Raw genomic sequence first — 56213 nt, 5'->3', positions numbered from 1 at the left:
GGCGAGATGAGCGAGGAGAAGCCGGTGGTCGCGACCAGCGGGTCGTAGCCGGGGGCGGTGGAACCGCCACACCTGCCCACCCGTTCCACTCCCGTGGACGGATCCGACGTGCTCGCCCGGCTCGCCGCCGAGCGGGAGGCCACCCGGGAGCGGATCGCGGCGCTCGAGCGGCAGCTCGCCGGCCTGGCCGAAGAGCAGGCCCTCACCTCGCACGACGACGAGCACGACCCCGAGGGCATCACGATCGCATCGCAGCGCGCGCAGCTGCAGGGGTTGCGCGACGGTGCCCGCCGCGACCTGGCGGCGTTGGACCGGGCCGAGGAGCGGCTCGCCGACGGCGGCTACGGGCGCTGCGCGCGGTGCGGCGACGACATCGCCGAGGCCCGGCTGGAGGCATTGCCCGCGGCCGAGACGTGCATCTCCTGCGCGAGTAGCCGTCGGCGATGACCGCTTCGGGCAATTGCGGTCAGGAACCGACCGCAGTGCCCGGCACAGTGGTGACCACACCACAACGGAGCCCGGAGGACACACGATGTACGCCCCCGCCCAGCACGACGAGCTCACCGGCCTGATCAACTACATCGAGCAGCAGCTCACCGCGATCCGCGCCGCCGCGTTCGGCCTCACCGAGGAGCAGGCGCGCGAGACACCCTGCCGCAGCGCGCTGTCGGTCGGCGGCATCATCAAGCACGCGGCGTACGTCATGCGGGGTGCCCTGGAGCGCCTGGCCACCGAGGTCACCGAGCAGCCGGTCGACGCGGCTGCGTACGCCGTGTTCACCGACAGCTTCGCCGTGCGCGCGGACGAGACGGTGGCCGGCACGATCGACGAGTTCGACCGGGTGCGGGAGAAGCTGCGCGCCGCGCTCGCCGCCACCGACCCGGCCGCGCCCACCACGGCGCCGCCCGCGCCGTGGCACGGGATCTTCGACGCCCGGCCGATCCACGCCCGCTACTACCTGGTGCACCTGGTCGAGGAGCTGGCCCGGCACGCGGGGCACGCCGACATCATCCGCGAGCAGATCGACGGCATGGCGGTGCCCGCGCTGGTGCTCACCCTCGAAGGGGCGAGCGCCAACGACTTCTTCCAGCCCTACCAGCCGGCTCCGGGCACCCTCCTGGCCTGAGGCCTCACGCGGTGGCGATCCCGCCACCGGCGATGGCGGGCGAGGCGTCCGCGCGCATCCGGCGCAGCAGCCGCGCCGTCACCGGCCGCACCAGCGGGTGCTCGCCGCCGTTCGCGGCCGCCGCCTCCCGCCACGCGGTCGCCCGCGCCTCGAACGTGGCGGCGTCGCCCAGCTCGACGCAGTCGAGGGTGTCCTCGTCCAGGTCGATGACGATCGTGTCGCCGTCCTCGATCAGGGCGATCGGGCCGCCCAGCGCCGCCTCCGGGCCGACGTGGCCGATCACCAGGCCGACCGAGCCCCCGGAGAACCGGGCGTCGGTCATCAGGGCGATCGAGATGCCCTTCTGCCGGCACAGCGCCGTGATCCGCGACGTCGGGTCGAGCATCTCCGGCATGCCCGGGGCGCCGCGCGGGCCCTCGTAGCGGATCACCACCATGTCCAGGTCGGCGAAGACGTCCGGGGTGTCGATGAGGGCGCGCAGCAGGTCCTGCTCGCTGTTGAACACCCGGGCCCGGCCCACGAACCGGTTGTCGACGATGCCGGTCTCGACACCCGCCAGCTTGAGCACCGCGCCGCCCTCGGGGGCGACGTTGCCCGACAGCAGCCGCAGCCCGCCGGTCGGCTTGAACGGCGCCGACACCGGGTGGACGACCTCCCCGTCGGGCGCGGGCGGGTCGATCCGGGCCACCTGCTCCGCGAGCGTCTCGCCCGTGCACGTCATCGGCGAGCCGTCGAGGAACCCGGCGTCCAGCAGCTCCTTGACCACCACCGGCAGACCGCCGACGGCGTCGATGTCGACCATGCTGTACTTCCCGAACGGGCGGGCGTTGATCAGCACCGGCACCCGGCGGGACAGCTGGTTGAACTCCTTCTGGGACATCACCTGGTTCCAGAAGTCGATGCCCGCGGCGCGCGCGATCTCCGGCGCGTGCAGCACCACGTTGGTGGAGCCACCCATCGCGATCGCGGCGATCGTCGCGTTGCGGAACGCGGTGGGGGTGGCGATGTCGCGGGGCGTGATCCCGCGCTGCGTCATGATCTCCAGGCAGTCGACGACCTGCTCGGGGAACTCCTCGGTGCGCCGCGGGTCCTCCGACGCCGGCGACACCATGTGCAGCGGCTCGAGCCCCAGCAGCGCGATGAACGACTGCATCGTGTTGTAGGTGAACATGCCGCCGCAGCTGCCGTGGCCGGGGCAGGCGTTGCGGGCCCAGCGCTCGCGCTTCTCCAGGTCGGGGTCGCCCGCCACCTGGAAGCAGCTGACCAGGTCGATAGTCTCGCCGGTGAGCGGGTCCTTGCCGGGGCGGATCGAGCCGTCCGACAGCACCACCGCGGGCACGTTGCGCTCCATGATCGCCGCGGTGGCGCCCACCGGCGGCTTGTCGCACGCGACGACCGCGACCAGCCCGCGGATGTCACTGCCCTCGAAGTGCAGCGACAGGCCGTCGTTGGTGGTCTCGCGGCCGATCAGCGAGTACCGCATCTGCGGCGTGCCGTTGCGCTGGCCGTCGGAGATGCCGCCCGAGTAGTTGGGGGCCAGCAGGCGCACCGGCAGGTCGCGCTCGGTGATCCGGCGCGCCATCGCCGCGTGCACGGCGTCGACCTTGTCGTTGACGCCCACGTAGCAGATGCTGTCGCCCAGCGTGCCGACCACGCCCCACGGCGCTCCGTGGATGCGGTCCACGTCCTGGCCCAGCGCCTTCGCGGTGGCCACGGCCTGGCAGTCCTGACCAGGCTTCCAGACGTCCTGGCCGTTCGACTCACTCATCGGTCCAACTCCTCGTGCTCGACCCCGCCATCATCGTCCCCGTCTCGGCGCGTGCGTGTCGGGGGGCGCCTGTGGGGCCGGCGCGCGGGCCAAATAATCGATTATTCGTGCTATCATCGATCAGGAACGTTGCCGTAGGGCCAGAGAGGAACCACGCGATGAGCGTCAACAACCCGTTCGCCCGCCTCCCCGAGGTGGCCGCCTTCACCGTCACCAGCACCACCGTCGCGGACGGGGCCGCCCTGCCCGCCGCCCAGTACTCCGGCATGTTCGGGGTGCCGGAAGGGAAGGACGTCTCCCCGCAGCTGTCCTGGCACGGGGCTCCCGAGGGCACCCGCAGCTACGCCGTCACCGTCTACGACCCCGACGCCCCCACCGGGTCCGGGTTCTGGCACTGGGCGGTGGCCGACATCCCTGCCGGCGTCACCGCGCTGTCCGAGGGTGCGGGCGACGACACCGGCTCGGGGCTGCCCGCGGGCGCCTTCCAGCTGCGCAACGACGCCGGCGCGGCGCGGTTCGTCGGCGCCGCCCCGCCCGCCGGGCACGGCCCGCACCGCTACTTCGTCGTCGTCCACGCACTGGACGTCGCGAACATCGGGGTCGCGGCCGACGCCACCCCGGCTGTCCTCGGGTTCACCATGTTCGGCCACACCCTCGGGCGCGCGGTGCTCGTCGCGACCGGCGAGACCCCGGCCTGACGGACCAGGCGGCCGTCGGGAGTTGATCGCCGCGAGCAGTACGCCACTGCTCGCGGGCGGGAGGACGGCCACCCCGGCGAGGGTGATCACCAGGACCTGGGTGTCCCCGTGGGAGCAGCCTTGTGAGTCTCGCGACGGTTGATCGTTCCGAGCAGCACCTCACTGCTCGCGCGCAGCAGTGAGGTGCTGCTCGGCCCGATCATGGAGCCGGGAGGGACCGGTCGCGGTGATCAGCAGGACCTGGGTGTTGTCTCTGCGGCGGCTGTGTGCGCCTCGGTCCGTTCATGTGTGTGGCCCCCGCGAGTAGTACCTCCGCGGTCGACGGCGGTGTGGTGCTGGTCGCGGCGGGTCGGCCGGTCCGTGGTGATCAGCAGAACCTCGGTGCTCCAGCGGGAGCAGTCGTGTGCGCCTCGAACTGCGTGATCATTGCGAGCAGTACGCCACTGCTCGCACACAGCAGTGGGGTGCTGCTCGGCTTGATCGTGTGGGCGACCGACCCGGGCCTGGGTGATCAGCAGGACCTGGGTGTTGTCGCTGCAGCGGCTGTGTGCGCCTCGGCCAGATCATGGGTGGGCCGGCGAGCAGTACCTCCGCGATGACAGTGTGAAGGTGTTGGTCGCGGCGGGTCGGCCGGTCCGTGGTGATCAGCAGAACCTCGGCGCCCCGGCGGGAGCGGCTGTGTGCGCCTCGAGCTGCTTGATCGCTGCGAGCAGTACGCCACTGCTCGCGCCGCAGCGGTGAGGTGCTGTTCGGTCCGATCATTGAGCCTGGAGGGCCGCCCGCGGTGATCAGCAGAACCCGGATGTCCTCGTTGCAGCATCTGTGTGCGCCTCGGTCCGATCTTGGGTGGCGCCGCAGCCGGTCTGTGGTGATCATCAGGATAGGTGCAGCTATGTGCGCCTCGACACGTGATCATCGACGAGCAGTACACCTCTGCTGGCGCGGCAGCGGTCAGGTGCTGTTCATCTCCGTCAGCGGGGTGCCGCCCGGCGGGAGATCTCCTCGACGGCGTCGACCAGCCACTCCGGGGCCTCCTCGGCGACGAAGTGGCCGGTGGGTGCGGCGCGGCCGGTGACGTCGGTGGCGTGGGGTCGCAGCACCGCGGCCGGGTCGGCGTGGGGTGCGTGGAGGCCGGCGGCGACCGTCAGCACCGGCATCTCCAGTGTGCGGTCCGCGAGCAGTTCGCGGGTGCGGCGGCCGTCGTCGAAGAGGGTGCGGTAGTGGGCGAAGCCGCCGCGGAGGCGGTCGCGGCCGCGGTAGGCGTCGGCGTAGGCGGCGAGGTCGTCGTCGGAGAAGGTGCCCGGGGTGCTCATCGCCCGGAAGGTGGCGGTGAAGAACTCCAGCTCGTGCCCGTCGAAGAGCATCTCGGGCACGTCGGGGGCCATGAAGAACCCGAAGTGCCACATGCCGCCCTCGGCGACGTTCATGGCCTCCTCGAGGCCGAGGCCGGGAAGGAGCGCGTCGAGGAGGACGAGGGCGGCCACGTCGTCGGGGAACTCGGCCGCCCACGCGAACGCGATCATGGCGCCGATGTCGTGGCCCACCACGACGGCGGGGCGGGGGAGGCCGAGGGCGCCGAGGGCGCCGCGCGCGTCCCGGGCCTGGTTGCTCTTCTCGTAGCCGGCGGCGGGCCGGTCGCTCGCGCCGGTGCCGCGCAGGTCGGGCACGACCACGGTGTGGGTGCGGGCGAGGCCGGGCATGACGTGGCGCCACGCGCGCCCGGTCTGGGGCCAGCCGTGGAGCAGCACCAGCGTGGGGCCGGTGCCGCCGACGGCGACGGAGAGGGTGGTGCCGTTGGTGGGCACGGACTGGACGGTGAACCCGTCGGGCGGCCAGGAGGCCATGGTGGTCTTCTCCCTAGTGGGCGGTGGCGAGCGCGCGCAGACGGGGTTCGCCGATCGTGGTGAGCAGGTCGGTGTGGCGGGGTGCCCAGCCCAGTTCGCGGCGCGACCGGGGAGCCCGGGTGCGGCTCGACGCGCTCATGATCAGCGCGCCGAACTCACCCCAGACCTCGGCGGCCTCGGCCAGGTCGAGGCTGCGGGTGGGACGGTCGAGGTCGGCGGCCACGGACCGGGCGATCCACCGGTTCGGGGTCTCGCCCGCGGCGGCGTGGTAGACCGCGCCCGCGGTGCCGGTGGCGAGGGCGCGTTCGGCGAGGTCGCAGACGTCGTCGACGTGCACGTGGGAGTAGGTGTTGAGGCCTTCGCCGACGTAGCAGGCGGCGCCGGTGGTGGCGACGGAGCGGTAGATCATGGAGACGTGGCCGTGGTCGTCCGGGCCCCAGATCAGGCCCGGGCGCAGCACGATCGTGCGCAGTCCCGGTGCCGCGGCGCGCACCGCGTTCTCGACGGCGAACCGGCGTTCGGCGAGCGGTTCGACGGGGAACGGGTCGTCCTCGGCGTAGCTGTCCTCGCTCCACGCGCCCTCGGTGCGCTGCAGGAGCACGCCGCTGCCGGAGGTGAACACGAAGGTGGTGGCGGTGCCGGCGAGCACGTCGAGGAGTTCGGCCACCATGCGTTCCTCGTCGTGGGGTGCGGGCTGGGCGGCGAACACGACGGCGTCGGAGCAGGCCGCGGCGGCCAGCACCGGTTCCCGCCCGCCGTCGAGGTCGCCGAGCAGCGGGGTGACGCCCTGCCCGCGCAACCGTTCGGCGGCCGCGGCGGACCGCGCCATCCCGGTGACCCGGTGGCCGTGGCCGGCGAGGTGGCGCGCCACGGCGCCGCCCACGAAGCCGGTGGCGCCGATGACCAGGACGTCCATCACGCGGCGAGGGCCGAGGGCTCGCCGCCGTTGGCGAGGACGATCGTGCCGTTGATGTAGCTCGCGGCGTCGCTGAGCAGGAAGCGGACCACCGCGGCGATCTCCTCCGGCTCCCCGATCCGCTGCCGCAGGTTCACGCGCCCGAGCGCCTCGACGTTCTCGCCCAGCATCGCTGTGGTGCCCGCGCTGCGGACGGGTCCGGGGGAGACGCCGGTGACGCGCACTCCACGGGGCCCGAACTCGGTGGCCCAGGAGCGGGTGAGCAGTTCGAGGGCGGCCTTCGACGCCGAGTAGGCGGTGCCGATCGGTGCGGGGGAGGTCGCCCCGCTGGAGGTGATGTTGACGATCGCGCCGTGCCCGCGTTCGGCCATGCCGGGGCCGAGCGCGCCCACCAGCAGGAACGGGGCGCGGGTGTTGACGGCGAAGTGGCGGTCGAAGCTCGCCGCGGACGTGTCGGGGGTGCTGGTGAGCTCGTAGACGCCTGCGTTGTTGACCAGGACGTCGACGGGGCCGGCCGTGGCGGCGAGCGCGCTGACCTCGGCGGCGTCGGACAGGTCGGCGGTCTCGAAGCGGGCACGGCCGCCGAGCGCGCCGATCTCTTTCACCAGCTGTGCGCCGCGCTCGCGGTCGCGGCCCTGGGCGATCACCTCGATGCCGTCCTCGGCGAGTGCGAGCGCGACGGCGCGCCCGATGCCTGCGGTCGCGCCGGTCACCAGGGCGGTGCGGTGGGTGGTGGACACGGGGGCCTCCTCGTTTCTGGGTTGTACAACCCAGAAATCTAGAGACGGTTTTTGGATTGAGCAACCCAGTCTGGCATCGGTCACAGTCCCGGGCCGCGTCTGATCACCTGAGGTGATCAGAACCACTGCCGCGGCTATTGGCCTCGCATCAGTCCTTCGGCCTACGGTCGCGGTGCTTCGAGGGAGAGGTGCGGTCGTTGGAGCTGCGACACCTGAGGTACTTCGTCTCCGTCGCCGAGGAGCTGCACTTCCGCCGGGCCGCCGAGAAGCTGCACATCGTGCAGCCCGCGTTGTCCAAGCAGATCAGCGCGCTGGAGCGGGAGCTGGGCGTGCAGCTGCTGGAGCGCGACCGCCGCAACGTCTCGCTCACCGAGGCGGGCCGGATGTTCCTCGAGGAGGCCAACGCCCTGCTGGCGCACGCCGACGGTGCCGTCGTGCGGACCCGGGCCGTCGGGCGCGGTGAGACCGGCCGGCTCAACATCGGGTTCATCCAACCCGCGCTGGCCGACCTGCTGCCGCGGTCGCTGCGGGTCTTCCGGCAGCACTATCCCGACGTCGTGCTGACGCTGAGCGAGGCCACGAGCCGGATGGCGATCGAGCGGGTGGTGGCGCGCAGCATGCACTTCGCCTTCACCCGGCTGCCGGTGCCGCCGCGGCCCGAGCTGTGCACGGAGCCGGTCAGCGAGGAACCGGTGGTGCTGGTGGTGTCGGACGCGCACCCGCTCGCCACCCGCAGCTCGGTGCGGCTGGAGGACATCGCGGCCTTCGACGTGATCCTCGTGGACCGGAAGGTGGAACCGGAACTGCACGACTACTACGTGGCCGCCTGCAACGCCGCGGGCTTCAGCCCCCGGGTGGCGCACGAGGTGAACAGCACGTGGGTGGCGATCGGGCTCGCGGCCGGGAACCTCGGGATGGCGTTCGCCCCGGCGTCCGCCCGGATCGCGGCCCAGCGCGGTGTCGCCTACCTGCCGCTGGAGGGCGACCGGCTGAAGCTGACCATGGGCGCGATGTGGCGCAGCGGCGCCCGGCCGGCCGTGCTCGACAACTTCCTGAGCCTCCGGCCGTGGGAGACCGCGCGGGCGCGGGTGACGGCAGATGGCTGAGCCGGACACGCGCGAGGCGTCGCTGGCCCAGCACCTCTTCCGGGTGGAGGGCCGCGGCGCCGTCGTCACGGGTGCGGGCAGCGGACTCGGGCTGGCGACGGCGCGGGTGCTCGCCCGCAACGGTGCCCGGGTGACCCTCGCCGACGTCGACGAGGCAGGCCTGCAGCGGGCGGCCGCCGATCTGGCGGAGGAGGGGTGCGCGGTGCGCACCGCGGTGGCCGACGTCGCCGACCGCGGGGCCGTCGACGCGCTGATGGCGGACGCCGCGGCGTGGGACTCCGGGCTGCACATCGCGTTCGCCAACGCCGGGATCTCCGCCGGGCCGGGGTTCGTCGCGCCGGAGGGCCGCCTGGACGCCGTGGACGACGAGCGCTGGCAGCGGGTGCTGGACGTGAACCTCACCGGCGTGCTGCACACGGTGCGGGCCGCCGCGCACCACATGGTCACCGGCTACGGGCGCATCGTCGTGATCTCGTCGCTGGCCGGGATCCGGGCCGACCCGCTCGTGGGTTACGCCTACACGGCCACCAAGGCGGGCGTGGTGGCCCTGGTGCGCAACGCGGCGCTGGAGCTGGCCCCGCGCGGGATCCTGGTGAACGCGATCGCCCCGGGCGCGTTCGTCACGAACATCGGGAAGGCCAATCCGGGCCGCGGGCGCGTCGTCGAGGAATTCGCGAGGGCCGCGGCCCTGAATCGGCTGGGCGATCCCGCGGAGCTGGAGGGCCTCGCATTGTTCCTGGCGTCCCCGGCGTCGAGTTATGTGACGGGCGCCGTGCTCCCGATCGACGGCGGCGCGACGACGGGACGGAACCCGGTGTGAGCTCCCAGCGCTATCACCTGATGCCTGAATGGTCGTCCACGGAATCGCCGGGCGGACCTAGTGTGATCGCGGCAGGCGGACATCGCCGATCTCGACGGCGCCGGGGACATTCCGCATCGATGACGATGGAGAGGAACGAGGCGTGAGAACTGTGCAGCGACTCCGGGTCGCCACGGCGGTGGGCGCGGTCGCGCTGCTGTCGGCGGCGTGCGGCGGCGGTGGCTCGGCGGGCGGCGTGGGCGAGCCGGGGGCGGACGGCGCCACCACGGTGCAGGTCGCGTTCAACCCCGCGTCGCAGTTCGCGCCGATGTTCGTGGGCATGGAGAAGGGCATCTTCGCCGAGCACGGGCTGAAGCTCGAGATCGTGCCGCAGACCGACATCGCCGCGATCATCTCCGGCCTGGCCAGCGGCCAGTACGATTTCGGGTTCGCCACGGCAGTGCACCTGGTCAACGCGCGGTCCAACAACATCCCCGTCCGCGCCGTGGCCACCCCGGACGGCCAGCAGGCCACCGCGGAGGACCCGGAGATGGGCAACGCGCTGGTCGCGGGCCCGAACTCGGGCGTCACCGGGCCCGGTGACCTGGGCGGGAAGACGCTCGCGGTGGTCGGGTTGTCGTCGTTGAACACCCTCGCGGCGCAGGAGCTCGCCGCCCGCGCGGGCGTGGACGTCGGCACGATCAAGCTGGTGCAGATGCCCTTCGGGCAGATGCCCGCGGCCCTCGCCGCGGGCGACGTGGACGCCGCGGTGGTGCAGAGCCCGTTCATCGCCGAGGCGCTCGCCGACGGGTCGAGCGTGGTGGCGAAGCCGAACGTCGAGCTGTTCGCCGACGAGGCGGTGGGCATGTTCCTCACCAGCGAGGCCACGATCGGCGAGTCCGAGGAGGCGGTGCGCGGGTTCGCCGCGGCGATGGTGGAGTCGCAGCGCTACGCCGCAGAGCACGTCGACGAGGCCCGCTCCACGCTCGTCGCGCACATGGGGATGACCCCGGACGCGGCCGCAGCGGCCACGTGGTGCACGACGTGCGACCCGGCTCTCGACACCGAGGGGATCGACACGGTGCAGGAGCTGATGACGAAGTACGCGGGCCTCGAGGAACCGATCGACGTGCAGGAGGCGGTGTGGCCGGAGGCGCTGACGTACTGAGGGAGGTCAGCCGGTGCAGACCGTGACCAGGTACGCGCGCCCGGCGCTCGTACCGGGCGCAACGCTGCTCGTGGTGCTGGTGGGGTGGCAGGCGGTCACCGCGTCGGGGCTGTTCCGCCCCGACCAGTTCCCCACGATGACCGACACCTTCTCCGCGCTCGGTGCCGCGCTCGGGACCGCCGAGCTGTGGGGCGCGGTGGGGGCCACCCTGCAGGGCTGGGCTGTGGGACTGGTGGTGGCCGCCGTGCTGGCGATCGTCGTCGGCGCGGCGCTCGGGGCCAACGACCTGGCGCTGCGCAGCGCGGCGAGCGTGATCGAGATCTTCAAGGCGATCCCGGCGATCGCGATCCTGCCGCTCGTGATCCTCGTGCTCGGCTCCACGCTCGGGATGAAGGTCTTCCTGATCGCGTTCGGTGCGTTCTGGCCGCTGGTCGTCCAGGTGATCTACGGGGTGCGGGCGATGGACCCGACGGTGTCGGACACCGCGCGGGCGCTGGGCGTGCGCGGGTTGCGCCGGTTCGTGGCCGTGACGCTGCCCAGCGCGTCGCCCTACGTCGCCACCGGGCTGCGCATCGCGTCGGCGAGCGCGCTCATCCTCGCCGTGGTCGCGGAGTTGGTGGGTGGCGCCGAGGGCATCGGACGGCGGATCCTCTTCGCCCGCAACGCCGGGGTCAGCGCCTATCCCACGATGTACGCCTACATCCTCGTGGCAGGTGCCCTGGGCATCCTGCTGACCGGCGCGTTCTTCCTGCTGGAGCGCAAGGGCATGCACTGGCACGAGAGCCAACGCGGCGTCGGCACCGGGGGGTTGAAGGCCCGATGACCGGTCGTCCGCGCTGGGCCCGGCTGCTGCTGGCCGTCTGGTTGCCCGTGGTGCTGCTCGCCGCGTGGTGGGTGGCCTCGGCCACCAGCGATTCCCCGTACTTCCCGCCGCTGGCCGACATCCTCGACGAGTTCGTGGACGAGTGGGTGCTGGGCGATGCCAAGTGGCAGCTGCTGCCCAGCCTGCGCAACCTCTCGGTCGGCTTCGTCGGCGGTTCGGTGCTCGGGGTGCTGGGCGGCGCCCTGCTGTGGCGGATCCCGGTGCTGCGCCGGGCCACCAACCCGATCGTCTACTTCCTCTACGTGCTGCCCGCGCCCGCGCTGCTCCCGGCGATGATCGCGCTGTTCGGCCTGGGGGAGATCCGGCAGATGGCGCTGATCGCCTTCGGCGCGACGTGGCCGGCCATGCTCAACACGCTCGACGGCATGCGCGGCGTCGACGAGGTCAAGTTCGACACCGCGCGGGCGATGGGCTTCGGGTCGCTGCGCACGGTGTGGCAGGTGGTGCTGCCCGGGGCGTCGCCGCAGATCGCCGCGGGTCTGCGGGCCAGCCTGCAGGTCTCGATCATCCTCATGGTGGTCAGCGAGATGGTGGCCGCCGAGGAGGGGATCGGCTACTTCATCCTCGAGGCCCAGACGGTCTTCGCGATCACCACGATGTGGACCGGGATCCTGGTGCTCGCGGTGGTCGGCACGGCCCTGAACTACGCCTTCATGGGCCTGGAACGCCGCATGCTGGCATGGCACCACGGCTCGCGGCGGATCGGCGGTGTCCCGGCATGAGCAGTCCCTCCCCGCTCCCCGGCTCCCCGGACGCGAACGACCTGATCGGAGACGGCATGACCCGGACCCTCGGCACCGCCGCGGCGGGCGGACCCGGCGCCCAGGACCACCCCGTGCTGGACGTCCAGGGCCTGCACAAGGTGTTCAACGCGGGCCGCCCCGACGAGCGCACGGCGATCGACGAGGTCAGCTTCTCGATCGCGAAGGGCGAGTTCGTCTGCGTGGTCGGGCCCAGCGGCGCGGGCAAGACCACGCTGCTGCGCTGCATGTCCGGGCTGGCCGCGCCGAGCAGCGGCACCGTGCGCTTCGAGGGCCGGGAGCTCACCGCGGTGCCCGACGAGGTCGGCGTCGTGTTCCAGGACTACGGGCGCTCGCTGTTCCCGTGGCTGACCAACGGCCGCAACATCGACCTGCCGCTGCGTGCTCGGAAGGTGCCCCGGCCCGACCGGGAGAAGCGCGTGCAGGAGGTGCTCGAAGCTGTTGGCCTCGGGCACGTCGAGCGGCAGTACCCGTGGCAGCTCTCCGGCGGCATGCAGCAGCGGGTGGCGATCGCGCGCACCCTGTCCTACCGCCCCGACCTGCTGTTGATGGACGAGCCGTTCGCCTCGGTGGACGCGCAGACCCGCTTCGACCTCGAGGACCTGATCCTGCGGGTGCGCCGGGACGCGGGCATCACCGTGGTGCTGGTGACCCACGACATCGACGAGGCCATCTACCTGGCCGACCGCATCGTCGTGCTCAGCGGCTCCCCGAGCCGCGTGCGGGAGATCCTCGACGTGCCGCTGGGCCCCGACCGCGACCAGCTGGGCACCCGCTCGAGCGAGGAGTTCCTCGCCCTGCGCAAGCACCTGCTGTCGCTGGTGATGCCGCGGTGAGCAGCACCGCGCAGGCCACGGGCACGGTCGTCGAGCAGCTGGCCGCGACGATGTCGGAGCTCGGGGCCACGGACGTGTTCACGCTCATGGGCGCGGGCAACCTCCGGCTGATCCACCACCTCGTCACCGGGCACGGGGTGGCGGTGCACCACCTGCGCCACGAGAACGGCGCGGTGGGCGCGGCCGACGGGTACGCCCGGGTCACCGGGCGGGTCGGCTGGTGCACGGTGACCCAGGGCCCGGGCTTCACGAACGCCGTCACCGCGCTGCTGACGGCGCACCGCGCGCGCACCCCGCTGCTGCTGGTCACCGCGGACTCGTCGAACCTGTCCGCCCGGCAGTCGCCGTTCGCCGGTGGCGTGCAGGGCCTTGACCCCGCGGTGCTGCTCGACCCGCTGGGCATCCCGGTGGTCCGGGCGGGCGCGGGTACGGCGGCCGCCGATCTGGTGGCGGCCCACCGGCTCGCGGCCACGGAGTCGCGCGCGGTCGTCTACGTCGTGCCGGCCGGCCTGGACACCGCGCCCGCGAGCGCCCCGGCCGACGTGCCGGACGCGGCGCCCGTCGCCCCGCCCGCCCGGCCCGACGCCGCCGCCGTGCGCGCCGCCGTCGACGCGATCGCGGCCGCCCGACGCCCGGTGGTCATGGCCGGTCGCGGTGCCGTGACGGCCGGCGCGCAGCTGCGCGATCTCGCGGCGGCCTGCGGTGCCCACCTGGCCACCACGGTGCGCGCGGTCGGCCTGTTCGCGGACGACCCGGCCGACCTCGGCGTCGTCGGGGGCCTCGCGACGCCGGAAGCGGCCGCGGTGCTGGAGGAGGCCGACTGCCTCGTGGCCGTGGGCACCGCCCTGAACTTCTTCCACACGCGCCGCTCGCGCTTCGTCGAGGGCCGCACGGTGGTGCACGTCGACCACGACCCGGCGGCGTTCACGGCGTTCGACCCGCCGACGGTGGCCGTCCTCGGGGACGCGCGGGAGACCACGGCGCTGCTCGTCGAAGGGCTCGCCCGCCCAGGGGTGGACCGCGCCGCGGCGGTGGCACCCGCGGTGGCGCCGTTCCGCGACATCTCCCGCCCCGGCCGGATGGACCCGCGCGCGGTGAGCGCGGAGCTGGACCGGGTGCTGCCGAGGCCGCGGCGGATCTTCATCGACAACGGCCACTTCGGAAGCTTCCCGATCATGCACATGCGCCACGACCGCCCGGGGTCGTTGATCTGGCTGCCGGAGTTCGGCGCCGTCGGCAGCGCGCTCGGGGCGAGCGCGGCAGGCGCGGTGGCCGACCCGGACGCGCTGTCGGTGCTGTTCGTCGGGGACTGCGGTCTGCTGCTGACGCTGGGCGACCTCGAGCTCGCCGTCCGGGAGGCGCTGCCGCTGCTCGTGGTGTGCATGAACGACGGTGCGGCGGGCTCTGAGCTGCAGCACATGAAGGACTGGTCGGTGCCGCTCGAGCAGGCCGTCTTCGGCTACACCGACCTCGCCGCAGTCGCCCGGGGGATGGGCGCGCACGCCGCGGCGATCCGGGAGGTGGCGCAGCTGGAGGGCGCGGTGGCCGGGTGGGACCGCGCGGCGGGCCCGCTGTTCCTCGACTGCCACATCAGCCGGGACGTGCGAGCGCCGATCTACGACCACGCGTGACGCGGCACCAGGTAGGTCTTGGCCGCGTCCGCCCGGCCAGCGGCGAGGTCGGCGAACAGGCGCGGCCCGTCGCCGAGCCCGGCCCGGTGCACCGTGGCCGGAGGCCGGATCCGGCCCTCGCGCAGCCAGGACACCGCGCGGTCGAAGTCGGACCGGTCGAAGCAGTTCGCGCCGACGAGTGAGATCTCCCGGCGGATCACCGAGAACCAGCCGAGCTCGCTGACGTCGGTGTGCAGGCCCACCAGCACCACGCGCCCGCCCGCGCGGGTGAGGTCGACGGCGGCCTGCCGGGTGGCGCCCGAGCCGACCGCGTCGAGCACGACGTCGAACCCGCCCTCGGGCCGCGCCGCGGCCGGCCCGGCGGCCACGTCGGTGGAGTCGAACCCCGCGCCTGCGCCCCCGTCCAGGGCGGCGGCGCGGCGCCGCTCGTCCGGCTCGACGACGGCGATCTCCGGGATCCCGAGCAGCCGCGCGGCCTGCACGACGAGCCCGCCGATCGAGCCCGCGCCGATCACGAGCGCCGTGCTCGGCTGCGCGGCCAGGGCCAGCCGCACGTCGTGGCAGGCCTGGGCCAGTGGCTCCGCGGTGGCGGCGAGCTCGAGCGGCACCGCGTCGTCGACGGCGGCGAGGTTGCGGGCGGGCACGACCACGCGCTCGGTGAACGCCCCGGGCCGGTGCACGCCGATGATCTGCAGGTCCGGGCAGAGGTTGTCCCGATCCGAGCCGCAGGCCCAGCAGCGCCCGCAGGTGACCTGCGAGTTGACCGTGACCCGCCGGCCGCGCCACCCCGCATCGACGCCGGGTCCGAGCGCCCCGACGGTGCCGGCGAACTCGTGCCCGCGGACGTCGCCGGGCCGGGCGATGCCCATCGTGCCGAGGTAGGCGCTGACGTCGGAGCCGCAGATGCCGGTGAGCTCCACGTCGACGATCACCTCGCCCGGGCCGGCCACCGGTTCCGGGACCTCCCCGACGACCATCGCGCCGGGCCCGCCCCACCGCAGCGCCCTCACGGCCGGGTCCCCGCCGGGGCCGGGCCGACTCCGTCGTGCATGCGGCTCCGGAAGAAGATCAACGGATGGGCGTCGGTGCGGTGCGCGGCGTGCGTGACGCTGCCGATCAGCAAAATGTGCGTGGCCTGCGGGAACACCCCGGTGAGCCGGCACTCCAGCTGCGCCGCGGCCCCGCGCAGCAGCGGCGCGCCGTTCTGCCCCGGCGCCCAGTCGACCCGGGAGAGCTTGTCCGGCTCGCCGGAGGCGAACAGCCGGGCCACGTCGCGCTGGCCCGCCGCGAGGATGTTCACCGCGAACGCGCCCGCCGCCTCCACCGCGTTCCAGGTGCGGGAGGAACGAGCCAGGCAGACCACGATCTGCGGCGGGCACAACGACAGCGACGCGAACGAGTTGACGGTGCTGCCGTGCGGCTCGTTCGGGCCCTGTGCGGCCACCACGGTGACCCCGGTGGCGAACGTGCCGCACACCGCGCGGAAGAGGTCCGGGTCGAGCGTCATTCCGGGTCTCCTCCCTCGGTGGCCCCGCCGGAGATCTGTCTACCCGCACACCCGTGTGCAACTCCAATAGTCATTTCCTCGGTCTGATCACCGAATTGCATGAGTGGTGCTCATTCCGCTCGGTGATCGTTCGGAACTCGATACCTATCACCGGGTCGTCGTCTTCGGTCGGGCGGTCCCATATGTTCGGTCGAGAGGTGGGTGCGGAACCCGTGCACCCGATGACGGAGGAGCAGCGGATGACGACCGTGGGGGAGACGCAGGCGGCACCGACGCTCGACGCCGCCGAGGTCCTTCGCCGGGTCGAGCAGCTGCACCGCCTCGTCGACGCCCACGGCGAGGAGGGCGACCGCGAGGGACGCCTCGCCGAGCCGGTGGTGGAGGCGCTCTTCGACAGCGGCGCGGTCTCGGTGTTCACCCCGCGCGCGCTGGGCGGTGCGGAGATGACCCCGCGGCAGGCGATGGACCTGTTCCGCGTGCTGTCCCACGCCGACCCGTCGGCCGGGTGGGTCACGATGGCGCTCGGGCTGGCCACGGGCCTGGCCGGGGCGTTCTTCGACGCCGACACGGCGCGGGAGCTGTTCCGCACCCCGCGGCTGGGCATCGCGGGCCAGGGCACCCGGCCGGGCCGGGCGGTGCCGGTGCCCGGCGGCCACCGGATCAGCGGCGAGTGGGCGTTCGCCTCGGGGATCAAGCACGCCACCCACCTGCACACGGCGGCCACCGACACCGGGACCGGGGAGAACCGGTTCTTCATCGTGCCGGTGGAGCAGGTCACGTTCATCGAGAACTGGGACGTGCTGGGCCTGCGGGGCACCGGAAGCATCGACTACACGCTCGAGGACCTGTTCGTCCCGTCGAACCACAGCTACCCCTCGCTCTCCACCGAGCCGGTGACCGGCGGGGACCTGTACCGGATCGGCATCGGCAACTTCGCGAGCATCAACCACGGCGGGTGGGCGCTGGGCGTGGGCCGGCGCCTCCTCGACGAGCTGAGCGCGGCGGTGCGGGCCAAGGCAGGCCGCCCCGGCTCCCAGGCCGAGAGCGACGCGTTCCACGAGCAGTACGCGGGCGCCGAGGTGCGGCTGCGTGCGGCGGGCGCGCTCCTCTACGAGGTGTGGGAGGAGATCGAGGCGACGCTCGCCGCGGGCAAGCGGATCCCGCTGCGGCTGGAGACGCTCAACCGCGTGGCCCTGAACAACGCCACCTGGTCCGTGCACGGGATCGCGCAGTTCGTCTACCGCAACTGCGGCACCGCGGCGCTGCGCAGCGGCACGATCCAGCGGCTGTTCCGCGACGTGCACGGCGGCACGCAGCACATCTCGTCCTCGCCGGTCATCCTGCAGGCGGCGGGCCGCGAGCTCGCCGGGCTCGCCGAAGGTCAGCGCTGGGTGCACTTCACGTTGAAGTGACCGCCAGGCCCGACCGACCCGACGAGGGGAACCCATGAAGCTCGCCCTGTTCGACGCCCCGGAGGGCACCGCCCGGCTCGGGGTGGTCACGACGTCCGCGCAGGGGGCCACCGTCACCGACGTCACCGCCGCGCTGCCGTGGCCGCACGACCCCGACCCCGTCACCGCGGGCTGGTGGCGGGCCTTGTGCCGGGACTTCCCGGGCGTGCGCAGCGCTCTGGAGGACGCGGCGGCGGCCGGCCCGGCGCGCCCGGTCGAGGAGGTGGCGCTGCGCGCTCCGGTGCTGGGGCCGTCGAAGATCGTGGCCACCGCCTCGAACTACGGCGAGCACGTGGCGGAGATGCACGGGGTGCAGCAGCGCACGCTCGGCCGGGTCGAGTCCTGGATGATGGAGTTCGACGTCTTCCTCAAGGCGCCGTCCTCGATCGTGGGCCCCGGCGCGGACGTCGTCCTGCCCCCGGACGTGGTCGCCGCGGGTCACGAGGTCCACCACGAGTCCGAGCTCGTCGTCGTCATCGGTGCGGGCGGGCGGGACATCCCGGAGGAGCGGGCGATGGACCACGTGCTCGGCTTCACCGCCGGGCTCGACATCACGGTGCGCAGCGCGGCCGACCGCTCCCGGCGCAAGAGCTACGACTCGTTCAGCCCGCTGGGCCCCTGGATCGCCACCACCGACGAGATCGGCGACGGCGCGGACCTCGACATCCGCCTCACCTGCGGCGGCGACGTGCGGCAGTCGGTGAACACCGCCGACATGCTCACTCCGGTGCCCCGGATCGTCGCCTATGCCTCGTCGGTGATGACGCTGCTGCCCGGGGACGTGCTGTTCACCGGTGCCCCGCCCGGCGTCGGTGCCATCCGGGCGGGCGAGAAGCTCGAGATGAGCATCAGCCGCATCGGCTCCATGACGGTCGGCGTGGTCTGAGAGGGCGGCGCCTCATCCGAGCGAGGAGGCGACCGCGCCCGCCGTCAACGCGACGATGGCGCGCAGCTCCGGCTCGGGCGAGCCGACGCGGCTCATCACCGCCAGGCTCTGGTTGGCCGCCACGACGAACGCGGCCACGTCGTCGAGCACCCGATCCGGCACGCCGCGCGGCTCGCCGAGCGCGGCCCGGACCCGGCTGCGCTGACGGTCGAGCAGCTCGCGCACGCGTGCGGCGCTGGCACCGCTGAGCGTGTCGACCTCGATCGCCGACTGCGCGATGAGGCAGCCGGTGGGCACCGTCGGCTCGGTGATCCGCTCGACGGTGACCCCGAGGAACGCCTCCACCGCGTCGGCCGGGTCGTCCGGGTGTGCGGCGAGGGCGGCCTCGAAGCGGTCGCCGTACCGGGCGCCGTAGCGGTCCAGGGCGCGGCGGAACAGCTCGTCCTTGCTGCCGAACGTGCCGTAGAGCGAACTGCGGCCCAGGCCGGTGGCGGCGCACAGCGCGTCGAGTGAGGTCTCGGCGTAGCCCTGCTGCCAGAACACCGTCATGGCGCGCTCGACCGCCTCGTCGACGTCGAACTGCTTGCGTCCCACCATGCGCCCTCCCGCGCGTCATCTTGGAATGATCGGTACCACATTATCATGTACTGATCGGTTCAAGATGGCTAGCGTCGACGGGCATGGACATCACGACGACGGACGCGATCGAACGCCTCGGCCCTCCGCAGGAGCCGGGACTGCCGCCCGGATTCACCGACACCTTCGAGAGCCTGCTGGTCAGAACCCCGAGGCTGCGCCACCACGCGGTGGTCGGCGGCCGGGGCCCTGCCCTTCTGTTGATCAACGGATGGCCGCAGACGTGGTACGCGTGGCGGCACGTCCTGCCCGCGCTGGCGCGGCAGCACACGGTGGTCGCCGTCGAACCGCGCGGATCGGGACGCTCGGACAAGCCCGCCGCGGGCTACGACACCGGTTCGCTCGCCGCGGACCTGGCCGCGGTGATGGAGCGGCTCGGGCACCACGAGTACGCGGTGATCGGGCACGACGTCGGGATGTGGATCGGGTTCGCCCTTGCCGCCGACCACCCCGAGCGGGTCACCCGGCTCGCGGTCGCCGAGGCCGCCATCCCCGGCGTCTCGGCCGACCCGGCGTTCTTCGGGCCCGCCGGGGCGAACGAGCGGCTCTTCCACTTCGGCTTCAACCGCCTCGGCGGCCTCAACGAGGAGCTGGTCCGCGGCCGCGAGGCGCTGTACTTCGGCCACCAGTTCGCCACGAAGGCCGCCGCCGGACGGCCGCTGGAGCGGCACGCGGTGGACGTCTACGTCGCGGCGCTGGCCGCCGGCCCGGATGCGCTGCGGGCCAGCTTCGAGCCGTACCGGGCGATCGACGAGACGGTCCGGCAGAACACCGCGCGCCGGGCCACGCGGCTGCCCGTGCCGGTGCTGGCGGTGGGCGGGAGCGAGTCGCTCGGCGCGGCGGTGGGCGCCACCATGGCGGCCGTCGCCGACGACGTCACCCCACGGGTGCTCGACGGCTGCGGGCACTTCCCGGCCGAGGAGGCGCCGGAGGAGTTCCTGGGCGAGCTGCTCCCGTTCCTACGGCGCCCGCTGTGACCGAGCTCCGGCTCCCGCGCCGGGCGGCGTTCGCGGTGGTCGCGCTGGTGTACGCGGCGGTGATGCTGGGCGGGACCATTCCCATCCCGCTGTGGCGGATCTGGGCGCAGGAGCTGCACTTCGGCCCGTTCGTCATCACCGTCGCCTTCGGTCTCTACGCCGCGGGCACGATGGCGAGCCTGACGCTGCTGTCCTCGTGGTCCGACCGCGCCGGCAGACGGATCGCTCTCTTCGCCGGGCTCGGGCTGTCGGCGGTGAGCGCCGGGATGCTGCTCGCCGCGCCGGACGTGCTGGTCGTGCTCGCCGCGCGCGTCCTCGGTGGCGTGGGGGCGGGCCTCACGGCGACGGCGGCGTCGGCCGCGCTCGCCGAGCTGGGGCCGCCCGGGCGTGCGGCCACCGTCGCCACCGTCAGCAACGTCGGCGGACTCGGGTCGGGCGTGGCGGTGGCTGCCGTCGCGCTCCAGGTCGGGGGCGAGGACCTCGGGACCGTCGCGGTGCTCTACGCCGGCTACCTCGTCGCGGTCGGGTGCTGCGGGCTCGCGTTGTCGGGGGTGCCGGAGACCGTCACCGAGCGGCGCGGCGGCGGGCTGGCGTTCCGGCGCCCCCTGCTGCCCGCCGGGCATGATCGGCGCGCAGCCTTCGGGTGGGCGGCGGCCGGCGTGTTCGTGGCCTTCACGGTCACGGGCCTGTTCTCCTCGCTCGTCCCGTCGTTCCTGCGGGACGGGCTGGGCCTGGTGGACCCGCTCCTGCCCGGGCTGGTCGTGGCGCTGCTCTTCGGGGCGGCCCTGGCCGGGCAGACCCTGGCGCCGGCAGCGCTCGTCGACCGGGTGTGGCCGGGCGCGGCCGCGCTGGCGTCGGGCACGGCCGTGTACGAGCTGGCGCTCCTGATCGGTGCACCCGCGCTGTTCGTCGCCGGCACGGCGATCGCCGGTGCCGGGTTCGGGCTCGCGTTCCGGCGCGGCCTGGGCGTCGCGCAGCGGGTGGCGGAGCCGGGCCGGCGGGCCGACCAGCTCGCGACGTACTTCCTGTGCGCCTACGCCGGCAACGTGCTGCCCACACTGGCCCTCGGCGCTGCCGGGGAGGTGCTCGACGCCCGCACCGCCTCTGCGCTCATCGCCACCGTGATCGTCCTGGGCGCGGTGGTCGCCGGGGTGGGTGGCGCCCGCGCCTTCGGTTCCCCGGGCCCCGCCTCGGACGAGCCGGTGTGAGACTCGTGACTCGCGTGCCGCCCCGCCTTGACCGTGCCGCTACGGCAGGGTGTCCACTCGGTGGGGCGAGGGGATGTTCGAGCGAGAAGGGGTGCGATGACGGGGGCGAGTGGCGGCGCGGGCGATCCGGGGGCCGAGACGGCTCCGTTGCCTCGCATCGACGTGTCCGCGGTCGAGGGGTCCGCGGACGCCCCCCGCAAGCGGTGGCGCCGGCGGAGCAAGGACTACTCGCCGGAGGAGCTCGAGGAGGCGAAGAAGGCTTGGCGCGCCGCCATGCCGTGGGAGCACCCCATGACGCGCGGCGACAAGGTGCTGGTCTTCACCATGCTCGGGGTCATCGCGGTGATGCTGGCCTCGATGCCGCTGCGGCCGTTCCTGCTGGCGTCGCACCCGGTGGTGCTGAGCGCGGCCACCGGCAGCCTGTCGGCGATCGGCGCGGGCGCGGCGTTCGCCCGGATCGGCGAGGGACAGCTGTGGCTGGTGGTCGTCGCGGGCGTGTTCGGGATGATCAAGTTCGACTGGTTGTTCTGGCTCGCCGGACGCCGGTGGGGCGTGAAGATCGTGGAGATGTTCGCGCCCGGCGATCTCGCGAAGCGGTTCCTGTCCCGGGTGCGCTCCTGGCCGGCCTGGGCCATGCCGCTGGTCGTCGTGGCGGCGGTGCTGCCCGGGGTCCCCGCCGCTGCGGTGTTCGCGCTGGCCGGGCTCGCCGGCATGGCGCTGGTGCCGCTCCTCGTGTTCGACGCGATCGGTGCCCTGCTGATGACCGGGCTCGTCGCCGGGCTCGGGTACGCGGTGGGCCAGCACGCGGTCGACGTCGTGCTCATGATCGACAAGTACGCGCTGTGGATCACCCTGGCGCTGGTGGTCGTGGTGTCGGTCCGGGCCGCCCGGGTCAAGAAGCCGACTCACCCGTCCTGATGTCCTGGCCGCTGCGCCAGAACTGCGTGCACGACCACAGGCCGAACACCAGCGCCGGCACGCCGACGGCCAGCAGGGCGGTGACCACGATCGTGGCCTCGTGGATGTCCTCGGCGTCGCCGAAGTCGTCGGCCGGCAGGTACGCGAGGGCCCACCAGATCCCCGCGCCCACCACGACCACGAGCGTTGCGGCCCCGCAGATCCACAGGTCCAGCCGCCACCGGTAGGAGAACGAGCGCCAGAACGGGTGCACCGTGCGCGCGACGCGACCGTCCGGGTGCTTCGCCGCCTCCCGCCGGTACCAGCGGGCGTAGGACGTCTTCTTGATCAGCGACCCGAGCACCGCGCCGGTCACCGGGGTGAGGATCGAGCCCCACAGCAGCCACGAGAAGAAGATGTCGTTGTCGTCGTCCGCCGTCCACGGGAGCACGAGCAGCGCCCCCGAGAGCGCGGCGAGCACGACGAGCCACACCAGGTGCAGCGGGGTGGGCAGGAGGCGGATCTCGGACTCGAAGCTCCCCGCGGGGGCCTTCTCGCCGCGCTGCCGCGCCACCCCGATCGAGCCGCGCCGCGTGTACTCCAGGATCCACATCGCGCACATCAGGAGCATCCCGCCCCACGCGAACACGAACGGGTTGTTGATCACGCTGAGCAGGCCGTCCGAGACGTCGACGCGCTCCCAGCCCAGGTGCCGGTACCCGAGGACGAGAGCGCCGGGGAGCAGGGTGGCGAGGAAGAAGAGCACGCACAGCGCGAACGTGAACCACCACCAGCCGCTGGGCCGCCCCGTGCCGCCCCCGATCTTCCCATCCGCACCGAGGACCTTGTGGCCGATCGAGTTGGCGAGGCTGTGCCGATCCAAGGCGATCCCTCCGGCGGTGGCTGCGGCAGGCGCCGATCATCATCGCGGTGTGCTCCCGGTCACGGCCGGGCGGGCACGTCCCGGGGCTACGACCGGAGGTAGTCCTTCACCTCGGACCGGTCGGCGTCCTCCTCGCCGGTGAGCACGTAGAACACCATGCCGGCATCGGAGATGTCGCCGTTGCCCACGATGTCGAGGCGGGAGTACAGCCACTCCCAGTTCTGGTCGCCGCTGTCCTCGAGGAAGTCCCAGAAGTCCATGTCGATCGGGCCGAGCCCGGAGTTCTGGTCGGGGATCTCCACGCGCTCGCAGCCGAGGTCGATCAGGTCCTCGTAGTCGTGGCCGCCGTGCTCCTCGTCGGCGTGGGTCTGGTTGAAGCTGTCGTCGCCGTGGGTGATGCACTCGACGTGCTTGCGGGCCTCCGGATCGGCGGCGTCGAGCGCCATCCAGACCGTCTCGACGGGGCCGGCGAGGGCGATCGACAGCTGGTCGTCCGGATTGGAAGCGTTGATCTCCTTGACGAGGTTCGCGGTGCCGGCCTCGAGCTGGGCGGAGTCGGTGTCGTCGAAGAACCGCGACGTGTCGAACCCGAACCGCTCGGCGCCCTCCTGGACGCTCTCGGTCATGTTCTCCACGTGCTCGTCCGAGGAGTCCCAGATGTGGTTGTTGTAGTCGAAGTGCACGAGGTTGGGCTGCAGGTTGCGGTGCGCGAGGATCGCCAGCGCCATGGGTGCGGACGCCCAGTCGTCGTTGTCGTGCTGGTTGCCGTCGGCCGAGATCGCGATGCGCCCCACCTCGGGGTCGAACCTCGGCCCCTCATCCACCACCTGGGTCTCCGGCACAGTCCCGCCGGAGAGGCCGTCGGCGCACTCCGTGGAGCCCGGCTTGTACACGGCGCAGGGCTCCGGCGTGCCGGGCACCTCGGTGCCGCACGCCACCAGGGCGGTGGTCGCGAGCACGGCCAGGGCCGCCGCGACCCGGCGGGGTCGGCGACGGGCGGTGCCCAGGTGTGCCTGCATCGGATCGAGCTCCTCCACGTCGTCAGCCGGTGGCGGCGGGGGCGGGGCGCCGCACCCTCCGGTGGACCAGGATCACGGCGGCCGCCACGGTCTGCGCGCCCAGCCACGCCCAGCCCACGCCCGTGAGGCCGATCGCCGGGACGAGGACCAGCGTGCCCGCGAAGACGGCCGCGCTGGTGGCGGCGGGCAGACCGAACTGCACCGACCGGGTGCGGCGCACCCGGGCCTCCCACAGCGCGGAGTTCGAGACCACGTTCGGGATCGCCGAGAGCGCCAGCAGCGCCAGCAGGACGGCACCGCCCTCGGCGTAGGCGCGGCCGAAGACCGAGAGGATCAGTGATGAGCCCGCCGCCAGGACCAGGGCCCCCGGGAGGACGAGCGTCATCGTCTTGCGGTCCATGCCGCGGCGGGCGCGCACGATCGCGTCGGAGTCGCCCCCGGCGGAGTGCACGACCATCGCCTTGCCCATGCTGGATGCGACGAGGTAGAGGCAGTAGGTGATCTGCCAGGCGATCCCGTACACCGCGGCGCCCGCGGGATCGGTGAGGGCGATGACGAGCAGCGGGAGCCCGAACGTGGCCGACTGCCAGGCCACGTTGCCCGCGTAGTCCGCGCCGAGGAACCCCGCGAGGTCGCGTGCCGTGGCCGGCTGCACGTGCTCCGGCGCCGGCTGCCTGCGCAGCGCCCGGGAGAGGTAGGCGACGACCACCACGACGACGAGCGCGGTGGCAGCCAGCGTGCCGCCCGCGATGCCGAACGCCATGCCCGACCAGGAGGCCAGCACGAGCAGCACGATCTTCAGCACGGCGAACGCCACGTTCTCGACGAGCACCAGCGGCACGCGCTTGATCGCCGTGAGGGCGGAGTCCTGCAGCACGAACGCCGTCCACACCGGCACGGCGACCACGTAGAACGCGATCAGGGCCGGGTGCCCGAGCGTTGCGACGAGATCGGGTGCCCAGATCCCCGCGCCGACCCCGAACACGAGCCCGACCACCGCACCCCAGCCCAGGCCGACGGCGAAGCACCCGGCCACGAGCGCCCCGGGGCGGACGGACACGGGCACGAACCGCAGGAGCGCGTTGCCGAGGTTCAGGTGCGAGGCCGAGGCCAGCAGCGTGATCGCGGAGAGGGCGGCGGAGTTCACGCCGACGACGCCCTGCTCGAACAGGCGCGCGGCGAGCACCCAGAACACCATCCCGATGGCGGCCGAGACGGCCGCGCTGAGCACGAGCATCAACCCGTCGCGGTGCTGCGGTGCCCACCAGCTGTCCGGGCCACCGCGGGCCCACCGCGGCCGGGCGCCCGATCCGCCGGGATCGGCCGCGCCGGAACCCGCGTCGACCTCCGTGGCCGATCGCGACCCGCGCTCCGTCGTCGGGGTCGCCTCCCCACGTGTGGCCATGCCGGGTCGTGCCTCCTCGAGAACGCGGGCGGCGGGCGCCGCCGGAAGCGTGATCATGAGGGATGGTGGCTGTGCCCCGGCTGAGAGCCCCGGTTCCCGGGTCAGTGGGTGGAGAGCCGCCCGACGAGAGCGGCGTGCCGGATGCGGCTGTGCTCGTTCATCCCGGTGATCGTGACGCTCTTGCCGCGCGCGGCGTACTTCGCGGTGATCGCGTCGATCACCGCCACGGTGGACGCGTCCCAGATGTGCGCGGCGGACAGGTCGATCACGACCGTGTCCGGGTCGCCGTCGTAGTCGACCGCAGGACGAGGTCGTTGCTGGAGGCGAAGAACAGCTGCCCGCTCACCCGGTAGACCTTCGACGTGCCGTCCGGTCCGGGCTCGCCCGTGACGTCCACGAGGTGCGCCACGCGGCACGCGAACAGCACCATCGCCACGAGGACGCCCACGCCCACGCCGATCGCGAGGCTGTGCGTGGCCACCGTGACCGCGACGGTCGAGAGCATCACGGTGGTCTCGCTGCGAGGCATGCGGCCCGGGGTGCGCAGGCTGTGCCAGTCGAACGTCCCGACCGCCACCATGATCATCACGGCGACGGCGGCACCGCGGGCAGGGCGATCGCGGGCAGGCTGTCGGGCAGCGCCCCCTGGTCGCCCACCGTCGGCACCGCGACCCCCGCGGCCACGGTGAACACGGTCAGGCCCGTGATCGCCACCAGCGGCGCCGGGACCACCCCGCGTGAGCCGTGGGAACCCGACGATCACCGCCAGGCCCGCGACCACCAGCGGGTAGGCCGCCCACGGCACGTCGACGAGGTGCGGGAGCTGGGACCCGAAGATCAGGATCGCCAGCGCGTTGACGAACCCCACCATCACGCTCCTCGGCAGGAACCGCATCAGGCGGGCGACGCCCGCCGCGGCCAGGCCGATCTGGAACACCCCGCCGAGGATCACGGCGGCGATCAGGTGGTCGAGGCCGTGCGACCGCGCGAGCGGCGCCACGACGAGCGCGATCGCGCCCGTGGCCGCGCTGATCATGGCGGGACGCCCGACGGTGAGCGAGATCGTCACCGCCATCGTGAACGACGCGAACAGGCCGACGCGCGGGTCGACGCCCGCGATCAGCGAGAATGCGATCGCCTCGGGGATCAGGGCGAGCGCGACGACGATGCCCGCCAGCACCTCCGTGCGCAGAGCCCGTGGCGAGAGCCGCAGAAGGGCGGAGCGGAACGTGCGCAGACCAGGGTGGGACATCGCTGCTTTCGGGGAGAAGGCGAGGGGAGCGGGAGCCACACGCGCTGGGACCCGACCGTCCGGCACCGCACCTCGCCGGACGTGACGCAGGTCGCGATCGGAGCGATGTCACACGGGCGCGGTCGGCGGCGTCTTGTGGGCGGACGAGAGGAGAGACACATGGAGTTCGACCGTCCGCACATCGTGGTCCTCGGCGCCGGCTACACCGGGCTGACCGCGGCCAAGCTGCTCGCCCGCCGCGCAGGCGGGCCGGTCACGCTGGTCAACGACCGGGACCGGTTCGTCGAGCGGATGCGCAACCACCAGCTCGCCGCCGGGCAGCAGGTGCGGGCCACGTCCCTGCGCGACCTGGTACGGGGCACCGGCATCCGGCTGGTCATCGACCGGGTCACGCGCATCGACCCGGACCTGCGGCACGTCGAGCTGGACGGTGCTGCCGAGCCGATCGGGTACGACCTGCTCGTGTACGCCCTGGGCAGCCGGGCCGACCTGGACTCCGTGCCCGGTGCGGCCGAGCACGCCGTCGCCGTGGCCGACGCCGAGCGGGCCGCCGGCCTGCGCGACCGCATGGCAGGCGCCGCCACCGTCGCCGTGGTCGGTGGCGGGCTGACCGGCATCGAGGTCGTGACCGAGCTGGCGGAGACCTACCCGGACCGCCAGGTCCGCTTCGTGACCGGCGCGACCGCTGGTCCGGCCCTGTCCGATGCCGGGCAGGCCTACCTGTACGGCGCGTTCGAGCGCCTCGGCATCGACCTGCACGAGAACGCGCCCGTGGCGAAGGTCGGCGCCGGCGGGGTGCTGCTGGAGAACGGTGAGCACCTCGACGCGGACGTGGTGGTGTGGACCGCCGGCTTCACGGTGCCCGCACTGGCGCGGGAGTCGGGGCTCGCCGTCGGCGCCAACGGGCGCATGCTCGTGGACCAGACCATGCGGTCGGTGTCGCACCCGGAGATCTACGGCATCGGTGACGCCGCGGCGCCCGCCGCGGCCGACGGGCGCGAGCTGCGCATGGGCTGCGGTCCCGGCGGCCTGGCCGCAGCGTGCGCGGTGCGCGCGATCGGCGACCGCCTGGCCGGGCACACCCCGAAGCAGCTGCACGTCGCCGTCGACAGCCAGTGCATCAGCCTGGGGCGCAAGGACGGCCTGGTGCAGTTCGCCGGACCGGACGGCCCGCGCCGTCCGATGCTCACCGGGCGCGCGGCGGCCGCGCTCAAGGAAGGCATCCTCCGCACCGCCGGCGGGTTCGCGCTGCGCCACCCCTCCCTCGCCCTCGTCGCGGGGAGTCGGGCGCTGGCCTGACGTGTAATTCCTCCATGATCGCCGAGTTGGCGCATTCCCGGGTCGAAAACGCCCGTTTTTGCGCCAACTCGGTGATCATGCCAGTGGGCGGCCTCCCTTGGAGCGGCGGCCCGATGTCGGGCCTCACGTGGTCATGATCGCCAGTCGGGAGCGTTTTCCGACGCCTTGCGTCGGATTTCGCGCCGGAGCGATGATCATGCCTCCGGGCGGCGGCTTCCCCGGGGACGGCGGCTCGGGCCGGTTAGCCTCCGGTATGGGCTCGGGAGAGGTGGGTGCATGAGCACGGGAGCGGACACGTTCGACGGGATCTGGCGCCGGACGGTCGAGACCCACGGGGCGTCGCCGTTCCTGCTGTTCCGCGCGGAGTCGGGGGAGACCACGACCTGGACCTACGCCGAGTTCGACGACGTCGTTGGGCGGGTGGCCGCGAGCCTCGCGGCGGCGGGCGTCGGGCCCGGCTCGGCGGTCCACCTGGTGCTGCGCAACTCCCCGGTGTTCGTGGCGGCGTGGCTGGCCACCTCCCGGCTGGGGGCCTGGATGGTGCCGGTCGATCCCGCCTCCGCGGCGCGCGACATCCGCACCCAGGTGCGCCGGGTGCGCCCGGCCGTCTCGATCGTGGCGGCGGCGCGGGCCGCCGCCTTCACCGAGGCTGCGGCCGGGGAGGTGCCGGTGGTGGTCGAGGTCGCCGAGGACGCCTCCGATCTCGACCCGGCGGCACCGCTGCTGCAGGGCGCGGGCACGCCGGAGGCGCACGCGGTGGACGCCGGGGCGCGGATCGCCGTGATGTTCACGTCGGGCACCACGTCCGAGCCGAAGGGCGTGGAGCTCACCCAGGCCAACTACGTCTCCGTGGCGCGCACGATGGCGGCGGCCGCGGGGCTGCAGGCGCGCCACCGCTGGTACGTCACGCTGCCGCTCTTCCACGCCAACGCCCAGTACTACTGCTTCGCGCCGGCGATCCTGACCGGCGCGAGCGTGGCGTTGACGGCGACGTTCTCGGCGTCGAGGTGGGTGCCCGTCGCCCGGGAGCTCGGCGTCACCCACGCCAGCCTCTTCGCGGCGCCGATCCGGATGATCCTCGCGCGGTGCCCGGCCGGCGAGGAGCCGCTCGCCCTCGAGCACGTCTGGTTCGCCCAGAGCCTGGGCGCGCAGCACCACCGGGCGTTCGGCGACCTCGTCGGCACCCTGCCCCGGCAGCTCTACGGAATGACCGAGACGGTCGCGGTGGTCACAGCCGATACGAGCAACCCTCCGGCGCACGACGTGATCGGCCCGCCCGTGCCGGGACGGGCCGTGCGGCTCGTCGGGATCGACGGGGAGGACGTCCCGGACGGGACCGCCGGCGAGATCTGGGTCCGTGGCAGGCGGGGCGACGACCTGTTCGCGGGTTACCTCGACGCCCCCGAGATCAACGCGCGGGTCTTCACCCCGGACGGCGCGGAGACCTGGTTCCACACCGGTGACCTCGCCGTGCGCGCCGGGAACGGGGCGCTGCGCTTCGTCGGCCGCGTCGACGACGTCATCAAGGTGGCGGGCGAGAACGTGAGCCTCACCGAGGTGGAGGCGGCTGCGGCCGAGGCGCCGGGCGTGCTCGAGGTGGCCGTGGTGGCGCAGCCCGATCCGGTGCGCGACCAGGTGCCGGTGGCCTACGTCGTGCCGAAGGACCCGTCCGCCCCGCCGTCGCCGGAGGTGCTCGACGAGTGGGCCGCGCACCACCTGGCCCCCGCGGCCCGTCCCCGCGCGTGGCACTTCATCGACGAGCTGCCCCGCACGAGCGTCGGCAAGGTCCGTCGCTTCCGGATCACCGCCGGGTAGCTCAGAGGTACTGCTCGGCATGCCGGGCGGCGTGCTCGTGGGCCGGCGTCCGGATCGTCCCCTCCTCGCCGAGCCGGTCGATCTCCTCCGCGTCGAGCCCGAGCTCGCGCAGCACGTCGCGGGTGTCCTGCCCGAGCCTGGGCACCGGCCGCCGCACGGTGCCGGGGCTGCGCGAGAGCCGGATCGGGTAGCCGACGAGCTGGGCGCGGAACTGGTCGGCGACGTCGACCTCGACCAGGAGGCCGTTGTGCCGCACCTGCGGGTGCCGCAGCGCCTCCTGGATCGTGAGCTGGGGTGCGCAGAGGACGTCGACGGAGCCGAACCGTTCGAGGGCCTCCTCGGTGCTGAGCCGGGCGACGACGGGCGCGATGACCGCGTTGGCGATGTCGCGGTTGCGCGCCTGCAGCTCGGTCGTCGCGAGCTCCGGGCGCAGGCTGAGGTCCTCGATCCCCAGGGCCGAGCAGATGAGCCGCAGCGCGTTGTCGCGGAAGAGCCCGAGCACCGAGATCACGCCGTCGGTGGTGTCGAACGTGCCGCCGTACCACTGGGTGACCCAGTTGAGCTCCTCGCCGTACATGGTGTGCGCCGCGACCTCCATCATCTGCATGGACACCGCCGTGTCGAGCAGGTTGACGCTCACCTCCTGGCCGTGCCCGGACCGTTCGCGCTCGTACAGCGCGGCGAGCACGCCCTGCACCAGCGCCATGCCCGACGCGTAGTCGACGTGGGCGGTCGGGTTCAGCACGGACCGCCGTCCCGGGGCCGCGAAGGCGCGGGCGAGCCCGCTGATCGACTGGGCGAGCATGTCCTGGCCGGGTTTGTGGGCCAGCGGGCCGTCGGGGCCGTAGCCCGAGGCGCTCGCGTGGATCAGGCGCGGGTAGCGCTGCACGAGGTCGGCGTAGGAGAGCCCGAGCCTGCGCACGGCGTCGGGCCGGTAGTTGTGGAGCAGCACGTCGGTGCGCTCCAGCAGCCGGTGCAGCACCCGCATGCCGCCCGGGGTCTTGAGGTCGAGCCCGATGCTGCGCTTGTTGCGGTTGAGCGAGGCGAAGTAGGACGACATGCGACCGTTCTCGGCTGCGGAGCGGTCCAGCACGCGCATGGTGTCGCCGCGCGTCGCGCGCTCCACCTTGATGACGTCGGCGCCGAGGTCGCCGAGCGCCTGGCCGGCTAGCGGACCCTGCATGACCTCGCACAGCTCGAGGACCCGGACGCCCTCCAGCGCGCGGCTCACGCTCCCACCCCCGCGTAGACGGCCTTCGCGATGAGCAGGCGCTGGATCTGGTTGGTCCCCTCGTAGATCTGGGTGATCTTCGCGTCGCGCATCATCCGTTCCACGGGGTAGTCGCGGATGTAGCCGTAGCCCCCGAAGAGCTGCACGGCGTCGGTGGTCACCGACATGGCGTTGTCGCTGCACAGCAGCTTGGCCATGGACGCCTTCGCGCGGGCGTCCGGGTGCCCGGACTCGATCAGCCCGACGGCCTCGTGGAGCAGCGCCCGCGCCGACGCGACCCGCACGGCCATGTCGGCGACCATCCCGCGGATCATCTGGAAGCGCGACAGCGACTGCCCGAACTGCGTGCGTTCGGTCGTGTAGGCCACCGCGGCGTCGAGCGCGCCCTGCGCGACGCCGAGGGCCTGGGCCGCGATCAACGCCCGGCTGCCGTTCAGCTCGGCCATGATGTAGCCGTAGCCCTGCGTGGGGTCGCCGACCACCCGGACGTCCGGCACCACGCAGCCGTCGAGGGTGATGTCCGCTGTGGGGCTGCCGCGCAGCCCCATCTTCCGTTCGTGCGGGCCGAAGCTGACGCCCGGATCGTCGCGGTGCACGACGAACACGCCGTGGCTCGACTCGCCCGTGCGCGCGAGCACCGCGTACCAGTCGCCCCACGGCGCGTTGCTGATGAACCGCTTCTGGCCGGTCAGGCTCCAGCCGCCGTCGACCTTCGTGGCGGTGGTGGTCAGGCCGGCGACGTCGGAGCCCGCGGTCGGCTCGGTGAGGCACCATCCCGCGCCGGCCTGCCCGGACGCCACCTGCGGCACGACGAGCTCCTGCAGCTCGGTGGTCCCCTCGGAGAGGATCGTGCAGGTGCCCGCCCAGTTCACCAGCAGCACGTGCGAGGTGGTCATGCAGGCGCGGGCGATCTCCTCGACGGCGATCACCTGGGACAGCAGGTCGGCGCCGGACCCACCGAGGTGCTCGGGGTGGGCGAGCCCGGCGAGGTCGGCCTCGACGATCGCCTCCCATGCCTCGGCCGGGAAGCGTTCCTCCTCGTCGACGGCCGCGGCGTGCGGCGCGATCCGTTCGGTGGCGACCTGCCGGACGATCTTGCGGAATTCTGCGTGGACGTCGGACGTCATGATCGGACGTCTCCCTTCGCGGTGGTGGTCGTCTGTGCGGTGACGGGGGGCCAGCTCAGGTCCCCGCCCGTGGCGGGACGAGCGGTGATCCGCGCAAACTCGGCCGTGGTGAGCCCGAACCCGCGCAGCACCTCGGTGGTCTCGGCGGCTGTCGGAACGGACCCCGGCGCCGCCGCGGTGCGCGACAGGCGGGGCACGGCGGGCACCCGGGTGAGCTCGAAGTCGGGGTGCCGGGACGCGATGTGCGCGTGCCCGGCGAGCTCGTGCGGTTCGAGCACCGGGGTGACGCATGCATCGCTGTCGTGGAAGTGGGCGGCCCAGGTGTCCCGGTCCTTCGTGCGGAAGGTCGCCTCGAGCGTCCGGGTGAGGGCGGGCCACCGCCGCGGATCGAGGTGGTCGGGCACGCCCCGGTCGTCGTCGAGCCCGAGCCCCTGCCACAGTGCCGCGAAGAACTGCGGTTCGAGTGCGCCGACCGCGACGTACCGGCCGTCGGCGCACTCGTAGGTCCGGTAGGCCGGCATCGTGCCGGTGAGCACCCCGGTGCCCCGCTCGGGCAGGGTCGGCGTGCCCCAGTCGGCGAAGGGCATGGCCATCATCGACAGCACGCCGTCGACCATCGCCGCGTCGACGTGCTGGCCGCGCCCGGAGCGCTCCCGTTCGTGCAGGGCCGCCAGGATCCCGAACGCGGCGAGCAGGCCGCCGCCGCCGAAGTCGGCGAGCAGGTTCAGCGGCGGCGTCGGCGGGCCGTCGGCGCTGCCGAAGGTGGCGAGCGCGCCCGCCACGGCGAGGTAGTTGATGTCGTGCCCGGCGCGGTGCGCCGACGCGCCGTCCTGCCCGTAGCCGGTGAGGCTGCACGAGACGAGCCGGGGGTTGATCCGGCTCAGCCGCTCGTGGTCGGCGCCGAGGCGGGCGGCGACGCCGGGGCGGAAGCTCTCGATCAGGACGTCCGCGTGGGCGACCATGCGGTGCAGCAGCGCCCGGCCCTCGTCGGTCTTGAGGTCGAGCTCGACGGCGTGCTTGCCGCGCCGCAGCACCGGGATCGGGGCGCCGGTGCGGCCGCCGCCCACCATCACCACGTCCGCGCCGAGGTCGGCGAGCAGCATGCTGCAGTAGGGGCCGGGCGCGAGCCGGGACAGGTCGAGCACCCGCAGGCCGTGCAGCGCACGCCGGGCGGTCACGAGAGCTGCTCCCGGGCCACCGCGGTGGCGGGGCGCAGCGCCGCGGTGCTCAGGAGGCTGAGCAGGGCCAGACCCGCCAGCAGGACGCCCACCGCCATCGGCCCGTGCGCCGCGGCGAGCGCCGCCGCCACCAGCGGTGCGATCGCGCCGCCGAGGATGCCGCCGAGGTTGTAGGCGATCCCGGCGCCGCTGTAGCGGTACTCGATGGCGAACAGCTCCGGCAGGTACGCGCCGACCGGGCCGTACGCGATCCCGTAGAGACCGAGCATGCCCGCCAGCGCGGCCCCGAACGCGACGCCCGACAGCCCGGTGACCCAGGCGAAGAGCAGCACGACCCCCGGCACCGTCAGGGCGTAGCCGACGAGGATCGTGCGCCGCCTGCCGTACCGGTCGGACAGGATCCCCGCCGCCACGGTGGTGATCGCAAGCGCGGCGCTCGCGACGATGCCCAGCCCGAGCACCGTCGCCTTGCTCAGGTCGGGTCCGGCGTCCGACGTGCCGTACGCGGTCATGTACGCCGTCGCCACGTAGAACAGCGCGAACAGGACGGTCAGCAGGCCGCCGCCGAGCAGCACCTCGCGCCACTGCGCCCGCATCAGGGCGCGCAGCGGGACGGTGGCCGGTACCGCCTCGCCCCGGGCCTCGCGCTCGGCGAGCAGCTTGCGGAACGCCGGTGTCTCGGCCACCGACAGGCGGACGTACAGGCCGACGGCCAGGAGCGCGGCGCTGCAGAGGAACGGGATCCGCCACCCGTAGTCGAGGAACGCCGGGCTCGACGGCCCCACCGCCACGTCGACCGCCAGGAAGGTGGCGCTGGCCATCGCGAGCCCGATCGCCGGGCCGAGCTGGGGGAAGATCGCGTACAAGCCTCGTTTCGCCGGCGGGGCGTACTCGGCGGCCAGCAGCGTGGCCCCGGCCCACTCGCCGCCGACCGCCACGCCCTGGGCGAAGCGGAGCACGGTCAGGGCGATCGGCGCGCCGACGCCGATCGTGGCCGCGGCGGGGAGCAGGCCGATCAGGACCGTGGCCACCCCCATCAGCAGGAGGGTGGCGACCAGGGTGTTCTTCCGGCCGAAACGGTCACCGAAATGACCGCACACAACGGCGCCCACGGGTCGGGCGACGAACGCGACGCCGAGCGTGGCCAGCGAGGCCACCGTGGCCGCGGAGTCGCCCAGCGCGGGGAAGAACACCGTCGGGAAGACCAGGGCGGCCGCGGTGCCGTAGATGAAGAAGTCGTAGAACTCGATCGTGGTGCCTGCGCAGCTCGCCACGGCGACCCGGCGCAACTGCCTGCTGCTCTCGTGCCGGTCGGGCTCGTCGACACGCGGCTCCGGGCCGGGCGGGTGTGGCGGTGCGCTCGCTCGTTCGGCCATGACTCATCTCCTTTGACGAGGGCGGAATGGGGCCGCGGACGGGGCACGGAAATGAATTGCCGGGCACTCGCGACAGCGGAGGGCGAATTCGCGTTGTCGCAACGTTAAGCGCCGCGGGTGGCGTCGTCCATGTGTCCGAATATGAGCCGCTGCCGCGCTCGTTGTGCCGCCGCACAACGGGTTCGATCACCGTTCGGTGCATCATCGGTGCAGCACGGAACGGGGGAGCGGGCATGCCGGAGCGGGGCGAATGGGCGCCGGGCGCCTTCGACGCGGTCGCGGCGCGGATGCGGGAGCGCGCGGAGGAACTCGCCGCCGAGATCATCGCGGAGATCCGCAGCCACGTCCCCAGCTACGAACAGGTCGACGGGGCGTCCCTGCGCCGCTCGCTCCTGCAGCACGTCGACACCGCCGCCACGGCGCTGGCCGCCGGCCGGGTGCCCGAGCGGATCGGCGACACCAGCGTGGCTGCCGAACGTGCTCGATCCGGGATCCGGATCGAGCACGTGCTCCTCGCCATCCGGGTGTCGTTCCAGTGCCTGCGCGAGTTCGCCATCGCGGCGGCCACCGACCTGGGGATCGCGACCTCCACGCAGCTCGAGGGGGTGCGCGTGCTCTGGGAGGTCAACGACCTGGTCAGCCGCGAGTACGCGGTGGCCCACCGCGAGGAGGACCTGGAGATGGCCCGCACGGCCGAGTCGCACCGGGTGGAGGTCCTCCGCAGCGTCCTCACCGAGGGGGCGCTCTCACCCGAGACCACGGTGCTGGCGGGCTCGCTGGGCCTGGTGGCCGGGGTGCGGTACCGGGCGTTCCGGGCCCGGCCCGCCGAGGGCACCCCGGCGTCGGTTCTCCTCCAGGAGGTCCAGCGGTGGGCGGCGGCCCACCACCTCGACGCGGTCGCGGCGGTGGTCGAGGGGGACGCGGCGGGCGTGCTCGCGGCCGTCGAGGAGGTCCCGGCCTCCGGGCCCACGGTCGGCGTCGGGCCCGCCGTCGAACTGCGCCACCTGCACGAGTCCTACCGGGTCGCCAGCCGGGTCATGGAGGTGGCGGCGCAGTTCGGCCGCCGGGGGCCGCAGACCCTGCCGCAGCTCTCGCTGCGCGTCGCGGTGGCCGCCGAGCACGACGTGGGGGAGGTGCTGGTGGAGCGCATCCTCGGGCCGCTCCTGGAGCAGGGGGAGTTCGGCGTGGAGCTCGTCGCGTCGCTCGACGCCTTCCTCGCCTCCGGGATGAACACCGCGGCCGCGGCGCGGGCGCTGGTGGTGCACCCGAACACCCTCCGGTACCGGATCAACCAGGTGAAGCAGCTGACCGGGATCGCGCTGCGGTCCGCCCAGGAGACGAGCGAGGTGTGGTGGGCCCTGCGCCGCCACGAGTGGGCCCGCCGCACCGGGTACCGGCCGTGAGCCGCGGCATCACGGCACGAGCACGACCTTCCCGATGTTCCGCCGCTCGACGAGGGCGTCGTGTGCGGCGGCGGCCTCGGTGAAGGGCAGGACCTCCGACACGACCGGCGCGATCGTCCCGTCGCGCAGCATCGGGAGGAGCGGGGCGAGCCACGGCTGCAGCGTGTCGCGGTCGTCCCAGAGCACCCGCAGATCCAGTCCGATCACCGTCTTCGAGTCGACCAGCTGCTGCGCGGTGCTCAGCCCGGTGAGCACCCGGAAGTCCGACGCCGGGTCGGCAGCGCGCCGGCGTCCGCCGTCGAACTCCGAGATCGCTCCGAACGGGACGAGGCGTCCACCCGGCCGAAGCATGCGGTAGCTGCGGGCGAACGAGTCGGCCCCGAGTGGGTCGAGCACGAGGTCGAACGGCGGGAGCTCCTTCTCCCAGTGCGGTCGGGTGTAGTCCACGGCCACGTCCGCCCCCTAGGTGCGCAGGCCCGCCCACGCGGTGGCGTACGCGATCGGCACCGCCGCTCCCTCGGCGAAGCACACCGCGGCGGACGTCCGGCGCCCGGCCGTCGGCGACCGGGTCGTCGCGGTCACCCGGCACGGCGGCTACGCGGAAGAGGTGTGCGTGGCCCACACCGACACGATCCCGCTGCCCGCCTCGATGAGCGGGTGCTCGTGCTGGCCGCCGCAGGCGGTGTCGGGGTGGCCGCGACCCAGCTGGCCCACGCCCTCGGCACCGAGGTCTACGGCGCCGCGTCCCCCGCGAAGCTGGAGGCCATCCTCGGCCTGTCCGTGACGACACCGGCCACCTCGAACCCACCGACGTAGGGCAGAGGGGTGCTGTGCGGGTAGTTCCCGAGCCGGGTCATGACGTCGGCGAAGTTGACCCCGGCCGCGTGGACGGCGATCCGGACCTGGCCCGCGCCGACCACGGGCCGCGGCCGCGTGTGCACCGCCAGCACCTCCGGTCCGCCGAACGCCGTGGTGACGACGGCGCGCATCACGGCTGGACCGCGGCGAGGAAGTCGAGGACGGCCCGGTTCACCTCGTCGGGCCGCTCCTGCTGGATCCAGTGCCCGCACTCGGGGACGATCACGCACCCGTGGTTGCGCGGCGCGACCTCGTCGAAGATCGCGATGGCGTCCCGGCCCCAGATCGTGCACGGGTCGCGGTCGCCGCCGATGTAGAGGGCGGGGACGTCCAACGTCTTCCCGGCGAGCTCGCCGAGCAGCTCCCAGTCGAGGTCGTTCGTGCGGTAGGAGCTCAGCGGGCCGGCGAAACCGGTCTGCTCGTACTGCTCGGTGTACGCGTCGATGTCCTCCTCGGTGAGCCAGTCGGGCAGCTTCTCCGGCTGCACGTAGTAGGACGACCACGGCGTGCCCGGGCTGACGCACAGGCCGGTGCCCCGCAGCCAGCCCGCGATCTCGTCGAAGGTCCTCAGCTCCGGCACCGGCTCCAGGAACGACGCCGAGACCGTGTAGTACGCCGCCGTCAGGAACCCGCGCACGTCGCGTTCCAGGTCGCGCTCGACGAGGCCGGGCACCTCCGAGATGTGCTGCTGGTACCAGACGCGGTCCGGGCCGGCGATGCGCCGCTCGATCTCGCTGGGGCGGATCTCCCCGCGCGGCGATCCGGGCAGGGCCATCAGCCCGCGGCCCCCGAAGGGAACGCTGAGGCCGACCACGGCGGTGAAGACGTCCGGCCGCGTCCACGCGCACGTCCAGGCGACCGCCGCACCCCAGTCGTGGCCGATCACCACGGCCGTCTCCGCGCCGAGCGCCTCGACCACGGCGGCGGTGGTCGCGACCCGCGTGGTGATGCGGGTCTCGTCGACGGCCGTGGGCTTGGACGAGCGGCCGTACCCGAGCTGGTCGATGGCGGCCACCTGGTAGCCCGCGTCGGCGAGCGCGCGCATCTGGTGCCGCCACGAGTGCGGGGACTCGGGCCAGCCGTGCACGAGCAGCACGAGCGGGCCGGTGCCCCCCGCGATCTTCATGTGGATGCGGTGGTCGCCGACCTGCACGACCTTCGACTCGAACTCCGTACCTGTGCTCATGTCGATCCTCCTCCGGTTCAGACCATCTCGATTCCGCCGTCGACGATCACCGATTGCCCGGTCATGTAGCCGCCGTCCGGGCCGGCCATGTAGGAGACGAGACCCGCGACGTCCTCGGGGGTCTGGACCCGGCCGAGGGCGATGAGCTTCGAGTACTCGGCGAGCGCACCCCCGGCCGCCGTGCCGAGGTAGGACCCGAGACTGGTGTCGATCTGGTCCCACATCTCGGTGCCCACGATCCCTGGGCAGTAGGCGTTCACCGTGATCCCGTGCCCGGCCAGCTCCTTCGCGGCGGTCTGGGTCAGTGCGCGCACCGCGAACTTGGTGGCGCAGTAGGCGCCGAGGTAGTCCGCTCCCGAGTGCGCGGCGATCGAAGCCGCGTTGATGATCCGGCCGCCCCGGCCGTGCGCGATCATCGCCTCGGCCGCGGCCTGCACGCACCACAGCACGCCGTCGACGTTGACCCGGAAGATGTGCTCGAGATCCTCCGGGCGGGTCTCCAGCAGCCGCTTGACCTGCACGACCCCGGCGTTCGCCACCATGACGTCGAGATCCCCGTGCGCCGCGCGGGACGCCTCGACCAGGCCGAACACCGCGTCGCGGTCGCGCACGTCGCAGCCGGCGGACGTGGCGGTGAAGCCCTTGTCCCGGATCTCCGCGGCGACGCTCTGCGCGCCGTCGGCGTCGATGTCGCTCACCAGCACCGCCAGCCCGTCGGCGGCGAGGCGGTGCGCGATCGCCCTCCCGATCCCCCGCGCGGCTCCGGTGACGACAGCAGTTCTCCTGACCATGGCGGTCTCCCAAGGGTGTGCGGGTGGGTGCGCCCGATCCGTTCGGTCCGGATCGGGGGTGAAGCGATGGGTGTGCGCGCCTATCGGCGGGCGCGGGCGAGGCCCGGAGCGGTCGAGCCGCGGACGAACGCGCAGTCCTGCCAGCGCCGACCAGCGCCGGCCGTGATGGTGAGCCGGAGATCGCGCAACCGGTAGGGCCGTGATCCGATGCGGGTCCCCAGCACGCCGAGTGCGCGCCGGAGCCTGGTGACCTCGGCGCGCACCGCCACGGCGTGGCCGGCGTCGCCGTACAGACCGTCGCTGAGCGCGGCGGTGTCGAGCCCGGCGGCGCCTGCCACCCGGAGCAGGACGAGGATCTCGGCGTGCCGGGGCGAGAGCGGGATGCGCGCGGTGCCGGCCCCTTCCGGGACCTCGACGCCGGGGCGGGGGCCGTCGAGTCGCAGCACGACCTCCGGCGGCGGCGTCACGCCGCGCTCCCGGCGGATCACCCAGCCGCCCTCGACGCGTTCGGGGAGGCAGCGGCCCCACCCGGGGATGTCCACGGCGAGCTGTGGGCGGGGTGGTGGGATGCGCCGGAGCGGACGCAGGGCCGGGTCGTGGGCCACCCAGCCGTGGTCGTCGACGAGCAGGAATCCGCCCTCGGCCGGTCGGGGTGCGTGCGCCGCGCGGAGCCGGTCCAGGTGGCGCCGGTGGTCCCGATGGAGCCGGGCCTCGACCAGGTCGGCCGCGGTCTGCACGAGTGCCCCGGCCATCGGGTGCATGGCCGGCGCAGGGCCGCTGACGTTCAGCACCGCGAGCAGCCGCCCGGTCCGCAGGTCCCTGATCGGCGCCGCCGAGCAGTACCACCCGATCTGGCACGCCTCGTAGTGCTCGGCACCGACGATGCGGACGCGGGTCTCGTCGGCGAGAGCGACGCCGATCGCGTTGGTGCCTGCCGTCGACTCCGTCCACGTCGAGCCCTCCCGGAACCCGGCGTCCGCGGCGCGGCCGAGGAGCCCGCCCGCCCCCGTGCGCCACACGATCACCCCGTCGCGGTCGGCGAGTGACACGACGCAGCGCCCGGACCGGTCCGTGCCGGCGAACGCGCGGTCGGCCACGCCGATCGCGGCGGAGATCCCGCGGTCCCGCAGCCGCTGGTGCAGCACGGTGCCGGGGACGGGGGAGCGCGGGTTGATCCGGTTCGGGTCGAGCCCCAGCGCCAGCACGCGGGACCAGGACCGGGCGACGACGGGCCGGCCGAACCCGGCCGGGCTGCGGCCGCTCAGCACGTCCTCCCGGATCCCGGCAGCCGTCCGTCCCTCTCGTGCGGGGGAGGTGGGGAAGGTGTTCACGCCAACCTCCACGGTGAGGTGGTGGAGCGCACCGCGTGCGGCCCCGTCGACGGGAGAACTCTCCCCGGCACGCCCACGGAGCGGGACGGGCGGAACACCTAATCGGCCACCTACACCGCCGCGAGCGCTCCCGCGCTGCGGCACGGGTGGTGCGAAGCGCAGCCGCGCCGCAACCCGCCACCACAGCGCGACGCCGCGGTGGCTCACCGCGTGTGGTGGACGTCGGGCACGCCGTGGACGGGCGTGGGGATCCCCTCGAACCGGGCCTTGAGCTGCAGGGCGAGGTACTGCGAGTAGTGGCGGCACTGGTGGAGGTTGCCGCCGTGGAACCAGAGGCCGTCCTGTCGCGTGGGCTTCCACATGTTGCGCAGCTCGCCCTCCCACGGACCGGGGTCCTTCGCGGTGCCCGAACCGAGGCCCCACACCTTCCCGACCCGGTCGGCGACCTCCGGGCCGATGAGGTCCGCCGCCCATCCGGTCATGGATCCGTAGCCGGTGGCGTAGACGACGAGATCGGCTTCGAGCCGCGTGCCGTCGGCGAGCACGACCGCGTCCTCGTCGAGCTCGCTCACCTGACCGTGGGCGAGCTTCACGTCCCCGCGCGCGACCAGGTCCGCCGCACCGACGTCGATGTAGTAGCCCGAGCCGCGGCGGAGGTACTTCATGAACAGCCCGGAGTCGTCCTCCCCCCAGTCGAGCCAGAACCCCGCGGCCGCGAGCCGGTCGTAGTACTCCCGGTCACGTTCCCTGATCGCGGTGTAGATCGGCTGTTGGAAGGACGGCAGGATCCGGTACGGCAGCGAGGCGAACGTCAGGTCGGCCTTCTCCGTGGTGATCCCCGCCGCGAGGGCCTGCTCGGAGTACAGACCCGCGAGCGCGAACTCCATGAGCGACTCCGACCGGGCGATGAGCGTGCTCGATCGCTGCACCATCGTCACGTCGGCGCCGACCTCCCACAGCGCCCCGCAGATGTCGAAGGCCGAGTTGTTCGACCCGATCACCACGACCTTCCGGCCCCGGTAGGCGTCGGGCCCGGGGTGCTGCGAGCTGTGCTGCTGCTCGCCGGCGAAGGTGTCCTGGCCGGGGAGCACCGGGATGTCCGGTTTCCCGGACACGCCGGTGGCGAGCACCAGGTGGCGGGGCCGCAGGGTGACCTGCTCGCCGTCCCGGTCGAGGACCACCGACCACTCCTGCGCGCGCTCGTCGAAGGACGCCGTGGTGCACGTGGTCGAGGACCAGTACGTCACCTCCATGACCGTCGTGTACATCTCCAGCCAGTCCGCGATCTTGTCCTTCGGCGTGTACACCGGCCAGTTGCGGGGGAAGTCGAGGTAGGGCAGGTGGTCGTACCAGACGGGGTCGTGCAGGCACAGCGACTTGTACCGGCTGCGCCACTGGTCGCCGGGTCGTGCGTACCGGTCGACGACCACGTGCGGCACGCCGAGCTGCCGGAGCCGGGCGCCGAGCGTGATCCCGGCCTGGCCACCTCCGATCACCACGACGTAGGGCTGGTGGGTGCGGCCGAACCCCTCGGACTCGGCGCGCCGGGACTCGGCCCACGTCACGCGGTCGCGCCGCACGCCGTGTTCGGCACCGGCCGGGCGGCGCTCGCCCATCGGCTCCTCGTGGCCGGTGAGCTCGTGGAGGGTGGTGAGGAGGGTCCAGGCGCCCTCGTCGGTGAGCCGGAGGTGCCCGCGGCCCCGCCCGGCGCTCGCCCGGAACCCGATCCACGCCTCCACGACCTCGCCCGCCGTGGTGGGCTCCTCGGTGACGTGGAAGTCCCGCGCGTCGGTCCCGTCCATCGTCGCGCGGAGCAGGTCCGCCACCCCGTCGCGGTCCTCCACCGTCACGAGGTTCCACGTGAAGGAGACCAGGTCGCGCCAGAAGCAGGCCGGCGCGAACAACGCGGCTGCGCGCGTGGCGTCCCGGGCGGCGAGTGCGGCCTCGAAGTCGGCGAGCCAGGCTTCGACCCGTCGCCGTGCGGGGGAACGCCCCGGGTTCTCGGCAGCGTCCTCGGCGATGGTGACGGTGCGTGTCATGCGGGCCTCCCTGTCCGTGTCGCTCCGACGCGACGCCGGTCCGTGTCCGGACAGGACTGAAACCGGAACGGCGACCCGCAACAAGACGTTGCACGCGCGCTGCAGCTCGCGTCAGCCGAGCTCGACCGGCCGGTCCGGGTCGGCGGTCCACTCCGACAGCGAGCCGTCGTACACGGCGACGTCCGGCTTCCCGGCGACGAACGCGGCGAAGGCGGGCAGAGTCGCGGCGATGCCGCCCCCGCAGTAGGTCACCGCGCGGCCGGGGCCGAGGAGGCCGGCCGCGCCGAGCAGCTCGGCCATCTCGGCCACGGGCCGGAACCGGCCGGTGCCCGGGTCGAGGAGGCTGTCGAAGGGCAGGTTGGCGCTGCCCGGGATGCGGCCGCGGCGGGGGTAGGGGTTCACCGGCTGCTCCCCGCGGAACGTCGCCGGGTCGAGGGCGTTGACGAGGCAGCCGCCGCTGCCGGGCAGGGCCGCCACCTCGTCGATCGTGGCGAGGAGCTCGGGCCGTGGCGCCGGGGTGAACGTGGCGGGCGCGACCTCCACGGCACCCGACTCGACGGGCAGCCCGGCCGCCTGCCAGGCCTGGAAGCCGCCGTCGAGCACCGACACCCGGTCCAGGCCGTGCAGCCGCAGGAGCCACCAGAGCCGGGTGGCCCACGCGCCGCCGGATGCGTAGACGACCACCTGCGTGGTGTCGCCGACGCCGAGCCACCCGACCTGCTCGGCGAACCGGTCCGGGCCGGGGACGGTGAACGCGAGCTCGGCGCGCGGGTCGGCGAGGTCGTGCACGACGTCGGCGAAGACCGCCCCGGGAATGTGGGCGGCGTGGTAGGCGTCCCGTTGTGGTGTGGCGACGTACCGTCCTGCGCCGGGATCGAGCACCAGCTCCGTGGAGGCGTCGAGGACCCGCAGGCCGGGCCGGTCGAGCACGGCGTGCAGCTCGGTGGCGGACAGGAGCGGGGGCAGGGCGGGAGCGCTCGTCACGGTTCCTCCGGGTGGTCGGCGCGGCGGGGTGCCGGCTCGACGCTACGGCCGGTCGTGGCCGCCGGCGCCGGTCCGGGCGGCGAACCCGCCGGGTGGCGGGTTCTTCCCCCGCGGCGGCGGGATGCCGGTCAGAGGGCTCCCGGACCACCGTGGAGCCGTCGGCAACCGGCCCACCAGGAGGACCCCATGACCACGATCGCCCCGCCGCCCTTCGACCCGGAACTGGCGGCGGCCCTCGCCGCCACCGGCCAGGACACGGTGGCGACCGGCATCACCCCCGACACCCTGGCCGACGCGCGCGCGGCGCTGCTGGAGGGGGTCCCCTCGGTCGCGGACCTGGCCGCCGACGGCACGTACGACGTCGAGGAGCTCGCCGTGCCCGGGCCCGAGGGCGGCCAGGACGTCCCGCTGCTCGTGATCCGGCCGCGCGACGCGGTGGGGCTGCGGCCGGTCGTCTACCACACCCACGGCGGCGGGCTGATCATGGGCAACAACCGGTTCGGGGTCGACCTCGTCCTCGAATGGGCCCGTGAGCTCGGCCTGATCGTGGTGTCGGTGGGCTACCGGCTCGCCCCGGAACACCCGTTCCCGGCCGGGCTCGACGACGCCCACGCCGGCCTGCGGTGGGTCCACGAGCACGCCGGCGAGATCGGGGGCGACGCCCGCCGGATCGTCCTCGCCGGTGGCAGCGCGGGCGGCACCCTCGCCGCGGCGCTCGCGCAGCTCACGCGCGACCGGGGCGACGTCGAGGTGCTGGGGCAGCTGCTCATGTACCCGATGCTCGACGACCGCAACGACTCCGTGTCCGTGCGCCAGATGGCCGGCATCGGGGTGTGGGACGGGATCTCCAACGCCACGGGCTGGTCGGCGTGGCTGGCGGGCCGGCCGGGTGCGGACGCGCCGCGCTACGCCGTGCCGGCGCGGGAGCGGGACCTGGCGGGGCTGCCGCCCGCCTTCCTCGACGTGGGGTCGGCGGAGACGTTCCGCGACGAGGTCGTCGAGTACGCCGGGCGCATCTGGGCGGCGGGCGGCGAGGCCGAGCTGCACGTGTGGCCCGGCGCCTTCCACGGCTTCGACTTCCTGGCCCCGCAGGCCGAGCTCTCGCAGCGGGCGCGGCAGGCCCGGTTGCACTGGTTGCGGCGGTTGCTCGGCGAGTGACCGTGGCGCGGGCGCGCCTCGGCGGACGAGAGGAGTGGGTTCGGTGCAGAACCTTGCCGGTCGGCTCGCGGCGGTCGACGAGTCCGCGGGGGCCGCGATCGACGTCATCGCCTACTTCGACCGGCTGGCGCAGTCGCGGGCCGGGCTGGAGCAGGTGGTGCGCGGCGCGGCCGTCCTCGCCGGCGTGCCCGCCCGCCTCGTCGACCCGTCGCGGCGCATCCAGGTGCGCGTGGAGCCGGACGGCGTCCGCACCGCGCACGCCGATCCGCCGGACCCGCGGTGGCGGTGGCACCCGGTCGGCCCCGACGGCACCGGCCGCGTCGTGCTCGAGACCGACCGGCGGGCCTCGCTCGTGGACGACATGGTCCTCGAACGCGCCGCGATGCTCGCCGAGCTGGTGATCAGCCGGGTCCGCCGTCCGGGGCCGTCGCCGGGCCCGGACTGCGCGGTGGTCGAGGTCGTCGTGGACCCCCACGTCCTGGTGGACGAGCGGCTGCGCGCCTACCGGGAGCTGGGGCTGCCCGCGGGCGCCCGCGCGCTCGTCGTCGCCTGGCCAGGGGGCCACGTGCAGGTCGTGGCCGCAGGCGCACCGCTTCCGGACGCGCCGCGGCTCGGCGTCGGTACCGCCGTGGACGCGCCCGACCTGCCCATCTCGGCCGCCCGGGCCCGCACGGCGCTGCGGTTCAGCGCCGACGACACGGCCGACGACCCCGGTGCCCGGGTCGTGCACGCCGACGACCTCGGAGGGCTGGAGCTGATCGCCGCCGCCGTCGACGCGGGCGCCCCGCCCACGGCCGACCTGCGGTCGCTGCGCCGGGCGGCCGAGGAGATCCCGCACCTCGTGCTGACGCTCACGCGCTACGCGGCGAGCGCCAGCATCCGCGCGGCCGCGGCGGCGCTGTTCGTGCACCACTCGACGCTGCAGGACCGCCTCGACCACGCGGAGCGGCTGCTCGGGTGGGACGTCCGGCAGCCGGCCGGGCGCCTGCGCCTGCAGATGGCCCTCGCCGAGCGGCTGCTGCGCCGCTGAGCCCGCTACGTCGCCGGCCGGTCCTCCAGGACGACCGCCACCTCGGACTCGGGGGGCGCGTGCCCCGCCTCGCAGCGGACCTCCACGTGGATCGGGGCGCCGCAGTCGGCGTGCACCAGGCGGATCCGGTGCGACCGGGGGCGGTGCTTCTCGCCCCACGACCCGAGGGCGAGCAGGATCGGCACGAGGTCGTGGCCGGCCTCCGTGAGGACGTACTCGAACCGCTGCCGTTGGGCCGGCTCCCGGTACGGGTGCTTGGTGAGCAGGCCTTCCGCCACGAGCCTGCGCAGCTGGTCGGCGGTGACCGACTCGGTGAGCCCGGTGCGCCGGACGAAGTCGTCGAACCGCGACGTGCCGTAGGAGGCCTCGCGCAGCAGCAGCACCGTCGACCTGCGCCCGATGAGCGAGATCGACCGCTCGATGGGGCAGGCGTCGCCTGCCTCCGTGCGCTCGGCCCGGGCCATGCGCCCGCTCAGCTGCAGTGTCACGGCGTCGACGCTACCGGATGGCTACGCTCCTCCGTAGTCAGACGCTTCACGAGTAGAGGGCGACCGCGCCGCGACGATGGCTTTGTAAACCCAAAGTCAGCCTGTTACGGTGCGGGCGTGGAGCCGCGGATGCAGCACGAGCGAGAGCCGGTCCGGACCCGGACCGTGACCTGGGACGACCCCGAGAAGACGGCGGCGCTGGCCCGCGAACGGACCGGGCTGGAGTTCATCCAGGCCCTCGCCGACGGCACCGTGCCATCCCCGCCGATCGCACAGCTCATCGGCACGCGGCTGGAGTCCGTCGAGGCGGGGAAGGTGGTGTTCGTCCTCGAGCCGGCGGAGTTCCACTACAACCCGATCGGCTCGGTCCACGGCGGAATCTACGCCACGCTGCTCGACTCGGCCGCGGGCTGCGCAGTGCACTCGATGCTCCCGGCAGGCACCGGCTACACCAGCTCGGACCTGTCCGTCCGATTCCTGCGCCCGATCCGCGTCACCACCGGCACGGTCACCTGCACCGGCACGGTCACCCACCTCGGCCGCCGCACCGCCCTCGCCGATGCCCGACTCGAGGACGGCGCGGGCAGGCTGCTGGCCACCGCCACCAGCAGCTGCCTGCTGATTCACTCCTGACGCCCGTTCTCCGCTGTCGGAAGTCCAGCGGAGCGGTTTCCCGGCTCCGCTGTGACAATTCCCGATCCGCACTTCGCGGGTCACCCACCGCACGCCACAATTGCCCTGGTTCCGCATCTGATGAACAACCGGAGAAGTGCGCCGGTTCAGCGGATCACGCCACGGCGCCGGGCTTCCCGGCGTCCTTGCCGGCGGCGCGGCGATCCGCGGTGCGGCGGCGCAGGTCGCGCAGGGCGTGGTGGCAGCGGGACTTCACGGTGCCCACCGGGATGCCGAGCCGGGCGGCCGCGCGGACGACGCCCTGGTCGCGTGCGTAGACCTCCCGGAGCGCGTCGCGGTGTGCCGGGCTCAAGCCGCTGAGCAGGGCGTCCACGGCGAGCTCCGCCACCACGTCGTCCGCGGTGTCCGCGACGGCCGGCTCGTGCTGCATCACCGAGAGCACCTCGGGCGGGCGGGCGGCCCGCCGCCGGGCGCGGTCGATCACGATGTTGCGGGCGACGGTGCGCAGCCAGCCGCTCAGCGATTGCTCGCTCTCGAGCACCCACGGCCGTTGCCAGAGCCTGATGGCCGTCTCCTGGGCGACGTCCTCACCGGCGTGGTGGTCACCGCTGCACAGGGCGGTGGCGTATCGGACGATGTCCGCGCGGTGGGATCGCCACTGTTCCTGCCACGTGCTCTGCGGTGACGAGGGGTACTGCTGGACTCGGGATGCCGAATCCGACGAGGCGGTAGGGATGACGAACTCCTGAGCGTTCAGCGGCCGCGGTGACGGCCGGTCTTGATCTCAGACTCCGCGTTCGCGACCCGTTCGCACCGTCATTCACCACTCATCTCCTGCGGTAGCGCTCACACCTAGCGGCCGTGTCCGATTTGAGTGGAGTTCCGTTCCCCGGCTACCGGGTACCCCTCGCCGCACCGGCGTTCCGGCTCATCCGGCTGTCGGTAGCCTGCATCCGGTGGACTCTTCGTGCGGAGACCTCATTGCCGAAAACGGCGAAAGTTTCGGCCACGGCGAATCGCCGGGCCTGCTCCCGGCGATGAGTGACGTCCGCTTCTGCCTCTCCACGGGGAAACCGCCACCGCTCACCGCGGGTCCGCCCGGGGGCCTGCGGCCACGGCGACGCCTGTGGGGCCGGGACCGCGAGCTCGCCCGCGTCGCCCGCATCACCGACCCCAGGGCGGCGCAGGCGATCGTGGTGGCCGGAGAGGCCGGGATCGGCAAGACGAGCATCTGGACCGCCGGCCTCGCGGCGGCACGTGCCGCGGGACTGCGCCTCGTCACCACCGTCAGCAGCGAGGCCGAAGTGGACCTGCCGTGCGTGGGCCTCGACGACCTGCTGGGCGAGCTGCTCGACCAGTACGGCGGGCAGCTGTCGGACCTGCACCGCGACGCGCTCGCCTGCGCGCTGCTGCGCCGATCCGACCTCCCGGAGCCGAGCCCGCGCGTGCTGGCGGTCAGCGTGCTGGCGCTCCTGCGGTCCGCGGTCGACGACGAACCCCTCGTCCTGGCGATCGACGACCTCCAGTGGACCGATCTGGAGACCCAGCGGTGCCTCGCCTATGCGGTGCGGCGGCTCTGGGGCCGGCCGCTGCGCCTGCTCCTCGCGATCCGCACCCCGTCGCCGTGGTGGCCGCCCCAGGGCGGCCCCACGGGCAGCGCTCTGCTCGACGCGCTCCCGGCGGCCGACACCGTGTACGTCGGGCCCTTGAGCCCGGCCGCGATGCGCCACGTGCTGGCCGCGGCGTCCGGCACGCCGGTGTCGGCGGAGCAGGCGCAGGACCTCGCCGACAGCACCGGCGGGAACCCCTTCTGGGCGCTGCAACTGGCCCAGGCGAGACGGGTGCCGGGACCGCCGGAACCCGAGTCCGACGACGGCTTCGCCCCCTCCGTCACCTCGCTCGTCACCGAACGGGTCGCCGCACTCCCGCCGCGCGTGCGCGAGACGGTGGAGGTGATCGCGGCCATGGGCCGCCCGTCGCCCTCGGACGTCGTACGAGCGCTCGACGACCCGTCGGCGGACGACCCGGGGCAGCTGCTCGACCTCGCGCTGGCGACCGACCTCGTCGTGGCGCGGGGCGGCCGGTTCCTCCCGGCGCACCCGCTCATCGGCACCGCGCTGCTCGCGTCGATCCCCGGCTTCCGGCGCAGGCGCCTGCACCTGCGGCTGGCCGAGTCGAGCACCGCACCGGAGGCCCGTGCCCACCACATGCTGGCCGCCAGGACGATCTACGCGGGGCCCGGCGACCCGGGAGGCGACACCGAGGACCGGGGCGACCTGCTCGCCACCCTCGACGCCGCGGCGCTCGCCGCCGCCCGCCGGGGTGCCATCGCCGCGGCCGCCCGCTTCGCCGACCAGGCGTTCACCAACTCCGACGCCGCCGACCCCTATCGGCAGACCCGTCTCATCCGGTCGGCCCGGTACCACTACCGGGCCGCGGAGCTGCTCACCGCGCACCGGCAGTTCGGCCTCGTCGACCTGGCCTCGCTCGACCCCGACCTGCTCGACGAGGTCGTGCCGCTGTTCGCCGACACCGCGGGCAGGCTGTTCGGCCGCCAAGCCGTGGCCCACGTCCGGAAACTGCTCGAGGAGCTGCCCGACGACATCGACCCGCACCGCCGCGCGCGTCGGGCGGCCCTGCTGCTGACCCTGCGGGCGCACTCCTTCTACGGCGACGAGCGTTCCGTGGAGGCCTCCCGCGCGGCGGTGGACGCCACGGCCGCCGCCCGCAGCGCCGCCTCCCTCCAGCACTGGGCGCTCGGGCACCTCATCGAGGCCGAGTACATGTCGGGCCGAGAGCCCGCCGACGACCTGGTCCTCTGCCGTGCCGCGCTGGAACGCTCCGTGCCCCGCGAGCTGCTCGGCATGCCCACCGACGTCCTCCGGGCGATGGTGATGGTCGCCTCCGACGACATCGCCCCCGCCCGGACCCTCCTGGAGCGCGTGCGGGAGGCCGCTCTCGCCGCGGGCGACGACAGCGTCGTGATCATCGCGGGCACCGTGAGCGGCTACCTCGAGCTGGTGTGCGGGCGCAGCGAGAGGTGCGCGGCGCACCTGCAGGAGGTCGACCGGATCGTCGACCCGGACGCTCCCGAGGCGGCGGTGATCGTCTGCATGCGCGGGATGCTGCACATCGCGCGGGGGGAGTTCTGCAGCACCCGGACCATGCTCGCCGCCCTCGACGCCGACGGCGTCGCCCCGTCCGACCGGTCGGACGTGGTGCGCGAGTACCTCCGCGGCCAGCTGGCGCTGTACGAGTACCGGTTCGGCGACGCGGTGGAACACCTCCGGACCTTCCTGGACTTCAACCACCGGCGGGGCCGGACGAACCCGGCGGCCCGCCTGGGGGTCGACGTCGACCTGGGATACGCCCTCGCCGCCAGCGGTGACCTCGAGGGCGCCGAGGAGGTGGCCCGCACGCTCGTGGAGGCGGCCAACCCCGGCTTCCGCTCGATCGCGCAGGGGTGTGCGTGCCGGATCAGGGCGCGCGTCGCGCAGGAGCGGGGCGACGAGGCCGCCGTGGTGGCGTTCGCCGAAGCGGCGGTGGAGCACCACAGCCACACCGAACGCCTGCCCGAGCTCGGGCGCAGCCTGGTGGTGCTGGCCGAGGCCCTCGTGGCCCGCGACCCGGCACGGGCGAGCGAGACGGCCGACCGCGCTCGAGCGATCCTGTTGCAGTGCGGGCAGCTGTGGTGGGCGGACCGGGCGGCCCGCATCTCCCGGTCGCCTGTGCCCGCCGGCGACGTCCGGCCCACGCTGTCGCCGAGCGAGCGCGCGGTGGCCGAACTCGTCGCCAACGGTGACTCCAACCGGGCGGTCGCCGAACAGCTGCACCTGAGCATCCGCACCGTCGAGAACCACCTCAGGTCGGTGTACCGCAAGCTCGGGGCGCGGTCGCGGCGCGACCTCCCCGGCCTGCTCCGGTGAGATGACGAGGCGCGCGCCCCACCCCGGCGCGCCGACGCGGCCGTTCAGTTCAGGAACCGGAACGTCGAGGCGATCGCGTCGAAGAGCTCGTAGACCGGATCGGCCAGCGGGAGGTTCGGGCTGCAGCACGTGACCATGAAGACGTCACGCCCCCCGCCCGGGATCGGGATCAACGTGTGGTGGGTGAGCATCTCCACCTGGTCCTGCTTGGTCACCACCACCCGCTCGGTGCCGACCACGCGCACGGCCGAGCCCGCGTTCGGCAGCTCCACCGGGAACACCGACCGCGGGTGCTCGGTCGAGTCGCCCGCGCGGGCCAGCTCGGCAGGGTCGAACGCCTGGCCGTCGGGCGGGTGCACGGCGAACACCATCACGTGCCCCATGAAGAGCGCGTCGTCGTAGACCGTCGCCGTTCCCGCACCCCAGAGCGCGCCGCGTTTGCGGGCGGCCCGGTTGAGCGCACGCGCCTGCCGGAACAGGTCCTCGGCGCGCATCCGGTCGACCGGTGTCCTCGCCTCCTTGAGCGCGGCCTTGCGCGCCTTCGCCAGCTCGTCGTCGCCCAGGTCGAAGCGCGCCCAGTGGTCGGGCACCTCGATGACGAACTCGGCGGGGCGCGGGGGTGCGGCTGTCGACGTCACGTCGGTCTCCCGGTCTCGATGATCGTGCTCAGGCGTCGGCCGACAGACCGTCGGCGATCTGGTTGTCGACGTCGGTGAAGTGCTGCAGCGTCTGCTTGAGCGCGTCGACGATGTCGGCGCCCTCGTCACGCAGCTGGGTGCGGCCGTCGTCCCAGCGCCCCTTGAAGTCCTCCGCGGCGCCCGTGACCGCCGGATCGTCCCCGAGCGCCTCGCGAAGGGACGGCACGTCCGTCGACGTGCTGTCGAACAGGTCGATGACCTGCTGGATGTTCTTCGCGGCCGCCTCGATCTCGTCGCCGGGCACAATGATCTCGGCCATGGATGTCCTTCCACTCCGTCGGCGTCCCCGATCACACGCGCCGGGCCGCCCGCGCGGTTCACCGGCGCGCAGAACCCTCCGGCCCTCCCGGCGCGTGTGATCGGGAGACGGGCCCGGGAGCGGGCTCCGTGACGAGCGGACCTTGAGGCCGGAGGAAACTCGGATGCCGCGGCGACACACCACCGGATTCAGCGTGCTGGGGTTCGAGTCCGACCCGACGCCAGGCAAGCCGGAACTGATCCTGGCCGAGGTGGTGCCGACGTTCACCGCCGTCGGCGACGACGCCGAAGCGGCGTTCAACGCGATCAACAGCGGCGCCATGGCCAACGGCAAGGGCGAGGCCATGGAGGCGCTGCGCAAGAAGATCGGCGACAGCTACCCGCCGAAGCTGCAGAAGACGGCCGAGTCGTTCCACGACGCCGCCGACGCCTTCCGCGTCTACGCCGACGCGCTGGCCGACGCGCAGTCCCAGATCGACCGGGCGATGGACCAGGCCGGGCCGGTGGCCACCCTGGCCACCTCGACCCTCCCGCCGCTGCCCGCCGACGCCTCCATCGAGGCGCGGAACGCCACCCGGACCCAGCAGGCCCGGATCGACGACGCCGCGGCCGAACTCGGTGCGGCGAAGCGCCTCGCCCAGGACGCCAAGGAGATGCGCGACCGCGCCGCGGCCACCTTCGATTCGACCCTGCGCGCGGTCGGCACCGTGCCCGAGCGCAGCTTCTTCGAGAAGATCGCCGACTTCTTCGCTGACAACCCCTTCATCCAGATCATCATCTCGGTCGTCGTGGGCCTCGTGTCCCTCGTGTTCCCGGTGGTGGGTCTCGCCCTCGGTGCTGTGGTGTTCGGCCTGTCGACCGCCTTGATGACGGTGGCGACCGGTGAATTCGACATAGGTTCGTTCGTCGTCGGCCTGGTCGGGGTCGCGCTCGGCGGTATCGGACTGGCGGCCCGGGCCCTACCGGGGCTTGCGAACCTGACCAGATTCGGAAACCAGGTGCGGGGAATCGGGAAGGGCTCCTTCTTCATCTCGCGCCCGGGCAACGTCGCCGACGACGTCGCCAACCAGACCGCGGACATCGGCGCCGCGGCCGCGAGCGGGGGCAGCCGCGCCGGGGAGGCCGTCCGGGCCGGCGGCCGGGTCGCGAGCGAGGCAGCCCAGGAGTTCGGCTTCGAAGCCGCAGGCGGCGCCGCGGCGAGTCTCATCAACGGCGAGGAGCTCGACGCGCAGGACATCCTGACCGGCGGAGCCATCGGCGCCGCGGTCGGTGGTGGCATCGCCGGCGTCGGCGAGGCCGGGCAGGCCATCGGCGGCAGGCGCGGCGGACGGGGCGGCGGCGCCGGAGGGGGCGGCGGTACGGACGGCCCGGACCCCCTCGGCGGCGACGGAGGCACGCGCGGTCTCGACGACGACGAGGTCTCCGACGGCGCCGGCTCCAACGACGGCGGCTCCGGCGGCGGCTCCGGCGGCGGTGCGTCCGGGGCTGCGGCCGGTGGCGGTGCGCCCGTCGCGGTCCCGCCCGCAGGCGGGGTGGGGCGGCCGGGCCCGGTCGGCTCGCCCGGCGGAGCGGGGGGCACCGAGGAGCAGCCGTCTCCCGTGCCCCGCGGGCCGCTCGGCGACCCCGGGACATCGGGAGCCGCCGCGCCGCCTCCCGGCGGCGTGGTGCCGCCGCCCATCCCGTTCAAGGGAGCGCCCGGTGCCGGGCAGGCCGGCGAGGGGACCACCGCACCCGCGCCAGGCATCGCCCCGCCGGGTGGAGTGCCGCTCGGTGACCAGCCGGGCCCCGCTCCCGCCGGCGGCGGCCCCTTGGCGGGTGCAGGCGGCGCGGGCGCGCCGGCCGACGCCGATCCGACGCGGGAGACGCCGAGTCCCGTGGGCAAGCCGCCGGCCCCGGCGCCAGGCGGCGCCGAGTCCTCCACGGGCCTCGACCCCGCGCCGGCTCCCACGCCGACACCGACGCCCGCGCCGGCCGGCGGTGCCGGCCCTGCCGGCGATCCCGCGGGTTCGGAGCCCGCGCCGGGTGGGTCTCCTGCGCCGACGCCGAAGCCCGCGCCGGTGGGCGGTGCGGGCTTCGCCGGCGATCCGGCTGGTTCGGAGCCCGCGCCGGGTGGGCCCTCTGAGTCGACGCCGGCGCCCGCGCCGACGCCGGCGCCGGCGGGTGCTGTCGGCCTCTCCGGCGATCCCGCTGGCTCGGAGCCCGCGCCGGGCGGGTCCCCGGTTCCGTCGCCCGCCCCGACCCCTGCGCCGGCGGGTGGTGCAGGTCTTGCCGGCGGTCCTGAGGGTGCGGATCCCGCGCCCGGTGGGCTCTCGGGTTCGTCGCCTGAACCGACGCCGTCTCCGACCCCGACGCCGGGCCCGACACCGACACCGGTGCCTGCGCCGGACGGCGGATCCGGCCCTGCCGTCGACGCCAACTCGGGTCGGGTCATCGAGGTCGGTTCGGGCGATGGTGGTGGCGATCCCAGCCAGGTCGGCGAATCCCGATCCGGCTCGGGACCCGATGGGTCCGGTGCCGGTGGCGACATCGACTCGCGCGCCGGCGCGGGTCCGGACCGGGCCGGCGATGGCGGCTCCGGCGCAGCCGCGGGTGGCGGCCCCGGCCGTGACCCCGATCCGGGTTCCGGCGCCGACACCGACACGAGCACCGACACCGACACCAGCAGCGACTCCGACAGTGACACGGGCGTCGACACCGGCGCCGCGGGCGGTGGGCGTCCCGGGCGTGGCCCTGTTCCGGGTTCCGGCGACGACGGTTCGGGCTCGGATGGTTCCGGCGGTCCTGTGCCCGCTGTCTCGGATGGCGACGGCGGCTCCGGCGGTGGGGCCGGTCCCGACGTCGTGCCGATCGCCGCGGGCGGTGGTGGGGGCTCCGGCCCGTCGGGTGGGATCGACGGATCCGATTCCGACGCCGTGGGGCCGCCCACCTTCCCGGCGCCCAGGCCGACCCCGGGCTCGGATCCGTCAGCGGGAGGTGGGTCCGGTTCGGACGGTGCCCCGGCCGTCACCTTCACCGGGGACGGGCTGAACCCGGCCACCGCAGCGGCAGCCGGCGCCCCCCTTGCAGCCGGGGCCGGGTTGGCGGCGCTGGGCCGCTCCGGCGGCGGGCTGGGCGGGGGAACCGACGGACCCTCCGGCGGAGCCCGCGACTCCGGGCGGTCGGGCGGGTCGGATCGCGGGCGCACCTCGGACCGGTCGCCGGACGGCGGCGGGAGCGCACCGAGTAGGGGTGGACCGAGTGGCAGCGGACCGGGCGGGAGCGGACCGGCCGGGGGGCCGGCCCCGAAGGACGTCCGGGTCGACTTCCCGAAGGGGAGCAACACCCTCACCCCCGCCGCGCGTGCCGACATCGACCGGTTCGCGGATCAGAAGAAGGTCGAGATCGCGCGGGCGCTGCTCACCGGCAAGCAGTTGCCCCGGTTCGAGGTGGAGGGCCGCGGCCGCAACAACCCGGGGGCGCGAGGAAGCCGGGCCTCGCAGCGCGGTAGCGAGGCACGCCAGGCGTTCGAGGACCGGCTGCGCGACGGCGGCACCGTCGCCCCGGTGGTCAGCGACGTGCTGGGTGGGGTGCAGACCGGAGGTGGCCGGCTCGGGTTCTCGAGCAACCGCACGGCCTCCATCAACGAGACCGCCCCGCCGCCCCCTCGGGAGGTGGTGGGCGCGGCCGGGCCGGGCGCGCACCCGGTGCCGAAGAAGCTGCACTTCGCGTGGTTCGGCGGCAAGATGCCGCCGGACGGGGCGAAGAACCTCGCGGACTGGGTGCAGCGTGCGAAGGAAGCGGGCTGGGAGGTCAACATCTACACGGACCCCTCGGCGATGGCCGCGAACCGGCACCTCTTCGACAGCTTCGGCAAGGAGACCGGGCCGGACGGCAAGCCGGTGGTCAACACCTCGAGCGACCCGGCGAGCGACCTGGGCATCGACCGGGGCTCGGGTGCGGGGCAGTTGCTGTCGCTCGCCGAGGATCGCGGCATCTTCACGATGAAGTCGGACATCGTCCGGTACCAGGCGCTGCACGAGCAGGGCGGGGTGTACATCGACACCGACATCGGGCCCGGCGGCATCGACCTGACCCGGGAACCCCCGGCGATGGACCAGAACACGGTGCCGTTGCTGGGCCCGGGGTTCCGCGACCAGAAGAGCCTGGACTCGACGAACGCCCAGCTGGCGGAGCTGCAGGGGCTGGCGGGTGTGCCCGACTCGGAGATGCCCACACCGGCCGAGTTCCGGTGGCGGATGGGCAGCTTCAACAACAACATGATCGCCGCTCCGCCGGGGTCCGGGTTCATCGGCAACGCCCTGAACAACATGAGCATCAGCCCCGGGCTCGCCGACCAGATCAACATCTCGGACCGGGACAACCCGCCTCCGGCGGTGCTCAAGGCGGCCGAGGACCGCGCCCGCAAGGACCTGGGGCTCGGCGACACCCCGGCTGCCGACCTGAGCCAGGATCAGCGCGGCCGGCTGGACACGGCGCGCCAGGAGCACCTCGACAGGATCCAGTCGTCCGCGGCGGACAACGTGAAGAAGTCCGCGGCGCAGGTCACCGGACCGCTCTACCTGGACCGGCTCATCGGCGAGCACGTCAGCGGGCCGCCCGGGAGCAATCCCGCGATGAGGGGGATGGGCGGTTTCCGGACGGGGGATCTGCAGGTCGCACCCGGCGCCGCCGGCTACTTCGGAGAGCTCGACTTCGTGACCGACTCGAGCGACATCAAGTTCGACGACAGCGTGCCCGAGGGCGAAGCCGGACCCAGCTCGGCGGCGGGGCGGCGGAGGTAGTCCGGGCTGGGCGCCCCCACGAATGCCGGCAAGGTGGCTTTACTGGCGTAATACGCCAGCAAAGCCACCTTGCCGGCACTGGAAGAGGTGGGCGCCGCGCCTAGTAAGTGCCTGAGTGGTTGAAAACGAGGACATCCCCCTGTTGTGGTGCTCGGGCTTGGTGTCCCAACCACGACAGGAGGATGTCGGTGTCCAACCCTAGACGGCTCTCCCGCGGTGATAACCG

At 73.7% G+C, this 56213-nt stretch carries 51 protein-coding genes (1 of these 51 running past the window's edge); 24 read left to right on the top strand and 27 right to left on the bottom strand.

The window, feature by feature from the left end; all coding sequences use genetic code 11:
• The 3 genes from ACFPL3_RS04475 to ACFPL3_RS04465 all read left to right on the top strand — a co-directional run.
• Positions 1 to 48, top strand: partial view of an MFS transporter gene (locus ACFPL3_RS04475; RefSeq protein WP_343946577.1) — the end only. Its footprint begins 1281 nt before the window's first position; 48 of the gene's 1329 nt are visible here — the last part of the coding sequence; its start codon lies off the left edge, out of view; the stop codon is at positions 46 to 48.
• Positions 49 to 93: 45 nt separating this feature from the next.
• A complete protein-coding gene (locus ACFPL3_RS04470; protein ID WP_343946578.1) occupies positions 94 to 447 on the top strand; it encodes a TraR/DksA family transcriptional regulator in 354 nt (117 codons plus the stop codon).
• Positions 448 to 532: 85 nt separating this feature from the next.
• Entirely contained in the window at positions 533 to 1126 is a 594-nt protein-coding gene (locus ACFPL3_RS04465) for a mycothiol transferase (protein WP_343946579.1), read from the top strand.
• 4 nt (positions 1127 to 1130) lie between these two features.
• On the opposite strand, the gene ACFPL3_RS04460 is transcribed toward ACFPL3_RS04465, so the two are convergent.
• Positions 1131 to 2894: a dihydroxy-acid dehydratase domain-containing protein gene (locus ACFPL3_RS04460; RefSeq protein ID WP_343946580.1), complete on the bottom strand. Its 1764-nt coding sequence runs from the start codon at positions 2892 to 2894 to the stop codon at positions 1131 to 1133.
• 158 nt (positions 2895 to 3052) lie between these two features.
• Here ACFPL3_RS04460 and ACFPL3_RS04455 point away from each other — a divergent pair, with 158 nt between their 5' ends.
• The gene (locus tag ACFPL3_RS04455) at positions 3053 to 3592 is read left to right on the top strand and encodes a YbhB/YbcL family Raf kinase inhibitor-like protein (protein ID WP_343946581.1); all 540 of its coding nucleotides are present in this window, start codon (positions 3053 to 3055) and stop codon (positions 3590 to 3592) included.
• 971 nt (positions 3593 to 4563) lie between these two features.
• Here the strand turns inward: ACFPL3_RS04455 and ACFPL3_RS04450 are convergent.
• From ACFPL3_RS04450 to ACFPL3_RS04440, 3 genes are read right to left on the bottom strand one after another with little or no spacing between them, the layout of a single operon-like run.
• Entirely contained in the window at positions 4564 to 5436 is an 873-nt protein-coding gene (locus tag ACFPL3_RS04450) for an alpha/beta hydrolase (protein WP_343946582.1), read from the bottom strand.
• A 13-nt stretch (positions 5437 to 5449) separates the two neighbouring features.
• On the bottom strand, positions 5450 to 6352 hold the full coding sequence (locus ACFPL3_RS04445) for an NAD-dependent epimerase/dehydratase family protein (RefSeq protein ID WP_343946591.1): 903 nt from the start codon (positions 6350 to 6352) through the stop codon (positions 5450 to 5452).
• Positions 6352 to 7092, bottom strand: a complete 741-nt coding sequence (locus ACFPL3_RS04440; RefSeq protein ID WP_343946583.1) for an SDR family NAD(P)-dependent oxidoreductase — start codon at positions 7090 to 7092, stop codon at positions 6352 to 6354. Before ACFPL3_RS04440 ends, ACFPL3_RS04445 begins: the two co-directional genes overlap by 1 nt.
• 197 nt (positions 7093 to 7289) lie before the next feature.
• Between ACFPL3_RS04440 and ACFPL3_RS04435 the strand changes: the two genes are divergently transcribed.
• The 7 genes from ACFPL3_RS04435 to ACFPL3_RS04405 all read left to right on the top strand — a co-directional run bounded on the left by ACFPL3_RS04435 (position 7290) and on the right by ACFPL3_RS04405 (position 14276).
• Positions 7290 to 8198, top strand: coding sequence for a LysR substrate-binding domain-containing protein (locus ACFPL3_RS04435; RefSeq protein WP_343946584.1), 909 nt, complete (start codon positions 7290 to 7292; stop codon positions 8196 to 8198).
• On the top strand, positions 8191 to 9018 hold the full coding sequence (locus tag ACFPL3_RS04430; RefSeq protein ID WP_343946585.1) for an SDR family NAD(P)-dependent oxidoreductase: 828 nt from the start codon (positions 8191 to 8193) through the stop codon (positions 9016 to 9018). Before ACFPL3_RS04435 ends, ACFPL3_RS04430 begins: the two co-directional genes overlap by 8 nt.
• 142 nt (positions 9019 to 9160) lie before the next feature.
• On the top strand, positions 9161 to 10165 hold the full coding sequence (locus tag ACFPL3_RS04425) for an ABC transporter substrate-binding protein (protein WP_343946586.1): 1005 nt from the start codon (positions 9161 to 9163) through the stop codon (positions 10163 to 10165).
• Between the two features lie 13 nt (positions 10166 to 10178).
• Positions 10179 to 10988, top strand: a complete 810-nt coding sequence (locus tag ACFPL3_RS04420; RefSeq protein WP_343946587.1) for an ABC transporter permease — start codon at positions 10179 to 10181, stop codon at positions 10986 to 10988.
• Positions 10985 to 11770, top strand: coding sequence for an ABC transporter permease (locus ACFPL3_RS04415; protein WP_343946588.1), 786 nt, complete (start codon positions 10985 to 10987; stop codon positions 11768 to 11770). Before ACFPL3_RS04420 ends, ACFPL3_RS04415 begins: the two co-directional genes overlap by 4 nt.
• Positions 11767 to 12645 carry an ABC transporter ATP-binding protein gene (locus ACFPL3_RS04410; protein ID WP_343946589.1) on the top strand — a complete coding sequence of 293 codons (879 nt, stop codon included), beginning with the start codon at positions 11767 to 11769 and terminating at the stop codon, positions 12643 to 12645. Before ACFPL3_RS04415 ends, ACFPL3_RS04410 begins: the two co-directional genes overlap by 4 nt.
• Entirely contained in the window at positions 12642 to 14276 is a 1635-nt protein-coding gene (locus ACFPL3_RS04405; RefSeq protein ID WP_379588404.1) for a thiamine pyrophosphate-binding protein, read from the top strand. Before ACFPL3_RS04410 ends, ACFPL3_RS04405 begins: the two co-directional genes overlap by 4 nt.
• Here ACFPL3_RS04405 and ACFPL3_RS04400 read toward each other — a convergent pair.
• Both ACFPL3_RS04400 and ACFPL3_RS04395 read right to left on the bottom strand, forming a co-directional pair.
• Positions 14261 to 15286: an alcohol dehydrogenase catalytic domain-containing protein gene (locus tag ACFPL3_RS04400; RefSeq protein WP_379588403.1), complete on the bottom strand. Its 1026-nt coding sequence runs from the start codon at positions 15284 to 15286 to the stop codon at positions 14261 to 14263. The genes ACFPL3_RS04405 and ACFPL3_RS04400 overlap by 16 nt on opposite strands.
• On the bottom strand, positions 15283 to 15783 hold the full coding sequence (locus ACFPL3_RS04395) for a flavin reductase family protein (protein WP_343938439.1): 501 nt from the start codon (positions 15781 to 15783) through the stop codon (positions 15283 to 15285). Before ACFPL3_RS04395 ends, ACFPL3_RS04400 begins: the two co-directional genes overlap by 4 nt.
• Positions 15784 to 16022: 239 nt before the next feature.
• Here ACFPL3_RS04395 and ACFPL3_RS04390 point away from each other — a divergent pair, with 239 nt between their 5' ends.
• Entirely contained in the window at positions 16023 to 17195 is a 1173-nt protein-coding gene (locus ACFPL3_RS04390; protein WP_343938437.1) for an acyl-CoA dehydrogenase family protein, read from the top strand.
• A gap of 34 nt (positions 17196 to 17229) precedes the next feature.
• Entirely contained in the window at positions 17230 to 18120 is an 891-nt protein-coding gene (locus tag ACFPL3_RS04385; RefSeq protein ID WP_343938435.1) for a fumarylacetoacetate hydrolase family protein, read from the top strand.
• A 12-nt stretch (positions 18121 to 18132) separates the two neighbouring features.
• Here ACFPL3_RS04385 and ACFPL3_RS04380 read toward each other — a convergent pair whose 3' ends face one another.
• Positions 18133 to 18717 carry a TetR/AcrR family transcriptional regulator gene (locus ACFPL3_RS04380; RefSeq protein ID WP_343938433.1) on the bottom strand — a complete coding sequence of 195 codons (585 nt, stop codon included), beginning with the start codon at positions 18715 to 18717 and terminating at the stop codon, positions 18133 to 18135.
• Between the two features lie 83 nt (positions 18718 to 18800).
• Here ACFPL3_RS04380 and ACFPL3_RS04375 point away from each other — a divergent pair, with 83 nt between their 5' ends.
• From ACFPL3_RS04375 to ACFPL3_RS04365, 3 genes are all read left to right on the top strand, one after another.
• Entirely contained in the window at positions 18801 to 19733 is a 933-nt protein-coding gene (locus tag ACFPL3_RS04375) for an alpha/beta fold hydrolase (RefSeq protein ID WP_343938431.1), read from the top strand.
• Positions 19730 to 20941: an MFS transporter gene (locus ACFPL3_RS04370; RefSeq protein WP_343938429.1), complete on the top strand. Its 1212-nt coding sequence runs from the start codon at positions 19730 to 19732 to the stop codon at positions 20939 to 20941. Before ACFPL3_RS04375 ends, ACFPL3_RS04370 begins: the two co-directional genes overlap by 4 nt.
• Positions 20942 to 21037: 96 nt before the next feature.
• Positions 21038 to 21859, top strand: a complete 822-nt coding sequence (locus tag ACFPL3_RS04365; protein WP_343938427.1) for a DedA family protein — start codon at positions 21038 to 21040, stop codon at positions 21857 to 21859.
• On the opposite strand, the gene ACFPL3_RS04360 is transcribed toward ACFPL3_RS04365, so the two are convergent.
• The 5 genes from ACFPL3_RS04360 to ACFPL3_RS04345 form a co-directional block, all read right to left on the bottom strand.
• Positions 21834 to 22721: a hypothetical protein gene (locus ACFPL3_RS04360; protein WP_343938425.1), complete on the bottom strand. Its 888-nt coding sequence runs from the start codon at positions 22719 to 22721 to the stop codon at positions 21834 to 21836. The genes ACFPL3_RS04365 and ACFPL3_RS04360 overlap by 26 nt on opposite strands.
• Before the next feature lie 86 nt (positions 22722 to 22807).
• Positions 22808 to 23740: a hypothetical protein gene (locus tag ACFPL3_RS04355; RefSeq protein ID WP_343938423.1), complete on the bottom strand. Its 933-nt coding sequence runs from the start codon at positions 23738 to 23740 to the stop codon at positions 22808 to 22810.
• Positions 23741 to 23762: 22 nt separating this feature from the next.
• A complete protein-coding gene (locus tag ACFPL3_RS04350; protein ID WP_343938421.1) occupies positions 23763 to 25145 on the bottom strand; it encodes a lipopolysaccharide biosynthesis protein in 1383 nt (460 codons plus the stop codon).
• A 101-nt stretch (positions 25146 to 25246) separates the two neighbouring features.
• The gene (locus ACFPL3_RS42065; RefSeq protein ID WP_417715108.1) at positions 25247 to 25414 is read right to left on the bottom strand and encodes a hypothetical protein; all 168 of its coding nucleotides are present in this window, start codon (positions 25412 to 25414) and stop codon (positions 25247 to 25249) included.
• Positions 25411 to 26397: a SulP family inorganic anion transporter gene (locus ACFPL3_RS04345; RefSeq protein ID WP_417715107.1), complete on the bottom strand. Its 987-nt coding sequence runs from the start codon at positions 26395 to 26397 to the stop codon at positions 25411 to 25413. Before ACFPL3_RS04345 ends, ACFPL3_RS42065 begins: the two co-directional genes overlap by 4 nt.
• Positions 26398 to 26556: 159 nt before the next feature.
• Between ACFPL3_RS04345 and ACFPL3_RS04340 the strand changes: the two genes are divergently transcribed.
• Positions 26557 to 27696, top strand: coding sequence for an NAD(P)/FAD-dependent oxidoreductase (locus ACFPL3_RS04340; protein WP_343938419.1), 1140 nt, complete (start codon positions 26557 to 26559; stop codon positions 27694 to 27696).
• A gap of 276 nt (positions 27697 to 27972) precedes the next feature.
• The gene (locus tag ACFPL3_RS04335) at positions 27973 to 29511 is read left to right on the top strand and encodes a class I adenylate-forming enzyme family protein (protein WP_343938417.1); all 1539 of its coding nucleotides are present in this window, start codon (positions 27973 to 27975) and stop codon (positions 29509 to 29511) included.
• 1 nt (position 29512) lies between these two features.
• Here ACFPL3_RS04335 and ACFPL3_RS04330 read toward each other — a convergent pair whose 3' ends face one another.
• From ACFPL3_RS04330 to ACFPL3_RS04315, 4 genes are read right to left on the bottom strand one after another with little or no spacing between them, the layout of a single operon-like run.
• The gene (locus tag ACFPL3_RS04330) at positions 29513 to 30742 is read right to left on the bottom strand and encodes a CaiB/BaiF CoA transferase family protein (protein ID WP_343938415.1); all 1230 of its coding nucleotides are present in this window, start codon (positions 30740 to 30742) and stop codon (positions 29513 to 29515) included.
• On the bottom strand, positions 30739 to 31869 hold the full coding sequence (locus ACFPL3_RS04325) for an acyl-CoA dehydrogenase family protein (RefSeq protein ID WP_343938413.1): 1131 nt from the start codon (positions 31867 to 31869) through the stop codon (positions 30739 to 30741). The genes ACFPL3_RS04330 and ACFPL3_RS04325 overlap by 4 nt, the downstream gene beginning before the upstream one ends.
• Positions 31866 to 33047 carry a CaiB/BaiF CoA transferase family protein gene (locus tag ACFPL3_RS04320; protein WP_343938411.1) on the bottom strand — a complete coding sequence of 394 codons (1182 nt, stop codon included), beginning with the start codon at positions 33045 to 33047 and terminating at the stop codon, positions 31866 to 31868. The genes ACFPL3_RS04325 and ACFPL3_RS04320 overlap by 4 nt, the downstream gene beginning before the upstream one ends.
• Positions 33044 to 34423 (bottom strand): MFS transporter, encoded by a 1380-nt coding sequence (locus ACFPL3_RS04315; protein ID WP_343938409.1) that lies wholly within the window; start codon positions 34421 to 34423, stop codon positions 33044 to 33046. Before ACFPL3_RS04315 ends, ACFPL3_RS04320 begins: the two co-directional genes overlap by 4 nt.
• A gap of 233 nt (positions 34424 to 34656) precedes the next feature.
• Here ACFPL3_RS04315 and ACFPL3_RS04310 point away from each other — a divergent pair, with 233 nt between their 5' ends.
• Positions 34657 to 35826, top strand: coding sequence for a PucR family transcriptional regulator (locus tag ACFPL3_RS04310; protein ID WP_343938407.1), 1170 nt, complete (start codon positions 34657 to 34659; stop codon positions 35824 to 35826).
• 9 nt (positions 35827 to 35835) lie between these two features.
• Here the strand turns inward: ACFPL3_RS04310 and ACFPL3_RS04305 are convergent, their stop codons facing one another.
• From ACFPL3_RS04305 to ACFPL3_RS04275, 7 genes are all read right to left on the bottom strand, one after another.
• Positions 35836 to 36279 (bottom strand): zinc-binding dehydrogenase, encoded by a 444-nt coding sequence (locus tag ACFPL3_RS04305; protein WP_343938405.1) that lies wholly within the window; start codon positions 36277 to 36279, stop codon positions 35836 to 35838.
• Positions 36280 to 36557: 278 nt separating this feature from the next.
• A complete protein-coding gene (locus tag ACFPL3_RS04300; protein ID WP_379588591.1) occupies positions 36558 to 36815 on the bottom strand; it encodes an alcohol dehydrogenase catalytic domain-containing protein in 258 nt (85 codons plus the stop codon).
• Positions 36815 to 37870, bottom strand: a complete 1056-nt coding sequence (locus tag ACFPL3_RS04295) for an alpha/beta fold hydrolase (RefSeq protein WP_343938401.1) — start codon at positions 37868 to 37870, stop codon at positions 36815 to 36817. The genes ACFPL3_RS04300 and ACFPL3_RS04295 overlap by 1 nt, the downstream gene beginning before the upstream one ends.
• 17 nt (positions 37871 to 37887) lie before the next feature.
• On the bottom strand, positions 37888 to 38661 hold the full coding sequence (locus ACFPL3_RS04290) for an acetoin reductase (protein ID WP_343938399.1): 774 nt from the start codon (positions 38659 to 38661) through the stop codon (positions 37888 to 37890).
• Between the two features lie 80 nt (positions 38662 to 38741).
• Positions 38742 to 39992 (bottom strand): GAF domain-containing protein, encoded by a 1251-nt coding sequence (locus tag ACFPL3_RS04285; RefSeq protein ID WP_343938397.1) that lies wholly within the window; start codon positions 39990 to 39992, stop codon positions 38742 to 38744.
• 203 nt (positions 39993 to 40195) lie between these two features.
• Positions 40196 to 42031: a flavin-containing monooxygenase gene (locus ACFPL3_RS04280; RefSeq protein WP_343938395.1), complete on the bottom strand. Its 1836-nt coding sequence runs from the start codon at positions 42029 to 42031 to the stop codon at positions 40196 to 40198.
• Between the two features lie 111 nt (positions 42032 to 42142).
• Positions 42143 to 43015: a sulfurtransferase gene (locus ACFPL3_RS04275; RefSeq protein ID WP_343938393.1), complete on the bottom strand. Its 873-nt coding sequence runs from the start codon at positions 43013 to 43015 to the stop codon at positions 42143 to 42145.
• Positions 43016 to 43201: 186 nt separating this feature from the next.
• Here ACFPL3_RS04275 and ACFPL3_RS04270 point away from each other — a divergent pair, with 186 nt between their 5' ends.
• Entirely contained in the window at positions 43202 to 44173 is a 972-nt protein-coding gene (locus ACFPL3_RS04270) for an alpha/beta hydrolase (RefSeq protein WP_343938391.1), read from the top strand.
• A gap of 43 nt (positions 44174 to 44216) precedes the next feature.
• Complete coding sequence (locus ACFPL3_RS04265; protein WP_343938389.1) at positions 44217 to 45203, top strand: helix-turn-helix domain-containing protein; 987 nt, start codon at positions 44217 to 44219, stop codon at positions 45201 to 45203.
• 5 nt (positions 45204 to 45208) lie between these two features.
• Here the strand turns inward: ACFPL3_RS04265 and ACFPL3_RS04260 are convergent, their stop codons facing one another.
• On the bottom strand, positions 45209 to 45691 hold the full coding sequence (locus tag ACFPL3_RS04260; protein ID WP_343938387.1) for a winged helix-turn-helix transcriptional regulator: 483 nt from the start codon (positions 45689 to 45691) through the stop codon (positions 45209 to 45211).
• Positions 45692 to 45820: 129 nt separating this feature from the next.
• On the opposite strand from ACFPL3_RS04260, the gene ACFPL3_RS04255 reads away from it, so the two are divergent.
• Positions 45821 to 46324: a PaaI family thioesterase gene (locus ACFPL3_RS04255; protein ID WP_343938385.1), complete on the top strand. Its 504-nt coding sequence runs from the start codon at positions 45821 to 45823 to the stop codon at positions 46322 to 46324.
• Between the two features lie 154 nt (positions 46325 to 46478).
• Here the strand turns inward: ACFPL3_RS04255 and ACFPL3_RS04250 are convergent, their stop codons facing one another.
• Complete coding sequence (locus ACFPL3_RS04250) at positions 46479 to 47060, bottom strand: sigma-70 family RNA polymerase sigma factor (protein ID WP_343938447.1); 582 nt, start codon at positions 47058 to 47060, stop codon at positions 46479 to 46481.
• A gap of 301 nt (positions 47061 to 47361) precedes the next feature.
• Between ACFPL3_RS04250 and ACFPL3_RS04245 the strand changes: the two genes are divergently transcribed.
• A complete protein-coding gene (locus ACFPL3_RS04245) occupies positions 47362 to 50250 on the top strand; it encodes a helix-turn-helix transcriptional regulator (RefSeq protein ID WP_343938383.1) in 2889 nt (962 codons plus the stop codon).
• 44 nt (positions 50251 to 50294) lie between these two features.
• Here the strand turns inward: ACFPL3_RS04245 and ACFPL3_RS04240 are convergent, their stop codons facing one another.
• The gene (locus ACFPL3_RS04240) at positions 50295 to 50888 is read right to left on the bottom strand and encodes a hypothetical protein (RefSeq protein WP_343938381.1); all 594 of its coding nucleotides are present in this window, start codon (positions 50886 to 50888) and stop codon (positions 50295 to 50297) included.
• 28 nt (positions 50889 to 50916) lie between these two features.
• Entirely contained in the window at positions 50917 to 51207 is a 291-nt protein-coding gene (locus ACFPL3_RS04235) for a hypothetical protein (RefSeq protein WP_343938379.1), read from the bottom strand.
• A gap of 163 nt (positions 51208 to 51370) precedes the next feature.
• Here ACFPL3_RS04235 and ACFPL3_RS04230 point away from each other — a divergent pair, with 163 nt between their 5' ends.
• Positions 51371 to 55987 (top strand): glycosyltransferase, encoded by a 4617-nt coding sequence (locus tag ACFPL3_RS04230; protein WP_379588395.1) that lies wholly within the window; start codon positions 51371 to 51373, stop codon positions 55985 to 55987.
• The last annotated feature ends 226 nt before the right edge of the window (positions 55988 to 56213 follow it).

The organism is Pseudonocardia zijingensis, assembly GCF_042657305.1.
Lineage (GTDB): Bacteria > Actinomycetota > Actinomycetes > Mycobacteriales > Pseudonocardiaceae > Pseudonocardia > Pseudonocardia zijingensis.
The sequence above is the reverse complement of the archived record's forward strand: the minus strand, read 5'-3'. Positions and strand labels throughout refer to the sequence as shown.

Excerpts from the sequence above, each read along its gene's own strand:
- ACFPL3_RS04465 (WP_343946579.1), top strand. The coding sequence starts at position 533 with ATGTACGCCCCCGCCCAGCACGACGAGCTCACCGGCCTGATCAACTAC.
- ACFPL3_RS04460 (WP_343946580.1), bottom strand. The coding sequence starts at position 2,894 with ATGAGTGAGTCGAACGGCCAGGACGTCTGGAAGCCTGGTCAGGACTGC.
- ACFPL3_RS04455 (WP_343946581.1), top strand. The coding sequence starts at position 3,053 with ATGAGCGTCAACAACCCGTTCGCCCGCCTCCCCGAGGTGGCCGCCTTC.
- ACFPL3_RS04450 (WP_343946582.1), bottom strand. The coding sequence starts at position 5,436 with ATGGCCTCCTGGCCGCCCGACGGGTTCACCGTCCAGTCCGTGCCCACC.
- ACFPL3_RS04445 (WP_343946591.1), bottom strand. The coding sequence starts at position 6,352 with ATGGACGTCCTGGTCATCGGCGCCACCGGCTTCGTGGGCGGCGCCGTG.
- ACFPL3_RS04430 (WP_343946585.1), top strand. The coding sequence starts at position 8,191 with ATGGCTGAGCCGGACACGCGCGAGGCGTCGCTGGCCCAGCACCTCTTC.
- ACFPL3_RS04415 (WP_343946588.1), top strand. The coding sequence starts at position 10,985 with ATGACCGGTCGTCCGCGCTGGGCCCGGCTGCTGCTGGCCGTCTGGTTG.
- ACFPL3_RS04410 (WP_343946589.1), top strand. The coding sequence starts at position 11,767 with ATGAGCAGTCCCTCCCCGCTCCCCGGCTCCCCGGACGCGAACGACCTG.
- ACFPL3_RS04395 (WP_343938439.1), bottom strand. The coding sequence starts at position 15,783 with ATGACGCTCGACCCGGACCTCTTCCGCGCGGTGTGCGGCACGTTCGCC.
- ACFPL3_RS04390 (WP_343938437.1), top strand. The coding sequence starts at position 16,023 with ATGACGACCGTGGGGGAGACGCAGGCGGCACCGACGCTCGACGCCGCC.
- ACFPL3_RS04385 (WP_343938435.1), top strand. The coding sequence starts at position 17,230 with ATGAAGCTCGCCCTGTTCGACGCCCCGGAGGGCACCGCCCGGCTCGGG.
- ACFPL3_RS04380 (WP_343938433.1), bottom strand. The coding sequence starts at position 18,717 with ATGGTGGGACGCAAGCAGTTCGACGTCGACGAGGCGGTCGAGCGCGCC.
- ACFPL3_RS04375 (WP_343938431.1), top strand. The coding sequence starts at position 18,801 with ATGGACATCACGACGACGGACGCGATCGAACGCCTCGGCCCTCCGCAG.
- ACFPL3_RS04365 (WP_343938427.1), top strand. The coding sequence starts at position 21,038 with ATGACGGGGGCGAGTGGCGGCGCGGGCGATCCGGGGGCCGAGACGGCT.
- ACFPL3_RS04355 (WP_343938423.1), bottom strand. The coding sequence starts at position 23,740 with ATGCAGGCACACCTGGGCACCGCCCGTCGCCGACCCCGCCGGGTCGCG.
- ACFPL3_RS04350 (WP_343938421.1), bottom strand. The coding sequence starts at position 25,145 with ATGGCCACACGTGGGGAGGCGACCCCGACGACGGAGCGCGGGTCGCGA.
- ACFPL3_RS04345 (WP_417715107.1), bottom strand. The coding sequence starts at position 26,397 with ATGTCCCACCCTGGTCTGCGCACGTTCCGCTCCGCCCTTCTGCGGCTC.
- ACFPL3_RS04340 (WP_343938419.1), top strand. The coding sequence starts at position 26,557 with ATGGAGTTCGACCGTCCGCACATCGTGGTCCTCGGCGCCGGCTACACC.
- ACFPL3_RS04335 (WP_343938417.1), top strand. The coding sequence starts at position 27,973 with ATGAGCACGGGAGCGGACACGTTCGACGGGATCTGGCGCCGGACGGTC.
- ACFPL3_RS04325 (WP_343938413.1), bottom strand. The coding sequence starts at position 31,869 with ATGACGTCCGACGTCCACGCAGAATTCCGCAAGATCGTCCGGCAGGTC.
- ACFPL3_RS04315 (WP_343938409.1), bottom strand. The coding sequence starts at position 34,423 with ATGGCCGAACGAGCGAGCGCACCGCCACACCCGCCCGGCCCGGAGCCG.
- ACFPL3_RS04310 (WP_343938407.1), top strand. The coding sequence starts at position 34,657 with ATGCCGGAGCGGGGCGAATGGGCGCCGGGCGCCTTCGACGCGGTCGCG.
- ACFPL3_RS04300 (WP_379588591.1), bottom strand. The coding sequence starts at position 36,815 with ATGCGCGCCGTCGTCACCACGGCGTTCGGCGGACCGGAGGTGCTGGCG.
- ACFPL3_RS04295 (WP_343938401.1), bottom strand. The coding sequence starts at position 37,870 with ATGAGCACAGGTACGGAGTTCGAGTCGAAGGTCGTGCAGGTCGGCGAC.
- ACFPL3_RS04290 (WP_343938399.1), bottom strand. The coding sequence starts at position 38,661 with ATGGTCAGGAGAACTGCTGTCGTCACCGGAGCCGCGCGGGGGATCGGG.
- ACFPL3_RS04280 (WP_343938395.1), bottom strand. The coding sequence starts at position 42,031 with ATGACACGCACCGTCACCATCGCCGAGGACGCTGCCGAGAACCCGGGG.
- ACFPL3_RS04270 (WP_343938391.1), top strand. The coding sequence starts at position 43,202 with ATGACCACGATCGCCCCGCCGCCCTTCGACCCGGAACTGGCGGCGGCC.
- ACFPL3_RS04255 (WP_343938385.1), top strand. The coding sequence starts at position 45,821 with ATGCAGCACGAGCGAGAGCCGGTCCGGACCCGGACCGTGACCTGGGAC.
- ACFPL3_RS04245 (WP_343938383.1), top strand. The coding sequence starts at position 47,362 with ATGAGTGACGTCCGCTTCTGCCTCTCCACGGGGAAACCGCCACCGCTC.
- ACFPL3_RS04235 (WP_343938379.1), bottom strand. The coding sequence starts at position 51,207 with ATGGCCGAGATCATTGTGCCCGGCGACGAGATCGAGGCGGCCGCGAAG.
- ACFPL3_RS04230 (WP_379588395.1), top strand. The coding sequence starts at position 51,371 with ATGCCGCGGCGACACACCACCGGATTCAGCGTGCTGGGGTTCGAGTCC.